The sequence below is a fragment of the Antribacter sp. NEAU-D49 genome (assembly GCF_057158775.1).
Window position 1 is genome coordinate 1 of record NZ_JBXTSN010000019.1, and the last position, 57,671, is coordinate 57,671.

Annotated in this window: 47 protein-coding genes (1 of these 47 running past the window's edge); 9 read left to right on the plus strand and 38 right to left on the minus strand. The window is 73.1% G+C overall.

The annotated features are described in order from the left end of the window. The 5 genes from AC060K_RS14935 to nadC all read right to left on the minus strand — a co-directional run. Window positions 1-223, minus strand: a 223-nt coding sequence (locus AC060K_RS14935) for a transposase (protein WP_483765222.1), incomplete at its 3' end; no start/stop codon positions are given. 101 nt (window positions 224-324) lie between these two features. Further along, a complete protein-coding gene (locus tag AC060K_RS14940) occupies window positions 325-657 on the minus strand; it encodes a histone-like nucleoid-structuring protein Lsr2 (RefSeq protein WP_483766193.1) in 333 nt (110 codons plus the stop codon). A gap of 125 nt (window positions 658-782) precedes the next feature. Beyond that, window positions 783-941 carry a hypothetical protein gene (locus tag AC060K_RS14945; RefSeq protein ID WP_483766194.1) on the minus strand — a complete coding sequence of 53 codons (159 nt, stop codon included), beginning with the start codon at window positions 939-941 and terminating at the stop codon, window positions 783-785. Between the two features lie 22 nt (window positions 942-963). Then, window positions 964-2,496 carry a lysine--tRNA ligase gene (gene lysS, locus AC060K_RS14950; protein ID WP_483766195.1) on the minus strand — a complete coding sequence of 511 codons (1,533 nt, stop codon included), beginning with the start codon at window positions 2,494-2,496 and terminating at the stop codon, window positions 964-966. Window positions 2,497-2,555: 59 nt separating this feature from the next. After that, entirely contained in the window at window positions 2,556-3,497 is a 942-nt protein-coding gene (gene nadC, locus AC060K_RS14955; protein WP_483766196.1) for a carboxylating nicotinate-nucleotide diphosphorylase, read from the minus strand. A gap of 78 nt (window positions 3,498-3,575) precedes the next feature. Here nadC and AC060K_RS14960 point away from each other — a divergent pair, with 78 nt between their 5' ends. Then, entirely contained in the window at window positions 3,576-5,693 is a 2,118-nt protein-coding gene (locus AC060K_RS14960) for a hypothetical protein (RefSeq protein WP_483766197.1), read from the plus strand. Between the two features lie 4 nt (window positions 5,694-5,697). Here the strand turns inward: AC060K_RS14960 and AC060K_RS14965 are convergent, their stop codons facing one another. From AC060K_RS14965 to dacB, 16 genes are all read right to left on the minus strand, one after another. Continuing rightward, window positions 5,698-9,276 carry a hydantoinase B/oxoprolinase family protein gene (locus AC060K_RS14965; protein WP_483766198.1) on the minus strand — a complete coding sequence of 1,193 codons (3,579 nt, stop codon included), beginning with the start codon at window positions 9,274-9,276 and terminating at the stop codon, window positions 5,698-5,700. A gap of 148 nt (window positions 9,277-9,424) precedes the next feature. Then, window positions 9,425-11,122 carry an L-aspartate oxidase gene (locus AC060K_RS14970; RefSeq protein ID WP_483766199.1) on the minus strand — a complete coding sequence of 566 codons (1,698 nt, stop codon included), beginning with the start codon at window positions 11,120-11,122 and terminating at the stop codon, window positions 9,425-9,427. Beyond that, on the minus strand, window positions 11,119-11,595 hold the full coding sequence (gene panD / locus AC060K_RS14975) for an aspartate 1-decarboxylase (RefSeq protein WP_483766278.1): 477 nt from the start codon (window positions 11,593-11,595) through the stop codon (window positions 11,119-11,121). Before panD ends, AC060K_RS14970 begins: the two co-directional genes overlap by 4 nt. A gap of 41 nt (window positions 11,596-11,636) precedes the next feature. Beyond that, entirely contained in the window at window positions 11,637-12,584 is a 948-nt protein-coding gene (gene panC, locus AC060K_RS14980; protein ID WP_483766200.1) for a pantoate--beta-alanine ligase, read from the minus strand. Continuing rightward, the gene (locus tag AC060K_RS14985) at window positions 12,581-13,549 is read right to left on the minus strand and encodes a Rossmann-like and DUF2520 domain-containing protein (RefSeq protein WP_483766201.1); all 969 of its coding nucleotides are present in this window, start codon (window positions 13,547-13,549) and stop codon (window positions 12,581-12,583) included. The genes panC and AC060K_RS14985 overlap by 4 nt, the downstream gene beginning before the upstream one ends. Beyond that, window positions 13,546-15,087: a PH domain-containing protein gene (locus AC060K_RS14990; RefSeq protein ID WP_483766202.1), complete on the minus strand. Its 1,542-nt coding sequence runs from the start codon at window positions 15,085-15,087 to the stop codon at window positions 13,546-13,548. Before AC060K_RS14990 ends, AC060K_RS14985 begins: the two co-directional genes overlap by 4 nt. Then, on the minus strand, window positions 15,084-15,566 hold the full coding sequence (locus AC060K_RS14995) for a PH domain-containing protein (protein WP_483766203.1): 483 nt from the start codon (window positions 15,564-15,566) through the stop codon (window positions 15,084-15,086). Before AC060K_RS14995 ends, AC060K_RS14990 begins: the two co-directional genes overlap by 4 nt. Before the next feature lie 56 nt (window positions 15,567-15,622). Continuing rightward, entirely contained in the window at window positions 15,623-16,120 is a 498-nt protein-coding gene (locus AC060K_RS15000) for a DUF3180 domain-containing protein (protein WP_483766204.1), read from the minus strand. 1 nt (window position 16,121) lies between these two features. After that, window positions 16,122-18,449: a 2-amino-4-hydroxy-6-hydroxymethyldihydropteridine diphosphokinase gene (gene folK / locus AC060K_RS15005; RefSeq protein WP_483766205.1), complete on the minus strand. Its 2,328-nt coding sequence runs from the start codon at window positions 18,447-18,449 to the stop codon at window positions 16,122-16,124. After that, entirely contained in the window at window positions 18,446-19,447 is a 1,002-nt protein-coding gene (gene folP / locus AC060K_RS15010; protein WP_483766279.1) for a dihydropteroate synthase, read from the minus strand. The genes folK and folP overlap by 4 nt, the downstream gene beginning before the upstream one ends. Before the next feature lie 8 nt (window positions 19,448-19,455). After that, window positions 19,456-20,082: a GTP cyclohydrolase I FolE gene (folE, locus tag AC060K_RS15015; RefSeq protein ID WP_483766206.1), complete on the minus strand. Its 627-nt coding sequence runs from the start codon at window positions 20,080-20,082 to the stop codon at window positions 19,456-19,458. Further along, a complete protein-coding gene (gene ftsH, locus AC060K_RS15020; protein WP_483766207.1) occupies window positions 20,079-22,142 on the minus strand; it encodes an ATP-dependent zinc metalloprotease FtsH in 2,064 nt (687 codons plus the stop codon). The genes folE and ftsH overlap by 4 nt, the downstream gene beginning before the upstream one ends. A gap of 138 nt (window positions 22,143-22,280) precedes the next feature. Further along, window positions 22,281-22,835 carry a hypoxanthine phosphoribosyltransferase gene (gene hpt / locus AC060K_RS15025; protein ID WP_483766208.1) on the minus strand — a complete coding sequence of 185 codons (555 nt, stop codon included), beginning with the start codon at window positions 22,833-22,835 and terminating at the stop codon, window positions 22,281-22,283. Window positions 22,836-22,839: 4 nt separating this feature from the next. Continuing rightward, the gene (tilS, locus tag AC060K_RS15030) at window positions 22,840-23,955 is read right to left on the minus strand and encodes a tRNA lysidine(34) synthetase TilS (RefSeq protein ID WP_483766209.1); all 1,116 of its coding nucleotides are present in this window, start codon (window positions 23,953-23,955) and stop codon (window positions 22,840-22,842) included. A 4-nt stretch (window positions 23,956-23,959) separates the two neighbouring features. After that, on the minus strand, window positions 23,960-25,057 hold the full coding sequence (locus AC060K_RS15035) for a zinc-dependent metalloprotease (protein ID WP_483766210.1): 1,098 nt from the start codon (window positions 25,055-25,057) through the stop codon (window positions 23,960-23,962). A gap of 72 nt (window positions 25,058-25,129) precedes the next feature. Further along, a complete protein-coding gene (gene dacB / locus AC060K_RS15040) occupies window positions 25,130-26,575 on the minus strand; it encodes a D-alanyl-D-alanine carboxypeptidase/D-alanyl-D-alanine endopeptidase (RefSeq protein WP_483766211.1) in 1,446 nt (481 codons plus the stop codon). 191 nt (window positions 26,576-26,766) lie between these two features. Between dacB and AC060K_RS15045 the strand changes: the two genes are divergently transcribed. After that, on the plus strand, window positions 26,767-27,267 hold the full coding sequence (locus AC060K_RS15045) for an inorganic diphosphatase (protein WP_483766212.1): 501 nt from the start codon (window positions 26,767-26,769) through the stop codon (window positions 27,265-27,267). Window positions 27,268-27,350: 83 nt separating this feature from the next. On the opposite strand, the gene AC060K_RS15050 is transcribed toward AC060K_RS15045, so the two are convergent. From AC060K_RS15050 to AC060K_RS15115, 14 genes are all read right to left on the minus strand, one after another. Beyond that, on the minus strand, window positions 27,351-28,871 hold the full coding sequence (locus AC060K_RS15050; protein WP_483766213.1) for an HNH endonuclease signature motif containing protein: 1,521 nt from the start codon (window positions 28,869-28,871) through the stop codon (window positions 27,351-27,353). A 206-nt stretch (window positions 28,872-29,077) separates the two neighbouring features. Next, window positions 29,078-30,136: a zinc-binding dehydrogenase gene (locus AC060K_RS15055; protein WP_483766214.1), complete on the minus strand. Its 1,059-nt coding sequence runs from the start codon at window positions 30,134-30,136 to the stop codon at window positions 29,078-29,080. Between the two features lie 30 nt (window positions 30,137-30,166). Beyond that, window positions 30,167-30,955: a phosphate ABC transporter ATP-binding protein gene (locus tag AC060K_RS15060; protein ID WP_483766280.1), complete on the minus strand. Its 789-nt coding sequence runs from the start codon at window positions 30,953-30,955 to the stop codon at window positions 30,167-30,169. Between the two features lie 260 nt (window positions 30,956-31,215). Further along, on the minus strand, window positions 31,216-32,340 hold the full coding sequence (locus AC060K_RS15065; RefSeq protein WP_483766215.1) for a hypothetical protein: 1,125 nt from the start codon (window positions 32,338-32,340) through the stop codon (window positions 31,216-31,218). Window positions 32,341-32,369: 29 nt separating this feature from the next. Next, window positions 32,370-33,428 carry a hypothetical protein gene (locus tag AC060K_RS15070; RefSeq protein WP_483766216.1) on the minus strand — a complete coding sequence of 353 codons (1,059 nt, stop codon included), beginning with the start codon at window positions 33,426-33,428 and terminating at the stop codon, window positions 32,370-32,372. Between the two features lie 103 nt (window positions 33,429-33,531). Further along, a complete protein-coding gene (locus AC060K_RS15075) occupies window positions 33,532-35,172 on the minus strand; it encodes an Ig-like domain-containing protein (RefSeq protein WP_483766217.1) in 1,641 nt (546 codons plus the stop codon). A gap of 12 nt (window positions 35,173-35,184) precedes the next feature. Then, the gene (locus tag AC060K_RS15080) at window positions 35,185-36,195 is read right to left on the minus strand and encodes a PstS family phosphate ABC transporter substrate-binding protein (RefSeq protein ID WP_483766218.1); all 1,011 of its coding nucleotides are present in this window, start codon (window positions 36,193-36,195) and stop codon (window positions 35,185-35,187) included. 131 nt (window positions 36,196-36,326) lie between these two features. Next, window positions 36,327-37,178 carry a class E sortase gene (locus tag AC060K_RS15085; protein ID WP_483766219.1) on the minus strand — a complete coding sequence of 284 codons (852 nt, stop codon included), beginning with the start codon at window positions 37,176-37,178 and terminating at the stop codon, window positions 36,327-36,329. Continuing rightward, on the minus strand, window positions 37,175-39,907 hold the full coding sequence (locus AC060K_RS15090) for a hypothetical protein (RefSeq protein WP_483766220.1): 2,733 nt from the start codon (window positions 39,905-39,907) through the stop codon (window positions 37,175-37,177). Before AC060K_RS15090 ends, AC060K_RS15085 begins: the two co-directional genes overlap by 4 nt. After that, complete coding sequence (locus AC060K_RS15095; RefSeq protein ID WP_483766221.1) at window positions 39,904-41,628, minus strand: phosphate ABC transporter substrate-binding protein PstS; 1,725 nt, start codon at window positions 41,626-41,628, stop codon at window positions 39,904-39,906. Before AC060K_RS15095 ends, AC060K_RS15090 begins: the two co-directional genes overlap by 4 nt. Window positions 41,629-41,630: 2 nt before the next feature. Continuing rightward, window positions 41,631-42,764, minus strand: coding sequence for a PstA family ABC transporter permease (locus AC060K_RS15100; protein WP_483766222.1), 1,134 nt, complete (start codon window positions 42,762-42,764; stop codon window positions 41,631-41,633). After that, entirely contained in the window at window positions 42,764-43,777 is a 1,014-nt protein-coding gene (gene pstC / locus AC060K_RS15105) for a phosphate ABC transporter permease subunit PstC (RefSeq protein WP_483766223.1), read from the minus strand. The genes AC060K_RS15100 and pstC overlap by 1 nt, the downstream gene beginning before the upstream one ends. After that, window positions 43,774-44,268 (minus strand): hypothetical protein, encoded by a 495-nt coding sequence (locus AC060K_RS15110; protein ID WP_483766224.1) that lies wholly within the window; start codon window positions 44,266-44,268, stop codon window positions 43,774-43,776. The genes pstC and AC060K_RS15110 overlap by 4 nt, the downstream gene beginning before the upstream one ends. Before the next feature lie 222 nt (window positions 44,269-44,490). Beyond that, a complete protein-coding gene (locus AC060K_RS15115) occupies window positions 44,491-45,927 on the minus strand; it encodes a C40 family peptidase (RefSeq protein WP_483766225.1) in 1,437 nt (478 codons plus the stop codon). Between the two features lie 393 nt (window positions 45,928-46,320). Between AC060K_RS15115 and AC060K_RS15120 the strand changes: the two genes are divergently transcribed. The 3 genes from AC060K_RS15120 to AC060K_RS15130 all read left to right on the plus strand — a co-directional run bounded on the left by AC060K_RS15120 (window position 46,321) and on the right by AC060K_RS15130 (window position 49,455). Continuing rightward, window positions 46,321-47,673: a bifunctional o-acetylhomoserine/o-acetylserine sulfhydrylase gene (locus AC060K_RS15120; RefSeq protein ID WP_483766226.1), complete on the plus strand. Its 1,353-nt coding sequence runs from the start codon at window positions 46,321-46,323 to the stop codon at window positions 47,671-47,673. A gap of 47 nt (window positions 47,674-47,720) precedes the next feature. Continuing rightward, complete coding sequence (gene metX / locus AC060K_RS15125; RefSeq protein WP_483766227.1) at window positions 47,721-48,884, plus strand: homoserine O-acetyltransferase MetX; 1,164 nt, start codon at window positions 47,721-47,723, stop codon at window positions 48,882-48,884. A gap of 136 nt (window positions 48,885-49,020) precedes the next feature. Then, window positions 49,021-49,455, plus strand: coding sequence for a VOC family protein (locus AC060K_RS15130; RefSeq protein WP_483766228.1), 435 nt, complete (start codon window positions 49,021-49,023; stop codon window positions 49,453-49,455). A gap of 23 nt (window positions 49,456-49,478) precedes the next feature. On the opposite strand, the gene AC060K_RS15135 is transcribed toward AC060K_RS15130, so the two are convergent. Continuing rightward, complete coding sequence (locus AC060K_RS15135) at window positions 49,479-50,432, minus strand: hypothetical protein (protein ID WP_483766229.1); 954 nt, start codon at window positions 50,430-50,432, stop codon at window positions 49,479-49,481. A gap of 63 nt (window positions 50,433-50,495) precedes the next feature. Here AC060K_RS15135 and AC060K_RS15140 point away from each other — a divergent pair, with 63 nt between their 5' ends. Continuing rightward, entirely contained in the window at window positions 50,496-51,455 is a 960-nt protein-coding gene (locus AC060K_RS15140) for a zinc-binding dehydrogenase (protein WP_483766230.1), read from the plus strand. An 85-nt stretch (window positions 51,456-51,540) separates the two neighbouring features. On the opposite strand, the gene AC060K_RS15145 is transcribed toward AC060K_RS15140, so the two are convergent. Continuing rightward, the gene (locus AC060K_RS15145; RefSeq protein WP_483766231.1) at window positions 51,541-52,527 is read right to left on the minus strand and encodes a helix-turn-helix transcriptional regulator; all 987 of its coding nucleotides are present in this window, start codon (window positions 52,525-52,527) and stop codon (window positions 51,541-51,543) included. Between the two features lie 88 nt (window positions 52,528-52,615). Here AC060K_RS15145 and AC060K_RS15150 point away from each other — a divergent pair, with 88 nt between their 5' ends. The 3 genes from AC060K_RS15150 (at window position 52,616) to AC060K_RS15160 (ending at window position 56,766) form a co-directional block, all read left to right on the plus strand. Further along, window positions 52,616-53,674 carry an ATP-binding cassette domain-containing protein gene (locus AC060K_RS15150; RefSeq protein ID WP_483766232.1) on the plus strand — a complete coding sequence of 353 codons (1,059 nt, stop codon included), beginning with the start codon at window positions 52,616-52,618 and terminating at the stop codon, window positions 53,672-53,674. Continuing rightward, the gene (locus AC060K_RS15155; RefSeq protein ID WP_483766233.1) at window positions 53,671-54,492 is read left to right on the plus strand and encodes an ABC transporter permease; all 822 of its coding nucleotides are present in this window, start codon (window positions 53,671-53,673) and stop codon (window positions 54,490-54,492) included. Before AC060K_RS15150 ends, AC060K_RS15155 begins: the two co-directional genes overlap by 4 nt. Window positions 54,493-54,627: 135 nt before the next feature. Further along, window positions 54,628-56,766 carry a discoidin domain-containing protein gene (locus tag AC060K_RS15160; protein ID WP_483766234.1) on the plus strand — a complete coding sequence of 713 codons (2,139 nt, stop codon included), beginning with the start codon at window positions 54,628-54,630 and terminating at the stop codon, window positions 56,764-56,766. A 27-nt stretch (window positions 56,767-56,793) separates the two neighbouring features. On the opposite strand, the gene AC060K_RS15165 is transcribed toward AC060K_RS15160, so the two are convergent. Further along, on the minus strand, window positions 56,794-57,671 hold the final stretch of the coding sequence (locus AC060K_RS15165) for a restriction system modified-DNA reader domain-containing protein (protein WP_483766235.1). The gene runs 1,615 nt beyond the window's last position; 878 of the gene's 2,493 nt are visible here — the last part of the coding sequence; its start codon lies beyond the right edge, outside the window; it ends in the stop codon at window positions 56,794-56,796.

A 57,671-nucleotide genomic window follows, 5' to 3' on the forward strand; every position in this document is an offset into this window, starting at 1 on the left:
ACGGCCCGTACTTCGCAGGCACGTCCCGCCACGGCGTCCCGGCCCGCAGCCGCCACAAAATCCCGTTGATCACCTGCCGGTGATCACGCCACTGCCCGCCACGCCCGGACGAGACCGGCAGCAGCGGCTCGATCCGCGCCCACGCCGCATCCGTCAACTCACCCCGACCAACACCCACAACCCGGACATTACAGAACCAGTGACCAGGCCATTCACAGGACAGGCCCTAGGCGTGCACGAGCAGGCGCCCCGGCCGTCCCGCCACGTGGGCGGGCGACCGGGGCGCCTGGGAAGTGCGTATCAGTGCCCTGCGGGGAGCACGTGTCAGCCGTTGGCCTTGTTGTAGGCCTCGAGCACCTCGGCCGAGATGCGGCCGCGGTCGCTGACCGTGTGGCCGTTCGCCTTGGCCCACTCGCGGATCTCGGCCGTGTTGGACGAGCCGCGCGAGCGACGGGCCGCGGGGCGGGCCGTCGAGGTACGGGCGGAGGCCTTGCGCGCGTGGCCCACCCAGGGGGCGAACGCCTCGCGCAGCTCGGCGGCGTGCGCGGTGCTGAGGTCGATCTCGTAGCTCACGCCGTCAAGGCCGAAAGTCACGGTTTCCTCGGCGACGCCGCCGTCGATGTCGTCCACGAGAACAACCTGAACCTTCTGAACCATCGGACCCACCTTTCCCACGCCACCTTTTACCATGTGCAGTTCTGGAGCATGCCCTATCGAGTGATCGCATGTCAATTACAGGGCACGAATACACGCGGGGGAAGGGAGCGTGAAATCGCCGCGGACTACTTTTCCGCGCGTTCCGCCGCCTCGCGGTCCATTCGCTCCAGTGCGAGACGTTCGTCACGGTCGGCGCGCACGATCTTTCTCATCACGAACCAGAAGATCAGGCCCAGCCCCGCAGAAGGCACGAGGGCCGCAGCGCCCGCCCAGAACGTTTCCATCACGACTTCCTCACGTTTGCGGTCAGCCCTGTGGCTTGACGAGCGGGAAAAGAATCGTCTCGCGGACACCGACGCCCGTGAGCGCCATGAGCAGGCGGTCGATGCCCATACCCATTCCGCCCGACGGCGGCATCGCGTGCTCCATCGCGGCGAGGAAGTCCTCGTCGATCCGCATGGCCTCGTCGTCGCCCGCCGCCGCCAGGAGCGCCTGCGCCTCGAACCGCTGACGCTGGATCACCGGGTCCACCAGCTCGGAGTAGCCCGTCGCGAGCTCGAAGCCGCGCACATACAGGTCCCACTTCTCGACCTGCCCCTTCGCGGTGCGGTGGTCGCGGGTCAGCGGGGAGGTCTCGACCGGGAAGTCGCACACGAACGTGGGCGCGAACAGGTGGTCGCCCACCTGGTGCTCCCACAGCACCTCCACGAGCTTGCCGTGGTTGATGAAACGCTTGCTCCCCAGCTCGATACCGAGGCGGTCGGCCAGCTTCTCGAGGTGCTCCACCGACGTCTCGGGGGTGATCTCCTCGCCGAGCGACTGCGACAGCGACTCGTACATCCGCAGACGCGGCCACTCGCCGCCCAGCTCGTACTCCGCGCCGTCGGGCAGCGTCACCGTCGTGGTGCCCAGCACGTCCTGCGCAGCCGTCTGCACCAGGTCCTGGGTGAGCGCGCCGATGGTGTCGTAGTCGCCGTAGGCCTCGTACGCCTCGAGCATCGCGAACTCCGGCGAGTGCGTGGAGTCCGCGCCCTCGTTGCGGAAGTTGCGGTTGATCTCGAACACCTTCTCGACGCCGCCCACCACGGCGCGCTTGAGGAACAGCTCCGGGGCGATGCGCAGGAAGAGCTCGATGTCAAAGGCATTCATGTGGGTCGAGAATGGGCGCGCTGTGGCGCCGCCCGCCTGCGTCTGCAGCATGGGCGTCTCGATCTCGAGGAAGCCGCGGCGGTGGAAATTCTCCCGCAGCGAACGCACCACGCCCGCGCGGACGCGCACCATGTCGCGAGCGGCGGGCCGGGCAATCAGGTCCACATAACGCTGACGGACCCGCGCCTCCTCCGAAAGGTCCTTGTGGAGCACCGGCAGCGGGCGCAGCGACTTGGCGGCCATGCGCCATTCGTCGGCGAAGACGCTCAGCTCTCCACGACGCGACGAACCGACCCGGCCGTGCACGAAGAGATGGTCACCGAGGTCCACGTCGCTCTTGAAGTCGGCGAGGGATTCCTCACCCACCTCCGCGAGGCTGAGCATGGCCTGAAGGCGATTTCCTTCGCCGTCCTGAACGGTGACGAAGCAGAGCTTTCCGGTGTTGCGCAGGAAGACCACGCGACCCGCGAGGCCCACGACGTCCTGGGTCTCCTCGCCGGCCTCGAGGTGGCCGTACGCCTCGCGGACGGCGGCGATCGTGTGGGTCACCGGGACGCCGACGGGGTACGGCTCGACGCCGCGCTCCAGCAGGCGCTCACGCTTCTCGCGCCGGATCCGCAGCTGCTCGGGCAGGTCGTCGGTCTCGGGCGCGTCGTCGGGCACGCCCGGCGTGCTGGTGTCGGTGGTCACCCGCCAATCCTACCGAGGCGCCCCGGTGCGCCCGCCCTCTGCCGCCCGTCGCCTAGGTCTCAGGCCGGCCGCAGGTCCAGGGCCAGGTCCAGGATCGGCGCACTGTGCGTGAGCCCACCCACCGACAGGTAGTCCACACCCGTCCCGGCCACCTCCCGGGCGCGGTCGAGCGTGAGGTTCCCCGTGGCCTCGAGCTCGACGTGCGCCGGCACGCCGTCGCGACCTTCGCGCTCGCGCACCGCGGCGACGGTCGCCGCCAGGACCGGAGTGGGCATGTTGTCGAGGAGCAGGAAGTCGGCGCCCGCGCCGACCGCCTCCAGCGCCTGGGCCGTCGTGTCGGCCTCGACCTGGACCAGCACGTCCGGGAAGGTGGCGCGCACCGCCTCGATGGCGGCCCGCACCGATCCCGCGGCCACCACGTGGTTGTCCTTGATCATCGCGACGTCGTAGAGGCCCATGCGCTTGTTGGTGCCGCCGCCGGCACGCACGGCGTACTTCTGCAGCGCCCTCAGGCCGGGAGTCGTCTTGCGCGTGTCGAGCACCTGAGCGCCCGTGCCGGCAAGCTCACGCGACCACGCCGCGGCGGCGGTGGCCACGCCCGATGCCCGGCTCGCGAGGTTGAGCAGCGTCCGCTCCCCCACCAGCAGCACCTGCGTGCGCCCGCTGAGGGCGGCGAGCACCTGGCCCGTGGCCACCGTGGCGCCGTCCTGCGCGTGGAACACCACCTCCGGCTGGGGCAGCCCGAGCCGCCCGGCCACCTGGCGGAGGACCTCCTCCACCACGACCAGCCCGGCCACGACGCCGTCGGCCCGGGCCACCAGGTCCGCGGTGCCGGTGGCCGACGACGGGATGGTCGCCTGGGTGGTGACGTCCCGTCCCGGCGCCGGGCCGAGGTCCTCGTCGAGGGCGACCTCGACGACGCGGGCGACCCACGCGGGGTCGAGGCCCGGCTCGACCGTGGACGGGGCGGCGAAGACGGGCAGCGTGCCAGGAGTGCTCACGGGGCCACGGTAGTCGCTGCCGTCGACACGCGGTCCCAGGACCCCGCTGAGAGTCGTGCAGGCACATAGCCTCGCGTGGTGCGCATCGCGGTGATCGTCGACGGTCTTGAGTCCACCCGCCAGTTCCACGCCGACGACGGCCAGGCGATCGTCGACGCCGGAGCCATGCTCACCGCGATCGGCAAGCCGGTGTCGGTCGACGTCGTGCACGACGAGGAGTGCGCACCGGTCCTTTCGACCCTGCCGGAGTCGGCATACGACGCGATCGTCATCGCATCGAACGCACTCCGGCATGCCGACGGCCGAGCTGCAGCCGCAGTCCGCAAGCATTCGGCTGCGATCACGGAGTTTCTCCGGCGCGGCCGTGGGCTCGTGCTGCTCCACCAGTACGCGGCTGTCGACACGCTCGTCGCCATGCCGGACGGGCCCGCCCTCAGCTTTGATCGGCGCCCGGCCAGACCGGCCCGCCCAGAGCCGGCAGACGTCGAGAGCGTGCTCTTGAACTACCCGTTCCCCATCGACCTCGCCTCTGACCTGGCCGCCACAGGGCAGCTCGGCGAGCTGAGCTCGTGGTTGTCGGTGCCCGCAACGCTGCTGCAGGAGTTCGAGACGGTGGTACGGAGCGCGGACGGCGAGGCGCTCCTCGCCGTGAGTGCTGAGCACTTCGCATGGCGGGTCGTCCATTCCGCGCTACCCCTCGACTGGCACGGCGCCACTCGACTCCTCGCGAACTGCATCGAGTTCGCCTGCACCGGCCTCCCCGACGTCGTCCTGTGGCCCTCAGGCGCCCAGAGCCCCATGGCCGCGACAGTGGGTCACCTGCGGAGGACACACCGGGTCAGCGCCGACGACCCAGCGACGGGCTGGCTGTCCCGACGACCGAGCCTCCACCTTGTGTCACCGGTCGACCGGCGCACGGCTGACTCCCTGATGACGGCCACACAACAAGGCGGAGTGGTTCTTGCCGCAGGAGGGGTGGACCGCAACGGCACAGTGCAGTTCACCGGTCGCGTGAGCGCGCGAGAAAGCATCCTCGCGCGCGACTTCTTTGCCGCTGATCCGGGAGCCGCGCTCCGGGCGGACACGCTCGACCCGTTTCCCACCCGAAACATCGTGGTTGCGGCACGCCAGCTCCTCAACCGGGCGCCGGCCACCGCGTCCGAGACCTGGGACCCCCGGCGGGACGCCGCGTTGCAGTCACGCCTGGGATCGCTCGTCTATGACGGGATGACGATGACGTCGGCCCTCGCAGTGCTCCAGGTGCTGTGCGCAGCAGAGGCTGACATGTCGCTCCGCCGGGAGATGCTGGACCGCGTCGCGCTCCTGGCACCGGGCGACCCGATCTCCGACGTGCTCGTCAGCGCCGGCAAGGTCGCCCTGGGTGATGCCCCGATGGAGCTCCTCGCCGACGAGATCGGCGGTCTCGCTTCCGGTGAAGCCAACCCACCGGACGCCCTGCGGATCCTGGACTGGATCGGCTTTCTCGTTCTCGTACTCGAGGTCGACGGCGGCCCGGCACTCCGCTCTGCTGTCACGCGACTGCTCGACCTGGCAGAACCTGCGAGCACGGGCGATCTGTGGCTCAGCCACGAGGGAACCGCGACGGTCGCGCTGGCAGTCGCGGCCGCCGGTGGCGACCCTGCCCACCTGGGCCGAGTGGCCCGTGCTCTGGCGCGTCTCCGCGCCGAGTTTCACGCCGCGAGAGCCACCGAAGGCCATCTCAGCGCGGTCGCGCGGTACACGCAGGCGATCGCCGCCGTGGAACGTATCGCGCCGCTCGTCCTGGACTCGCTGGCTCCGGTGGTCTCGTTGGCTGACAGTCGCCCGGACGCCGACTCCGGGCCCTCACAAGAGCACCGGTACAGCACCGCCCTCGCCGCAAGGAACCGCGAGCTCCTCGGTCAGCTGAGAGACGAGCAGCTGAAGGCCCAGCGTCGTCTGCCTGTCTTCCTCGCGGGCGCAGCTCTCATCTGGACGCTCGCCGTCGCGGCTGCCGCTGCGGGCGTAGCGACAATCATCTGGTCATGGCACTGGCCGGACATCGCACAGCTCACCACGATTCCCGCCGTCCTCGCCTGGGCCGTCCTCGTCGGGACGATCGCTCGCGGGCTGGACCGGCTGGGAATCCTGCCCCGCAGGCTCGGCCGCTTGGCCGACGCCATGACCGCCGAGGCGAGGAGGCGTATTCGCGGCTGACGCCCTATGAGCCGAAGCCACCGCCGCCGGGCGTCTCGATGGTCAGGACATCACCCGGTCCGAGCTCGGCTCGTGCACAACCAGCAAGCACGTCGACCGTCCCGTCCGTGTGAGAGACGGTGTTCCGCCCCAGCGCCCCGGGTATTCCTCCGCGCAGTCCGTACGGCGGTACGACACGGTGGCCTGAGAGCACGCTCACGCTCATCGGCTCCCGGAACTCCAGCACCCGCACGACACCATCGCCACCGCGCCACCGGCCGGCACCGCCTGATCCGGCCCGGATCGAAAACTCCCGGACCAAGACCGGGAACCGCGCCTCCAGAACCTCTGGGTCGGTGAGCCGCGAGTTCGTCATATGGGTCTGGACCGCCGGCGCACCGTCGAACCCTTCACCCGCCCCTGAACCCGACGCGATCGTCTCGTAGTACTGCCGCGACTCGTCACCGAACGTGAGGTTGTTCATCGTGCCTGATCCCTCAGCTTGAACCCCGAGCGCCCCGTACAGCGCTCCGGTGATCGCCTGGCTCGTCTCGACGTTGCCGGCCACGACAGCCGCCGGAGGCTCCGGTGAGAGCATCGTGCCCGGCGGGATCACGATCGTCAGTGGACGGAGGCATCCGTCATTGAGCGGAATGTCGTCGGCGACAAGGGTGCGGAAGACGTAGAGCACCGCGGCTGTCGCGACAGACGACGGGGCGTTGAAGTTCGTCGCAAGCTGCGGCGACGTGCCCGTGAAGTCAACCGTCGCCCGCCGCTCCTCGCGATGCACGCTGACCCGTACCGCGATCACGGCGCCACTGTCCGTCTCATACCTGTACTCGCCGTCAGCAAGAGCGTCGATCACCTGCCGGACAGCCTCCGCCGCGTTGTCCTGGACGTGGCGCATGTACGCCTGCACGACGTCGAGCCCGAAGTGCTCGACCATCGCCCCGATCTCCTCGACCCCTTTGGCGTTGGCCGCGAGCTGGGCACGCAGGTCCGCCAGATTGGTCGCCGGGTCTCGCGACGGGTACCGGGCGGAGGCGAGCAACTCACGAGTCTCGCGCTCACGAAGTGCCCCGTCCTGGACCAGAAGCCAGTTGTCGAACAGCACGCCCTCCTCGTCGATCTCTCGGCTGTCCGCAGGCATCGACCCGGGCGTGATGCCCCCGATCTCGGCGTGGTGACCACGTGCCGCGACGTAGAAGAGAATCTCGGCTCCGTCGTCGGAGAACACGGGCGTGATGACAGTGACATCCGGGAGGTGGGTCCCGCCGTGGAACGGGTCGTTGACCGCGTACGAGTCCCCCGGACGCATCGTGCCTCGCCGCCTGGCGATCACCTCCTTCACCGAGGTGCCCATGGAACCGAGGTGAACGGGGATGTGCGGTGCGTTCGCCACGAGATTGCCGTCGGGATCGAACAGAGCGCAGGAGAAGTCGAGTCGCTCCTTGATGTTCACCGACTGGGACGTCGCCTCGAGCCGAGAGCCCATCTGCTCGGCGATCGACATGAACAGGTTGTTGAAGATCTCGAGCATGACCGGGTCTGCCGCCGCAGCCACATCTGCCTTTGGGCGTGGAACCACCCGCCTGACGATCAGGTGTCCGGCGCCCGTCGCCTCAGCGCACCAACCCGGCTCGACGACGGTCGTCGCGTTCGGCTCGACAATGACGGCCGGGCCAAGCACCCGGTACCCCGGTATCAGATCGTCGCGCAGGTAGAGGGGGCTGCCGTGCCAGTCGCCATGCGCGAACATCCGCACTGTCGCCGCTGGACCGGGAACTCCCGGGGGGCCGGTCGGGATGCTCTCGAAGACGCGTTCGGCATGAGCGCTCGGGGCCACCACCTCGACAGCGACCGCCTCAGCGATCAACGGCCGATCCAGGAGGAAGGAGTACGTCGTGCGGTGCGTGCGTTCGAACTCTGCCACCATCGTTGCGATGTCCGCGAAGCGCACGGGGATCGTCGTATCGGTCCCGTCATATCGCAGGTGTACCCGAGCTGTCACCACGATCGCTGGAGATGTGCCAGTGCGATCGATCAGGCCTCCGGTGAGCTCCATGCGCAGACCGACCTCGAGGGCCGAGGCGGTCTGCCTGATCGCGGCCACGGAGTCAGGGGTCAGTGGCAGCTCGACGGCCCGCTCGCTCATGAGAGTGGTGTCGGCAAGACCCATACCGAGCGCTGACAGCACGCCGGCCATGGGCGGCACCAGCACGGTCTCGATCCCGAGACCGTCCGCGACCGCGCATGCATGCTGCCCTCCTGCACCACCGAACGTGGCAAGTGCGTAGCGGGTGACGTCGTGCCCCTTGCGGACCGTGATCTTCTTGACGGCTCCAGCCATGTTCGCGACCGCAACCGCCAGGAATCCCTCTGCCACCTGCTCTGGCGTACGACCGTCACCGATGGCAGCAGCCAGCTCCGCGAACTTCTCCCGGACCACGTCGACGTCGAGCGGCTCGTCACCGCCCGGACCGAAGACTGCGGGGAAGTGGTCGGGCTGGACACGACCGAGCAGGACGTTAGCGTCGGTGACCGTCAGCGGACCGCCAGCGCGGTAGCAAGCTGGGCCGGGGACCGCTCCGGCAGATTCGGGACCGACACGGTACCGCCCGCCGTCGAAGTGCAGAAGGGAACCGCCTCCGGCCGCGACGGTGTGGATGTCGAGCATCGGAGCACGCAGGCGAATTCCAGCGACAGTCGTGTCGAAGACCCTGTCGAAGGCTCCTGCGTAGTGCGAGACGTCGGTCGAGGTTCCTCCCATGTCGAAGCCGATGACGCGGTCGAACCCTGCAAGCGCAGACATCCGTGCCATCCCGACGATGCCACCTGCCGGACCCGAGAGAACAGCGTCCTTGCCGCGGAAGCGCTCAGCCTCCGCCAAGCCGCCGTTCGACTGCATGAACCGCAAGGGCACACCACGCAGGTCTCCAGCGACTTGGTCCACGTAACGACGAAGAACTGGTGACAGATAGGCATCCACAACCGTGGTGTCCCCGCGCGCTACCAGCTTCACCAGGGGACTCACCTCCGCCGACCGGGAGACCTGGGTGAAGCCGACCTCCTCCGCCAGCCGTGCGACCGCCGCCTCGTGAGCGGGGTACAGGTGAGCATGGAGGCAGACGACCGCAACTGCACGGAAGCCGTCGTGCAGAGCGCGCCGCAGCTCGGGAGCCAGGGACTCCAGGTCCGGCGCCCGAAGGACCTCGCCCTCAGCCGTGACCCGCTCGTCGACCTCGATGACGCGCGAGTACAACGGCTCCGGTAGAACGATGTGACGATCGAAGATCCGTGGACGGTTCTGGTATGCGATGCGCAGGGCGTCGCGGAAGCCCTTCGTGACGACCAGGACGGTCGGCTCGCCACCCCGCTCGAGGAGGGCGTTGGTGGCAACGGTGGTGCCCATCCGAACCGCGTCGACCGTTCGGTCGAGTTCCTCGGCGCTCTCCAGTACGCGCCGAATACCGGCCACAGCGGCATCCTTGTACCTGCTCGGGTCCTCCGAGAGCAGCTTGTGTGTCGACAAGCCTCCATCGGGATGCCGCGCAACGATGTCGGTGAAGGTGCCGCCACGATCGATCCAGAACTCCCAGCCCATGCGCTGAGAGTATGCGGTTCGTCCTCCCCGACCACCCCGCGATCAGGTAGCCGTTCCCCCTTTCACGACGAGAAGGGGAACAGCTACCTGGTCGCGACCCGAAGTGGGAACAGCTACCTGGTCGCGGGCCGACAGCGGCCCGGAGGCCTCAGGCCAGCCGCACCGTGCCGTCGTCGGCCAGCGACACCAGCACGCGCCGCGCCCAGTCCGGGTCCGTCGACGGGAAGTCCATGCGGTAGTGCCCGCCCCGGGTCTCGGTCCGCTCCCACGCGGCCAGCGTGAGGGCGCGCGCGACCTGGTGCACGTTGGTGGTCTCCCACTCCGCGACCTGGGGCTCGGCCATGACGTCGGCGACGCGGTGGGCGTCGGGGCGCACGGCGGCGAGCCGCTCGTCGGCGGCCTCCAGCGAGGCCGCGGAGCGGATCACGCCGGACCCCCCTGACGTCACCTTCTGGATCCGAGACCGCGCGGCGGCGGCGACGAGGGCCGTACCGCCAGGACGCTCCACGGGCTCGGGTGCCGTGCGCAGGTCTCCGGAGGCGTACCGGCCTGCCACGTCGCGCGCGGCGCGGTAGGCGAATACCAGCCCCTCCAGCAGCGAGTTCGACGCGAGCCGGTTGGCGCCGTGCACGCCGGTGCAGGCGACCTCGCCCACCGCGTACAGGCCCTCCACCGACGAGCGCCCGTGCAGGTCGGTCACGACGCCGCCCGAGTGGTAGTGCTGGGCCGGCGCCACCGGCACCAGCTCCTCGGTCCAGTCGATGCCGTTCGCGAGCAGGCGGTCGGTGATCGTCGGGAAGCGCCGGCGCAGGAAGTCGGCGCCGAGGTGCCGCGCGTCGAGCAGCACGTTGTCCGACGACGTCGCCGCCATCTGCCGCACGATCGCGTGCGCAACGACGTCTCGGGGCGCGAGCTCGGCCATCTCGTGGACGGCGGGCATGAACCGGCGGCCGTCGACGTCGAGCAGCAGCGCGCCCTCGCCGCGCACGGCCTCGGAGATCAGCGGGAGCTGCCCCTTGGCGCCCGAACCGAGCCACAGCACCGTGGGGTGGAACTGCACGAACTCCAGGTCGGCCAGGACCGCGCCCGCCCGCAGCGCGGCCGCGATGCCGTCGCCGGTGGCGCCCGCCGGGTTCGTGGACGAGCGGAAGACCTGCCCGATCCCGCCGGTCGCGAGGACCACGACGGGCGCGAGCACGGCACCGACGCCGTCACGCGTGCCGGTCCCCCGCACGTGCAGGGTCACCCCGGCCGCGGGCCGGCGCCCCTCGGCGTCGGGCGCACCGGTCAGGATGTCGATGACCAGGGCGTTCTCGACCACCTCGATGCCGGGGTCGTGGCGGACGGCCTCGATCTGCGCCACGAGCGCCCGCGAGATCTCGGCGCCCGTCGCGTCGCCGCCCGCGTGGGCGATCCGGTCGGCGTGGTGCCCGCCCTCGCGGGTCAGGGCGATCTCGCCGTCTCCGGCGAGGTCGAAGACGGCGCCACGGGCCACGAGCTCGCGAACCCGTTCCGGGCCCTCGGTGACCAGCACCTTCACCGCGTCGGCGTCGCTCAGCCCGCCCCCGGCGGCCAGCGTGTCCGCGAGGTGCGCCTCGGGAGAGTCCTCCGGGTGGAGGGCGGCGGCGATGCCGCCCTGCGCCCACACGGTGGAGCCCGACGACAGCTCTCCCTTCGTCACGAGCAGCACGCGCGGCACCCGGGTGCGGAGCTCGAGCGCGGCCGTCAGGCCGGCGATGCCGGACCCCACCACGATCGCGTCGACCGTGGTGGTCCAGCCCGGCGCGGGCGCCGCGAGGGCACGTGCGAGACGCGGCCACGGCGCCCCGGGAGAGGGCGCGCTCACCCGCGGCCCGACACCGACGGCACGGAGGCCCGGCCGGCGGCGGTGCGGACGAGCCCGGACGTCTGGAAGGGCTCGATCGGGATGCCGCTCTCCTCGAGCCCGTAGCCGTCGGGCACGTGGCCCGGCTCGTCGAGGACCTCGACGATGCGGTTGTTCTCGTCCACGAACACCACGCTCGGCAGGAAGGTGCGCGCATCGTGGTCGGAGAGCAGGCCGTAGGCGATCAGGATGACCACGTCGCCGGGGTGCACCAGGTGCGCGGCCGCACCGTTGATGCAGATCTGGCCCGAACCAGGCTCCCCCGGGATCACGTAGGTGGTGAGGCGGGACCCGTTCGTCACGTCGACCACGTCGACCTGCTGGCCCGGGACGAGGTCCGCGGCGTCGAGCAGGTCGGCGTCGACAGTGATGGAGCCCACATAGTGCAGGTCCGCCTGCGTCACCGTCGCCCGGTGGATCTTCGCGATCATCATGGGTCGCTGGAGCGACGCGGGACGCTTCGAGAGGTGCTCGGTCACGGGGTTGCCTCCTGGCCGGTCAGAGGCACGACGGCCGGGGTCTCCGGCGCCGCGACCACGTCGACGGCCTGGTTGTCGATCAGTCGGGTGGTGCCCACGCGCGCCGCCACGAGGAGCAACGCCGGACCGGTACGGTCCGCCGGCACGTCCTCAACGGTATCCGGATCCACGAGAGCCAGGTAATCCACCACAACGCCGGGTGCCGCGTTGAGGATTCCCGACGCCGTCGCCAGCACCGCGGGCGCTCCGCCCCGGGGCCCTGCCTCGGCCCCGGCCCGCAGCGCGCGGGAGAGGGCGAGCGCCCGCTCGCGCTCGTCGGGGGACAGGTAGGCGTTGCGCGAGGACATGGCCAGCCCGTCGGGCTCCCGGACCGTCGGCACGCCGAGGATCTCGACGTCGAGATCGAGGTCGCGCACCATGCGCCGGACCGCGAGCAGCTGCTGGGCGTCCTTCTGCCCGAACAGCGCCACGTCGGGCCGCGTCAGGTGCAGCAGCTTCAGCACGACGGTCAGCACCCCGTCCATGTGCCCCGGGCGGTGCACGCCCTCCAGCACCTGGCCGACACGGCCGGCCGAGACCCGCACCACGGGGTCGCCGTCCGGGTACATCACGTCCGGCGTCGGGGCGAAGACCAGGTCCGCACCCACCGTGCCGAGCTTCGCGACGTCGCCGTCGAGGTCACGGGGGTACGTGTCAAGGTCCTCGCCCTTCCCGAACTGGAGCGGGTTCACGAAGATCGTGACCAGCACCTGGCCGTCGGGACCGGCCTCGGCTCGCGCGCGCCGCACCAGCTCGAGGTGGCCGTCGTGCAGCGCGCCCATGGTCATGACGACCGCCCGGCGGGCGGGCCCGCCGGACGCCCCGGGCGAGCCCAGGGTGGCCGCCAGGAGCGCGTCACGCAGCTCCTCGCGGGTGCTGACGACGGTCGGCGTCGGGGTGGTCATCGGGGGTTCCTTCCTGCGTGCGACTCGGGCCCGCCCAGGGCGTCGAGCAGCGCCTGTGCCGCGGTGTCGTCGATGCGGTGGCTCGCCAGGGCGCGACGCGTGGCTCCCCGGGCGAGCTCCGTGTAGCTGTCCGGCACGTCGGTGGCGCCCGAGCGGGCGGCCAGCTCGGCCAGCACCGCCAGGTGCTCCTCGACGGTCCCCACGTCGCCCCGCGAGACCGGGCCGGTCAGCGCGGAGATGGCTCCCGGCCCCACGCCCTCGCGGGCGTCGGCGGCGCGCGTGGCGCCGTCGAGGGCCGCGCTCAACAAGGGCTGCAGCACGCGCCCGGGGGTGGCGACCCCCGCCTCCTCGAGTGCCTGCGCGGCCTGGGCCACGAGCACGACCAGGTGGTTCGCGCCGTGCGCCAAGGCCGCGTGGTAGAGCCCGCGGGCCTCCTCGGCCACGACAACCGGCTCACCGCCGATCTCGACCACGAGCGCCTGCCCGATGGGCTGCACCACTGTGGGGGCGGTGACGGCGAACGTGCTGCCCTCCAGCCGGGCGAGGTCCAGCGACGTGCCGGTGAAGGTCATCGCCGGGTGGACGGCGAGCGGGATGGCTCCCGCGGCACGCGCAGGCTCCAGCACCCCGACGCCGTAGCGGCCGGAGGTGTGCACCACCAGCTGGCCGGGCTGCCAGGCACCGACCTCGGCGAGGCCCGAGACCAGGCCGGCCAGGGCGTCGTCGGGCACCGCGAGGAGGACGAGCTCCGCCCGCTCGACGACCTGCTCCACCTCGAGGACCGGTACGCCCGGCAGGAGCGTGGCGATGCGCTCGAGCGACGCGTCGGAGATCCCGCTCGCGCCCACGACCGCGTGGCCCGTGGCCCGGAGCGCGCTGCCCAGCACCGCGCCCACGCGACCCGCCCCGACCACCCCGACACCCAGGCGGCCCGGCCGCCTGGGCTCGCTCACCGGCTCGGTCATGACGTCTCCATCCATCGTTCGGGTCCTGCAGCCGCCCGGGCGCTCCGGGCCCGCAGGGCCTGCTCGTCGAGCAGGCGAGCGGCGTCGGCCGCGTCCAGATGGGGCACCGCCGGGCTCACCGGGCCGGGGGTCGAGTGCACGGTGAACGTCGCGAGCCGGAGCCGGCGCTGCCACGGCCCCTGCGTCACGGCGAGCGACTGCGTGCGCTCGTGGGGCACCACGTCGAGCGAGCGCACCAGCCGGCCACGGCGCATCAGGAGGGCGCGCCCCGTCACGCTGAACCCGTGCCGCCGCCAGGCGAGGGGGTCGAGGATCCGGGCGCGGCGCGGGCTGCCGACGAACCGGCCGCCCGACGACGAGTCGCCCGCCAGCCCCTCCTCGAGGAGCGCGCGGGGCTCGTCCACGCCGAGGTCGGGCAGCACGAGAGACAGGACGGTGAGCGCGTCCTCGCGCGTGCCGACCGGCAGCAGGACGGCATTGGTCTCGTTCTTGTCGCCGTACCCGGCCACGTTCACCTGGACGCGCCACCAGTCCGGACCACGCCACAGCATGCCCTGGGTGAGGCTCACCGCCTGGATGCGCCCGGGCGGGATGGTCTGCGCTCGCGTCTCGAGGAGGCCGTGCCGCAGCCGGATCCCGTCCTGCGAGATGGCGACCCGGAAGTCGAACTCGCCGGTGAACCGGTTGAAGAGGTACCCGCCACCACCGAGCAGGGCCGGCAGCACCGAGAGCGCGATGCTGATCCGGCCCGTCGTGACGACCAGGACCACGAGGGCCACCAGGAAGACGGCCGTGAAGATGGTCACGCCGCTGCGCAGCAGCGACATGATGAGGCGCCCCGGCGCGACCGTCAGGACCGCCTGCTCAGGGGCCTCCAGGAGCTCCGGGGCGGACAGCACGGGGGGCGGCCCCGCGACGGCCCCGTCCGACGACGGCGCCGCGTCGCCCGGGTGCACCGGCCCGTCGCCCAGCGGCTCACCGCCCCGGCGGCGCGCCTTGAGGCCCGCCGCACGGGCGAGGAGCTCGCCGCGCAGGGCGCGCGCGTCGCCGTCGCGGAGAAAGCCGATCGCGATGCCGGAGTCGCTGCCGCCGGCCACCTCGAGCGTGAGCTCGCAGAGCCCGAAGAGGCGCGCGACGAGCGGCTGGCGGATGTCGACCGCCTGGACCCGGTCCAGGCGGGCGTGGCGCTGCGTCCGGAAGAGGACGCCCTTGCGCATGTGGACGGTGTCCTCGCCCACTGCGTACGACGTCATTCGCCACGCCACCGCGGCATACCCGAAGCCCGCCAGCGCGACGAGGACGATCGCGACCGGCACCGTCCACCAGAAGTCGCTGCGCAGCAGCTCGACGATGCCGCCCCCCTGGGCGGAGTCGTCGATCGACTGCTGTCCCACGACGAGCAGCGCGGCGGCCAGGATGGTCCATCCCCGCACCACCGGTGTCACCGGGTGGACGCGCCGCCAGGTCAGGTCCTCCGGCACGGGACCGGCTGGTTCCAGCGTGGCCGGGTCCGGCGTGGCCGGGTCCGGCGTGGTCACAGGCCCGCCAGACGGGCCTCGCCCCGCGAGGCGAGCCGGTCGCGCAGGCGCGCCGCCTCGTCCGGCGGCAGGCCGGGGATCTGGGCGTCGGTGCCGACGGAGGCCGTGTGCAGCTGGACCTTGGCCAGCCCGAGCCGCCGGTCGAGCGGGCCGGCCTCGACGTCGACGTACTGCATGCGGCCGTACGGCACCACCGTGAGAGACCGGAACAGGACTCCCTTGCGGATCAGCAGGTCGTCGTCGCGCTCCGCGTAGCCCAGCGCCCGCACCTGTCGCGGGACCACCCAGACCGTCAGGGCCAGGATGGCCGCCGGGAACCCGGCGAGCAGCCAGAACCACGGGGACACGGTCAGCGCCAGGACCGCGCCCGCGAGGAGCGGGACCCCCAGCGTGATCGTGGCGGGGACCAGCCGTGCCGTCACGAGCCGCGGCGACACGCGGCTCCAGGTCACGTCCGGCGGTTCGAACGGGCTGGTCATAGTGTCATTCTCCCATCAAGCGTTCGCGCACGGCAGGACCCTGCGGGAGGCACGCGTCACGCCGGGACCGTGGACTCCCCCGGTTCGCCGTCCCCACGCCGCTCACCGTCACCGTCGCCCGGCGGCGGAAGCTCGCAGAACCGCTCCACCACCAGCCCCACGACGGTCAGGACGACCGAGCACAGCACGGCGATGCCCGCCGCGACGGCCCGGTCCCGGCGCGGCTCGATCGCCAGGTCGGGCAGCACGACGAGCACCTGCGCGAGGTACCAGCCGCTGAGCAGCGCCCCGGTGAGGGACGCGGCCTTGGCGAGCACGAGCGTGCGGGCAGCTCGCAGACCGTCCAGCGACGGCCGGTCTCCCCGCTGGTAGGCGCGGACCGCCCACCCGAGGCGGAGCACGAGGCCGGCGAGCACGAGGATCGCGGCGTCGACCACCCACGGGACGGGTGGCAGGTGGACCCCGCGCCCCTCGAGGGCACGGAGCACCAACCACCCACCGACCGCCACGCCGACCAGCGCGAGCAGCAGCGTTCGGACCGGAGTTCTACGCATGTCAGGCGTCGCGCCCCCGGCCGTCGTCCTGGCGGACCGGGGCCCACGACGGGAGCGAGTCGACGACGTCCGCGCCGCCGCCGCCGGGCTGCGCGGTCGGCGGCCCGCCGGGGACACCGGTCACCAGACCGTCCGGCACCGGGATCACCGGAGGCTGCGCCGGCGCCTGGTTCACGGGCGCGAAGGGCCCCGGCTGGGCGGCGTCCTGCGCGGCCACGCCCGGCCGGGCGGCCTGCAGGCCGGGAGCGGCCGCGGGGACCGTCAGGTCCGGCCGCTGGTCGGCGAACGGGTTCGGGAGCTGGTCAGCGCGGGGAGACGTCACCGGGGCGAACGACGGCGCCATCACGGGCGCGGCCGGGTGGCTCAGCGGCTCCGCCATGACGTCCTGGTGGGCCGTCTCGCGGACCGCCATCGGCACCGGCGGGGCCTGCGGCAGCGACACCGGGGAGACCGCCGGCGAGACCACCGGCGGAGCAGCCTGCGGGACCACCGTCGCGGCCGGCGGAGCGGGGACGAACGCCTCCTGCGGTGCCGGGACCGAGCCACCCGCGGGGTAGCCCTGCGCCGCCCGCGTGGGCAGACCGGAGGGCGCGAGGCCGGTGTCCGCAGCACCCTGCGGGTTGACCGGGACCGAGCCGGGGACCGCGGGGGCGACAGGGCCGCTGGTGTGGATCTGGGGATGAGCCGGAGAACCGGTCACGAACGCCTGCGGGAGGCTGACCGAGCCGCTGGAGTAGCCCTGCGGGTGCCCGCCCGGCTCGACCACCGGCGGCATCGGCGCAGCGGCCTGCTGGGGGGCCTGCGGCTGCTGGGAGTGCTGCTGCTGGGCCTGCTGGAGGGCCTGCGGCTGTATCTGCGCGGGCGGGGGCGTCGCGGGCGCGACGGTGCTCGCTGCCGCCTCGGGTGCGGACGCGCTGGCGCCTACGCCGTCGGGTGCTCCGGGCTCCGGGTCGGACAGCCAGTCCAGGGCGAGCCAGCGGATGCCGGACCGGTCCGGCGCCGTCGCGGCCAGCGCGGCGACGGGGCCACCGCCCAGTCCAGGGAGCACCGCGTCCGGCTCCACCTGGGACCAGGGCTCCAGCACGAAGGCACGCTCGTGCGCCCTGGGGTGCGGAAGCTCCAGGTCGTCCGCCGTGGCGGTCATGGTGCCGTACACGATGAGGTCGATGTCGAGCGTGCGCGGTCCCCACCGCTCGTCGCGGACGCGGCCGTGCGCGGCCTCGACCGCCTGGCACGCCCGGAGCAGGTCCCGGGCCGACAAGGTGGTCCGGGCCAGCAGCACCGTGTTGAGGAAGTCCGGCTGGTCCGGCCCGCCCACCGCGGCCGTGCGCGCGAGCGGCGACACGTCGGTGACCTCCAGCCCCGGCACCCGGTCCAGGTCGGTGACCGCGGCACGCAGCGTCGCCTGCGGGTCGCCCAGGTTGGCACCCAGAGCGAGCACCACGTCGACCCAGCCCGAGGGCACCTCGTCCATACGGTCGTGCGAAGGCTCGTCGTGCCCGACGTCGGCGCTCGTCACGGGCGAGCCCGTCACCTCCGCCGGGGTGGGCTCCGCGGCCTGCTCCCACGTGGGGGTCTGGACGCTCGCCCAGTACTCCTCGGCCGACGGCTCGTCGCCCTGTCGCGGGTGCTCGTCGCGGGGCTCCTGGCGGAGCTCGTCGCGCTGCGCGGGCTGTTCGGCGTACTGCTGAGGCTCGGCGTACTGCTGCTGCCCGTACGACGGCTGCTCGGTGTACGCGGGCGCCTCGTAGGGCGTGGTCGGCTCCGCGTAGGGCTGCTCCGCGTAGGGCTGCTCGGCGTACTGCTCGCCGTAGGCGTCGGCGGGAGCGGCCTCCGCCGGGGCGGCCTGGTCGGTGACGCCCTGCGGCTCTGACTGCGCGCCCTGCTCGGAGGCCAGGGGCGGCGCCGCGACCACCGGGACCCGGTTGCGGTCCCGGCGGATGGAGACCTCGACGTCGCTGAACGCGACGGGGATGGGGGCGTGCGGCTTGTGCACCGTCACGTCCACGGCGTGGACCTGCGGGCGGACGAGCACAACGGCCGCGATCCGCTCCGCGACCGTCTCGATGAGGTCGGCCGGGTCGCCGGACAGCACCGCGTGCACGTCCTCCGCGACGTCGGCGTAGCTGATGGTGTCGTCGAGGCGGTCTCCTGCCGCCGCCGCGCGCGTGTCGACGTGGAGCACCACGTCCGCGCGAAACTCCTGCCCCGTGGCACGCTCCGACGGGAGGACCCCGTGGTTGCCACGGGCGCTGACCCCCGTGAGCCGGATCTGGTCGAGCGGCAGCCCGTCCGGTGCTGGGACGCTGGCGCCAAAGGCCGTGGTCACCGTGGTCTCCCCCCGTCGTCGTTGATTGCCTTCGCATCCTGCCAGGTCGGCGCAAGCCCTTCCGAGCCCGTGACGTCCGATGTGTCCTTGCCCACAGGTGAACCCGCCTCCTGGGCTGCCGTCCACGCCGCCGCGACGCGGACCGCGTCCGCGCTCGCGCGGACGGTGTGGACGCGCACGCACCATGCTCCGGCGGCCGCCGAGAGCGCTGACACGGCCGCCGTGGCGTCGTCCCGGGCGCGCGGCGGGGCGGGGTCGCCCGAGGCGCCGGCGAGCAGGTGCCCCAGGAAGCGCTTGCGCGACGCCCCCACGAGCACAGGCCGGCCCAGAGCGTGCAGGGCGTCGAGGTGCGCGAGCAGGGGCCAGTTGAGGGACCCGGCCTTCGAGAAGCCGAGTCCGGGGTCGAGCACCACCTGGTCCTCGCGCACGCCCGCCGCCAGCAGGGTGTCGAGGCGAGCGGAGAGCTCGTCGCGGACGTCGGCCACGACGTCGTCGTACACCTCGAGCTGGTCCATCACGTCGGCATGACCACGCCAGTGCATCGCCACATACGCCACGCCCGTCTCCGCGACGACCCGTGCCATGCCCGGGTCGGCCAGGCCGCCGGAGACGTCGTTCACGAGTCGGGCGCCCGCCTCGACGGCCTGCTCCGCCACCCGGGCGCGCGTAGTGTCCACGCTCACGACGGCACCGCGCTCCGCGAGGCGCCGGATCACCGGCAGGACCCTCGCGAGCTCCTGCTCGACCGGCACGCGGGCGGAGCCCGGCCGGGTCGACTCCCCGCCCACGTCCAGCAGGTCTGCGCCTTCGCCGAGCAGCTCGAGGCCGTGCGACACCGCCGCGTCGGGCTCGAACCACTCGCCGCCGTCGGAGAACGAGTCGGGGGTCACGTTGACCACCCCCATCACGAGCGTGCGGCCCGTCGCCGACAGCTCGGGGAGGCCGGCGACCGCCGCGTCCCGGGCGCCGCCGGGTCGCGCCGCCGAGGCCTCGCTCATGGCGAAGGTCACCGCCCGAGGATGAGGCTCATCGCCTCGGCGCGGGTCGCCACGTCCCGCATGACGCCGCGGACCGCCGACGTCACGGTCCGCGACCCGGGCTTGCGGACGCCACGCATGGACATGCACAGGTGCTCGCACTCGACCACCACCAGCACCCCGCGCGGCTCCAGGATCTCCACGAGCGAGTCGGCGATCTGGGTGGTCATCCGCTCCTGTACCTGCGGCCGCCGCGCGTACACCTCGACGAGGCGCGCAAGCTTGGACAGGCCCGTGATCCTGCCGTCCTCGTTGGGGATGTACCCCACGTGCGCCACGCCGTGGAACGGCACCAGGTGGTGCTCGCAGGTGGAGTACACCTCGATGTCCTTGACCAGCACCATCTCCTCGTGGCCGAGGTCGAAGGTGGTGGTCAGCACGTCACCCGCCTCCTGGCGGATCCCCGCGAAGATCTCCTCGTAGGCGCGGGCCACGCGAGCGGGCGTCTCCCGCAGGCCCTCGCGCTCGGGGTCCTCGCCGACCGCGAGGAGCAGCTCGCGGACGGCAGCCTCGACGCGGGCGGCGTCGTACGGCGGCACCTCGGCCGCGGGCCGCCCGGCCGCGGACACCGGCGAGATCGTGTCGCGAGACGTCATCCGTCGACCGTCCCGCCCGGCCCCTCGACGGCGCCCGGCGTCACGTCCCGCCCGGGGACGTAGGCGGAGTCGACGACCGCCTCGTCCTGCGGGACCTGCGGGGTGCCGTTCGAGGCGGCCTTCTCGGCGGGCGTCAGCACCGGCCCGCGCGTGTGGACCGTGCGCTGCTCGCTCGACAGCCACACGTCACGGGCGGGACGCTTCTCGACCGACGCGAACACCTCGGCCAGCTCGGCCTGGTTGAGCGTCTCCTTCTCGAGGAGGCGCAGCACCAGCTCGTCGAGCACCTCGCGGTACTGGCTGAGCACCTCCCACGCCTCGTCGTGCGCCGCCTCGATGAGCGCGCGGACCTCGTGGTCCACCGCACCCGCCACGGCCTCGGAGTAGTCGCGCTGGTGACCCATGTCGCGGCCGAGGAACGGCTCGCCGGCGCTGGTGCCCAGCTTGATCGCGCCGATGCGCTCGCTCATGCCGTACTCGGTGACCATCTTGCGAGCGATGGCCGACGCCTTCTCGATGTCGTTGCTGGCGCCGGTCGTGGGGTCGTGGAACACGATCTCCTCGGCCACGCGCCCGCCCATCGCGTACGCGAGCTGGTCGAGCAGCTCGTTGCGCGTGGTGGAGTACTTGTCCTCCATCGGCATCACCATCGTGTAACCGAGGGCGCGGCCGCGCGGGAGGATCGTCACCTTGGTGACCGGGTCGGTGTACCGCATCGCCGCGGCGACCAGGGCGTGACCACCCTCGTGGTACGCCGTGATCTTCTGCTCCTTGACGTTCATCACCCGCGTGCGCTTCTGCGGGCCTGCGACCACGCGGTCGATGGCCTCGTCGAGGGCGCGGTCGTCGATGAGCTGGGCACCGCTGCGGGCGGTGAGGAGCGCGGCCTCGTTGAGGACGTTCGCCAGGTCGGCGCCCGTGAAGCCGGGCGTGCGGCGGGCCACGGCGCCGAGGTCGACAGTCGGGACCATCGGCTTGCCCTGGGCGTGGACCCGCAGGATCGCCTCACGGCCCTTGAGGTCGGGGGCCTCCACCGCCACCTGACGGTCGAAGCGGCCCGGCCGGAGCAGCGCCGGGTCGAGAATGTCGGGCCGGTTGGTCGCGGCGATGAGGATGACGTTGGTCTTGACGTCGAACCCGTCCATCTCGACGAGCAGCTGGTTCAGCGTCTGCTCGCGCTCGTCGTGCCCGCCGCCCATTCCGGCGCCGCGGTGACGGCCCACCGCGTCGATCTCGTCGACGAAGATGATCGCCGGAGAGTTCTGCTTGGCCTGCTCGAACAGGTCGCGGACGCGGCTCGCGCCGACGCCCACGAACATCTCGACGAAGTCGGAACCGGAGATCGAGTAGAAGGGCACACCCGCCTCGCCGGCCACCGCCCGCGCGATGAGCGTCTTGCCCGTCCCGGGCGGGCCGTAGAGCAGCACGCCCTTGGGGATCTTGGCGCCGACGGCCTGGAACTTGGCCGGCTCGGCCAGGAACTCCTTGATCTCCTGGAGCTCCTCGACCGCCTCGTCGGCGCCCGCGACGTCGGAGAACGTCACCTGCGGCATGTCCTTGGAGATCAGCTTGGCCCGTGACTTGCCGAAGCCCATCACGCGCGACCCGCCGCCCTGCATGCGGGAGAACAGGAACCAGAAGATGAGCCCGATGATGATGAACGGGATCATGATCTGGAGCAGCGACGACAGGAAGCTGGGGCGGGGCACCTCGGAGTTGAAGCCCTCGGCGAGGTCGGCCGACGAGACGGCGTCCACCACGCGCTCGCCCTGCGGCGCCACGTAGTAGAACTCGACCAGCTTGCCGTGCTCCACCTCGCGGGACTCGTCGCCCTCGCCCTCGGTGGTGGTGTACTCCTTCGACAGCTCCAGCTGGACGCGCTGCTCTGTGTCCACGATCAGGGCGCTGGTGACCGTGTCGCCGTCCAGGAGCTCGAGCCCCTCGGACGTGTCGATCCGGGACACCCGTGGGCCCTGCAGGGTGGTGAAGGCCAGGACGATGAGAATCAGCGCGGCCACGACCCAGATCAGGGGCCCGCTGAGGATCTTCTTGATGTTCATCGGCGACGGGGACAACTCCCCGCATCCCTCCGCTCGCGCAACGTCTGTCCGTCGAAACTACACGCTGAGCCTGTGAGGAAGCCTGCCGTTGCGCTCAGCGCGTAGTCGACGGCGGGCCAGGTACCCTCCCGGCGGTGCTCAGCCCCCGTACACGTGCGGAGCGAGCGTCGCCACAAAGGGGAGATTACGGTACTTCTCGGCATAGTCGAGGCCGTATCCCACGACGAACTCGTTCGGGATCTCGTAACCGACGTACCGCACGTCGACGTCGACCTTCGCGGCGTCCGGCTTCCGCAGCATGGCGGCAACCTCCACGGAGGCCGGTCCGCGCGACCGCAGGTTCGACACGAGCCACGAGAGGGTCAGACCGGAGTCGATGATGTCCTCGACGATCAGGACGTGACGGCCCGTGAGGTCGGAGTCCAGGTCCTTGAGGATGCGGACCACGCCGGAGGACTTGGTCCCGGAGCCGTAGGACGACACCGCCATCCAGTCCATCGTGACCGGGCTGTGGAGGTGGCGGGCCAGGTCGGCCATCACCATGATGGCGCCCTTGAGGACGCCGACCAGGAGCAGGTCCTTGCCCGCATAGTCGGCGTCGATCCGGGAGGCCATCTCGGAGAGCCGCTCTCGCAGCTGCTCCTCGGTGAGAAGGATGTTCGCGAGGTCGTCACCGACGTCGGACTGGTCCACGGGGTCACTCCTGTTGTGTGCGGGCTGGCCTGACGCCGGGCTCGTCAACAGACCCGGGAGATCCGGGCTGCAGGGCTGGGCGCAGGAACAGACTGCCACACGCGCGCCATGCCCGTGCATCGCCCGGCAGGTGAGCGGGACCCTGCCCGCTCCATGAGACGACGAGGGCGTCGAGGGCGTCGACGTGCCGGGCCGTCGTGGTCGCACCCACCCACGCGGCGGCCAGCCGGAGCGCCCGGCGCCGCAGCGCGGCCGGAGCGTCACCGAGGGTCCGGACATCGAGCACGAGAGCCCCGGCGCCGTCGACGGCGGCGGTCACCGCCGCCGACTCGGCCCGGGAGAGGAGCCCCGCCGCGAGCGTGTCCAGGGCGTCGGCGTCCTCCCGCAGCTGGTCCGCGCTGCGAGCGAGCGCCTCGGCCACGCCCGGGCCGAGCACGTCCTCGAGGGCCGGCAGCGCAACTCCCCGCACCAGGGTGCGCGCGGGCACGCCGCGCTCCCCCGCCCAGCCCGGCGGGACCAGGTTGGTGGGGTCGTGCCAGGGCTCGAGCCCCAGCGCCGCGCACACCGCCTCGGTCTGGGTGCGCCGCAGGCCGAGGAACGGCCGCCGGTAGATCCCCCGCTCGCCCGGCATGCCGGCCAGCGAGCGCGCCCCCGACCCGCGAGCCAGGCCGAGGAGCACCTGCTCCGCCTGGTCGTCGAGCGTGTGGCCGAGGAGCACGGTCCGCGCGCCGGTCTCCGCGACGACGGCCTCCAGCGCGTCGTAGCGTGCGCGGCGAGCCGCGGCCTCGGGGCCGTCGGGCGTCTCGCCCACCTCCACCCGGCGGACGACGACCGGGTCGAGCCCCAGCTCGCGGCACTGCCGGGCAGCGTCCTGCGCCACCCGGGCCGACCCTGCCTGGAGGCCGTGGTCCACCACGACCGCCCCGGCCCGGACGGCATGCCCCCGCGACCTCACGGACCGGCCCACCCGCCGCGCCTCGTGGGCCGTGGCCGCGGCGAGCGCGAGGCTGTCGGCGCCACCGGAGCACGCCACGAGGACGAGCGCGTCCGGCGGGAACCCGGCCAGCACGGACCGGACCGCGGACCGCGCGGCCGCCACCGCCGGGTCGACCCGGGCCACGGACTCAGCCGTGGACCCGGCGCACCCACGCGCGCGGGTCGTGGATCTCCCGGGCGGTGGGCAGGTGCGCCGCGTCGGTCCACACGGCGTTCAGCCCGTCCCGGCCCACCCGGCGCTCGACCGCACGCACGAACTTGGCGCCGTCGCGATACTGCGCCAGCTTGGCGTCCATGCCCAGGACCCGTCGCAGCACGACGTCGGCCCCCGGCCTCCCCTCACCGTCACGCCGCCGCTCGAACCGGGCACGGATCTGCCGGACGGACGGCACCACGGAGGGGCCGACGGCGTCCATCATCACGTCGGCGTGACCCTCGAGGAGGGCCATGACGGCGGTGATGTCCTCCAGCTGTTCCTTCTGGCCCGGCGTGAGGAAGCTCTCGGCCAGCGAGCCGCCCTCGCCGCGCAGCACGTGGAGCACCGCCCGGCCGGCCATCGCGATCTTGCGGTCGAGGCGCGCCCGGGCGAGCTCGGCCGACGTCTCGGTGAGCCCGGTGACGAGCGTCCGCGTGCGGGCGGCCAGGTGGCCGGCCAGCCAGGGCGCGGCGGCGAACTGGAGCGCGTGCGTCTGCTCGTGCAGGCAGACCCACAGCCGGAAGTCCCGCACGGGCGCGTCCAGCGCCTGCTCCGCCTGGAGGACGTTCGGCGCCACGAGCAGCAGCCGGCCCGGTCCGGCCGCGGGACCCTGCCCGGCAGGGCTGTACGGGTCGAACTGGCCGAGCACGCGTCCGCTGAGCAGCGCGAGCACCGCCCCCACCTCGGCGGCGCCCGCGAGCTGCCCCGCGGCGCTCGTGGGCGGCGCCTTGACGGCGCCGGCGACCACGTCGCCGAGCCCGTCGGTCATCGCCGCCATGACCTGCGTGTTCGCCCGTGCCCAGGAGGCCCGGTCGACGACGACCACCCGGCCGAGGGCCGGGGTGCTCGGGACCATGCTCGTGACGTCGAGGACGTGCTCGACGGCGTCACCGGCGGCGGTGCGCAGCCCGTCGACGAGCGCGTCCAGGTCGGCCCGGGGCGCCTGCGGCCCCGGGGGTGCGAGCCGGGCGGCGATCTGCGCGGCCGCGGACCAGTCGACGACGCCGTTTCCGGCGGAGGGTGACGTCACCGCCCCACCGTAACCAACCAGCACGGGCTGCCGGCAGCGTTCAGCCGGGGGCGTAGCAGGGAACCGGCCCGCTCAGTCCGCGGTGTACGCGGCGAGGCTCGCCACGAACCCGTCGACGGCGGCCCAGGCGTCCGGCGGGGCCCCTGTGTAGGAGTCGGCCAGGACGACGAAGACGAGCTGCCGGGCGTCGCTCGTGACGACGGTGCCAGAGAGGGCCGTCACCCCGGGCAGGCTGCCGGTCTTGGCGCGCACGGTGCCCAGCCCGGGCTCGGCGACGTCCTGGCTGAAGCGTGCCGCGAGCGTGCCGCTCAGGCCCGCCACCGGCATGCCGACCGCGACCTCCCGCAGCGCGGGGCGATCGGGGTCAATCGTCAGCCGCACCACGTTCGCCAGCTGGGCGGGCGTGAGACGCGAGTTGTCGCCCAGCCCGGAGAGGTCGGCGAGCCGGGCGCCCGCGAGGTCGACACCGAGGTCGTTCTGCACGACGCCGGTGACGGCCTGCGTGGCTCCGTCCGCGGTGCCCGGCAGGTCCCGCTCCACGGCGACGAGGCGGCCGACCACCTCGGTGATCGTGTTGTCGGAGGTGTGCAAGAAGAACTCGACGACCTCACCCACCGGTGCTGAGCTCACGCGGCCGAGCTCCCGGGCGCTCGACGGCGCCTTCTCCTTCAGGACGCTGCCCGAGACCGTCACCCCGCGCTCCGCCAGCCGCTCCGCGAACGCCTGGGCCGCGGCCATGGCGGGGTCGGACGCGCGGGGGCCGCTGTCGTCGTAGGTGTCCTTCAGCAGGCCCACGTTCACGCCGAGGGCCGAGACGTTCGAGATGTGGCCCGCCGCGACGTTCGCCGGGTTGACCGTGGCAGCGACCGGCGGTCCTGAAAAGAGCGTGTCGTCGACGGCCAGCCGTACCTCGGTGCGCCCGGTCAGGGCCAGGTGGGCGACGACCTGGTCCGCGAGCTCGGCCAGGCCTGCGCGGCCGTTTACGGCGGCAGGGTCGCCGGTCCCGGCCGAGAGCATCATGTCGCCGGCACCGACGAGGAAGAGCGCGTCGTCGGTGAGCACGGCCCTCGTGTCGAGCGTGCGCTCCGCCAGCCCCGGCAGGGAGAGCGCGGCCGCAGCGGTGAGGACCTTCTGGGTGGAGGCCGGGATCATGAGCTGGTCCGGCGCGGCCGAACCCAGGACGTCACCGGTCATGCCGTCCATCACGACGACGCCGACGCGCGAGCCGAGCCGGGTGTCCGCGGCGACGCCGGACACCAGCGCCTGGATCTCGGCGGCGTCCGGGACAGGAGCGTCAGCGGACAGGGTCTGCACCGACTGGGCGAGCTCCGGGCCTTCGACGGCGCCTGGCGCAGTGGGGAACGGACCAGGCTCCGGCCACGGCGCCTGGGTCGTGAGCATGCCGGGGACCACGTCCATCGCGTCCGCCGTCAGGTATCCACCCAGCAGCGCACTGACCACCAGGACGGTGGCGCCGGAGCGCAACCCCCACGCCATGGGCTTCCTCTCGATCGTCATGCGACGGCCATACCCGATTCTAGTGCAGGCAATGTCCCGTGGTGTACCCCCAGAACCGTGATCAGCGGCTCCGACGCACAGTGCGTTTTATCACTTTATCGGTCGCGCGACGGCCCGCCGTCCGCGCTCCGGCTTTCTGTTCGCATGGCAGACTGTTCCCGCGCAGTGCAGCCAAAAATGGAGGATGTTCAGTGGAGTTCGACGTCACGATCGAGATCCCGAAGGGTCAGCGGAACAAGTACGAGGTGGACCACGAGACAGGTCGCATCCGGCTGGACCGCATGCTCTTCACCTCCACGCGCTACCCGGACGACTACGGGTTCATCGAGGGCACCCTCGGCGAGGACGGTGACCCCCTGGACGCGCTGGTCCTCCTGGAGGAGCCCACGTTCCCCGGCTGCCTGATCCGGTGCCGCGCGCTCGGCATGTTCCGCATGCGCGACGAGGCGGGCGGCGACGACAAGGTGCTGTGCGTCCCCACCGGTGACCAGCGCGCCGCCTGGCGCCAGGACATCGACGACGTCTCGGACTTCCACCGCCTGGAGATCCAGCACTTCTTCGAGGTCTACAAGGACCTGGAGCCCGGCAAGTCGGTGGAGGGCGCCCACTGGGTCGGCCGCACCGAGGCCGAGGCCGAGATCGAGCGCTCCATCCAGCGCGCCATCGACACGGGCTACAACACCAAGCACTGAGCTGTCCGACGGCGGCCTCGGTCATCTCCCGCACGGGAGGTGACCGAGGCCGCCGCCGTGTGCGCCCCGGGCGCCGACCGGGGTCAGAAGGGCGGTTCGCCGGGGTCGGGGCGGGTCTCCGGGTTGCGGCTGCCGACGGTGTCGCGCCCGAGGTGGGCGTTGTCGTGGGCGCGCAGGGTGGGTGGTGTGCGGCGGCTCGTGGCGGGACGGGCGTGCTGGGTGGGTGGTCGGGTGTAGGCGTGGCCGGTGGGTGCGGTCCAGACGGTGATCCCTGTGCTCTGGTCGCGGTGGGTGGTCCAGCCGTGGTGGGTCTTGGCGTTGTGGTGGCGCCGGCACAGTGCCTGCAGATTCTCCGCCCGGGTCTGCCCGGGGGTGCCCGGGGGCAGGGTGGCGGGGTTGCGGCTGTGGTCGAAGGTGGTGATGTGGTCGAGGTCGGCCGCGGTTGCGGGGCGGTCGCACTGGGGGAACTGGCAGGTGCGGTCGCGTTCGGTCACGGCGGCGCGCAGCACGGTGCCTGGGGTGTAGGTGTGGGTGGAGTGGTCGGTCAGGATCCCGGTGAGGGGGTCGGTGACCAGCCGTTGCCAGGTCCCGTCGGTGGCGAGGCGGGCGGTGGTCTCGGCGTCCAGGGGCCCGAACCCGGCCAGGTGCCCGGGTTCGTCGTCCCGCCCGAGCAGGGTCGAGGCCGCGACCGTGACCCGTACCGAGGCCCGCACGGGGAGCACGGTGACCTTCGTGGTGTCGCACAGGCAGCCCCCGCACACGCACCCGCCCGAGGCTGAGGCGCCCGCCGAGGTGCCGGTCGGAGCGGCGTCGGGCGCGGGCACGGTCGTCCGCGGCACGTCCGGGGGTGTGGGTGTCGTGGGTGCACAGGTCGGGGCGGGCGGGGCGACCAGGCGGCCGGTCAGGATCGCGACCAGGGCATCGGCACGGGCGTGGTCCAGGGTGCGGTCGCCGTGCCCGGCGCGTTTGAGGGCGCGTCCGGCGCTGTCCAGGACCTCCCACACGGCCACCGCGTCGGTCGCGGGCAGGCGGGCGGTGAGCCAGGCGGTGGTCGAGCCCTGGACGGGGTCGAGGAACACCGCCCGCCGGTCCGTCTCGGCCCGGGTAACCTCGGCCGGGGTCTGGTGGCGGTGGGCGTGGGTGCGCATCGCGTCCCGTACCCAGGTACGCGAGCGGGTGCCGGCCTGGGGCAGGACGTCCGCGATGGCCTCGGCGCGCTGCTCGACGGTCAGGCTGGTCCCGGCGGTCAGGAGCAGGTCGGTCTTGACCACGTCGACGACCCCCGCCGTCAGGGCCGCGGCGACGGCAGGGTGGCGGGCCAGGCCCTGCCCCCGGGCCATGACCTTGTCGGCCTCGAAGGTGGGCACCCCGAGCCGGGCGCCGAGCTCGACCGCGGCGTGGGACCTCTCGGCCGACCAGCCCCGTCGCCGCCCGAGCTCGCCCGCGACCGCGGCCTGCCTCGTGGTGGCCCAGCCGATCAGCCGCGCCCACCCCGCCGCAGCGTCCAGCAGCACCGCGTCGCCCAGATCCGCCAGGTCCGCGTCGTCCAGAAGGGCCAGGTCCGACGGGACGCCGTCGGGCACCCACGTGGTGGAAAGCACCACCGTGCCCACCCCCTCGACGACTCGAACAGGCCGCCCACGCGGCCCCGCCGAGCCCCCTGCCCGACCCTCAAAGCCTATCGAACAGGCGTTCCTTTCGCGCGCTGACCTGCGAAGATGTGGACAACCCCGCCGTCCACAGGACGTCGCGTCAGCCTCCAACCCGCACGGACCCGTCGACCCGGCACCCGGGAGGCCCGGCCTCTACCTCACGGCCGCAGGAGCGCCTTCGTCGCCCGGCGCTCGTCCATCGCCGCGTACGCCTCGGCGACCTCGGACAGCGGGAGCTCGAGGTCGAAGACCTTGCCCGGGTCGATCGCGCCGGACAGCACGTCGGGCAGCAGCTCCTCGATGTACGAACGCGCCGGAGCCATACCGCCTCCGACGGTGAGGTTCTTGCGGAAGATCTGGCTGATCGGCAGCTCCGCCCCGCCGTTCGGCACGCCCACGAACCCGACCGACCCGCCGCCGCGCACCACACCGAGCGCCTGCTGCATCGACACGTCGGTGCCGACGCACTCCAGCGCGCAGTCGGCGAGCCCGCCGAGGACCTCGCGCACCGCGGCGATCCCCGCCTCTCCGCGCTCCGCGACGACGTCGGTCGCGCCGAGCTCCCGCGCGAGCGCGGTGCGGTCCGCGTGCCGGCTCATGATGACGATGCGCGACGCGCCCAGGCGCTTGGCCGCGACGACGGCGCACAGCCCCACGGCGCCGTCGCCCACCACCACGACGGTGGAGCCTTGGCCGACGCGCGCCGACACAGCGGCGTGGTGTCCGGTGGACATCACGTCGGCGAGGGTCAGGAGCGACGGGATCAGCCCGCGCGCCTCCGCCTCGTCGACGTCGAGCGGGACCGGCACGAGCGTCGACTGCGCGAACGGGATACGGACCCGCGCGCTCTGGGCGCCCTCGACGGGCAGCCCGTCGCGGTCCTGCCCGCCGTAGAAGGTCACGCGGTCGCAGGCCGACGGGAACCCCGCGCGGCACGACTGGCACTCGCCGCAGCCGAACGAGAAGGGGACGACGACGAGGTCGCCCACCTTCGCGCTCGTCACGTCGCCGCCGAGCGCCTCGACCACGCCGACCAGCTCGTGGCCGATGCCGTGCGGCTCCTTGGTGGGGGTCACGCCGCGGTACGGCCACAGGTCGGAGCCGCACACGCAGGCGGCGACGACCCGCACGACGGCGTCGTTCGAGGTGAGGACGGAGGGTTCGGGGAGTTCGTCGGCGCGCACGTCGCGCGGGCCGTGGATGACTGTTCCGAGCATGACCTCACGCTACCTGCCGGGCGGCGCCCATCACCCGAAGCGGCCCTCCACGTACGCCGCCGTCCGCTCGTCCTGCGGGGAGCCGAACATCGTCGCGGTGTCGCCGTGCTCCACGATCACGCCGGGCGTACCCTGCGACGCCAGGAAGAACGCGCACTGCTGCGACACCCGGGCCGCCTGCTGCATGTTGTGGGTGACGATGACGATGGTGAGCTCGTGCTGCAGCACGCCGATCGTCTCCTCCACCACGCGGGTGGACGTGGGGTCCAGGGCTGAGCACGGCTCGTCCATGAGGAGCACCCGCGGTCGCACCGCCAGGGAGCGCGCGATGCAGAGCCGCTGCTGCTGGCCGCCCGAGAGGCTGCCGCCCGGCTGCCCCAGCCGGTCCCGGACCTCGTTCCAGAGCCCGGCGCGGATCAGCGAGTCCTCGACCAGGTCCGACTTCTCCGCGGCCGTGGCACGCGTGCCCGTCAGCTTGAGCCCCGCCAGCACGTTGTCGCGGATCGACATGGCCGGGAACGGGTTGGGCTTCTGGAAGACCATCCCGATCTCGCGTCGCGCCTGCGTGAGCCGGCGCCGCGCGTCGTAGACGTCGTGCCCGTCGAGGAGCACCTCGCCGCCCATCGAGGCCCCCGGCACCAGCTCGTGCATACGGTTGAGGATCCGCAGGAACGTCGACTTGCCGCAGCCCGACGGCCCGATGAGCGCCGTGACCTGGCCCGCGGGCATCGTGAGCGCGACGCGGTCGAGCACCTGCCGCTCGCCGAACCAGGCCGAGACGTTGCGCGCGTCGAGGGTCGCGAGGTCGGTGGGCCTGATCGACGGCGGCGCGCCGGCCGCCGGGGCCGAGCCCGGGACCACCGCGTAGGGGTTCGGCATCGACGGCGGCAGCACCACCGGCTCGATCACCTCGGTGGGCGGGCCGTCGTCCCGCACGGCGGGCTCCACGACGGGCGCGGGCTTCACGACGGGTGCCGGCTCCACGACCGGCGCCGGCTCCACGACGGGCTCAGGCGCCTGGGCCGGGTCCGCGGTGACGAGCTCCGCGGGCTTCTCGACGGTCTCCGACTTCTCGGCGGTCATGTGTTCCTCCTCGCGTCGGCCGGCTCCCCGGCCAGGAGCCTGCGCACGGCGCCCGCGGCGACGCCCAGGAGCGTGAGGCCGGCGAGCACGCCCACGGCGAGCTGGGGCGGGGTGAACCCCTCGTCGCCGCGCCAGGCAAGGTTGGGTCGTGCCCAGGAGGGCACGGGGGACGGTGATTCCGCCGGTGATTCCGCCGGGGCCGCGGAGGCCGCGGGCGCGGGGGCCGACGTCGGGTCCGGGCCTCCTCCGCCCGTCCCGGGGGCCGACGGCGTGCTCCCCGGCGCCGGGCTCGTGGGTCCCTGCGGGATCGTGACCTGCGCCGACCCGCCCGACCCCTCGTCGGCCCGTGCCGGCTGCGCACCCCCGAGCGGGGCCGCGAGCAGTCCCGCCGCCAGCACCACGAGCGCCACCGCGGGCAGCACGGCGGGCGCCACAGCAGGCACCGCCGACCGCGCGCGCCGCCGCACGACGACCGCGACCACCACGCCGGCCATCAGGACCCCGGCGAGGCCGAGCCAGAGCACCCAGGTGAGGTCGCCGTCGCGCCGCCCGACGTCGTCGAGCGTGACCGGGTCGGTCCGCCGCCAGGTGAGGTCCTCCGGGCCTGTGCCGGTGATCGTCAGGTCGGTGGCCCAGTACCCGACGTCCACGCCCTCGTAGTCGGCGCAGACCACCAGGAGCTGGAAGTTCGACGCGCCGCCGGTGCGCGTCACGTGCTCGGCGATCTCGTACCGGGTCAGCGCGTCCGTGTCCGACGTGTTGTACGGGCGGCCCCCGCCGTCGACGGTGGGCGGGATCGCGGGCGGCGCGACCGGTACCTCGACCCACTGGTCGGCCTCGACGCCCGCGACCGGCACCCGCACGACCGTGCGGATCGCGGACTCCTCGACCGGGCAGGCAGCGTCGACGGCGACCGTCCGCCACGGGATGGGTCCGTTGCCGCCGCCGTCGACGAGGTCCGCCGCCGTCGCCGTCTCCAGGCTCACGTCGGCCGAGAAGAGGAAGATGTTCCCCTCGAGCTCCGGCCCGTGCTCCACGGCGGCCGCGGGAGCGGCCGGCCCGAGGGCCAGGGCGGCCCCGGCGACGACCACGGCGAGCGGGGCGAGCGTTCTGGTGCGCACTGTGTCCTCCGGCCGGCTGCTGGTCGGGCTCAGGCTGCCGACGCCGCGTGAACGGCGGACGGCGCCTCGGTGTCCGAGGGACGGCCGCCATCCGGCCGCGGACGCCGCCCCGCGCGCCACCGCCGGTACAGGACGACCCCCACGACCGCGCCGGCCACGAGGAGGACCCCCAGCACGAGCCACGGCATCGCCCAGACGCCGGACCCGGCCCGGACCGTCCCGATGCCCGGGTCCTCGCCGATCGTGGGCGCCACCGCCACCGCCGACACCTCGACGCCGTTCCACACCGAGGCCCAGACGCCGTCGACGACCACCTCACGCGCCACCTCGCCGCCCGGGAGCAGGTCGTCGACCTTCTGCTCCTCGACGGTGCGGCCCAGCAGGCCGAGCGGGCCCGCGACCGTCACCGCCGGCTCGACGCCGAGCGTCACGTTGCCCGCGTTGCGCAGCACGTACCGGACGGTGACGCTGCCGCGGCCCAGCACGCCGTCGGGCAGCCAGGACGCCTCCACACGCTCCACGACCAGCCCGGCCGAGACCTCCCCGGCGACCCGGATGTACAGGCGCGCGGCGACGCGCTGGTCCAGCTCGATCTGCGGGGCGTTCGCCCCGCCCTGGCCGAGGGTCCGCAGCGACGCGACGACGGCGCCCACGTGGTCGCCGGGCTTGGCGTCGGCGGGGACGCTGATCGAGAACGGCACGATCTGGTAGCCGACGCCGGTCTCGGGCGTCTGGGGTGCCACGTCCACGCGCTCCCGCCCCACGGCGATCCACGCGCCGGCGTCGGTGTCCGCCTCGCCGGCGGTGCGGACCGTGAGCCCGCTGCCCTCGGCCATGATCACGTCGCCGCCGTACACGTCCAGGCCGATCGGCTGGTCGTCCTGGTTGAGGACCGCCACGTGGTCGTGGACCACGGTGCCCGGCGCCACGCTGTACGCGAGGTAGGGGCGCTGGTCGGGCAGCTCGGGACCGGCCGGGGACATGCCGAAGGAGACGAGGTCCTGGTCGTCAGCCGCGGTCGCCGCCGTCGTCGGGCCGAGAGCTACGAGGGCGAGGATCGCGACAAGAGCGAGGGAACGGCGGGACACGGTGGCTCCTTGGTGCTTCGAGGTGGTGCGTCGAGGGACGGGATCGGGGAGGCGGGGCCGGGGGCCCCGCCTCCCCTCACTCAGGTGCCGCTCTGCGAGGTGCTCAGAGGGCGGTGAAGGTGACCGTGGCGCGGTACTCGCCCGGCGCGACCGAGGTGGGGACCTGGTCGATGCCGAACACGCCGTCGATCTGCGCGGTGCCGACGGACTGGCCCGCCGGGTACTGCGCGAACACGCGGGCCGCGCCGAGGCCCGGCTGCGCCGGGGCCACGTCCGTGAGGACCACGTTCGACGCCTGGAGGGCGTTGTTCGCGACCTGGACGGCCGTGAGGCCGGTCAGGCCGGCGTACGAGGCCGGGAAGCTGCTGCCGCTCGCCGAGACGAAGTCGGTGGCGAGCACCGACGCCGTGAAGCCGAGGTTGCCGGCGCGGGTGTCGGTGATGACGATGTCCTCGAACGCGGCCGAGGCCGAGTACGTGGAGTCGGCCGGGTCGAGCACGGCGGTGCCGAGCTGGAGGGGGTTCGCCTCCGAGTACGGCGTGGTGACCGTGATCGCACCGGCCGGGATCGACACGACGACGTCGCCGGACACGGCGGCGCCCTGCTGCTCGAAGGTCGCCGCGACGACGTTCGAGGTGGAGTCGACGTACGGGTCCGAACCGTCGAAGGTGCAGCCAAGCTGGTGCTCGCCCGCGCCGAGCGCGTTCGTGGTGTAGACGGCGGGAGCGCCGGCGACGACCGGGACCGACGCGAGGGTGCGGGCGCCGTTCGTGAAGACCGCCGTGCCGTTCGGCGTGCCCGTGGCAGCCGTGACGGTGCAGGTCAGGGTGACCGCCTGGTAGGCGGCGCCCGACGTCGCGGAGACCGCGAGCGCCGACGTGGTGGCCCGGGGGGCGACCGCGGCGACGGTGACGGGGACACCCGCGGAGGTCGACGGGTCGAAGCCGCCGCCACCGAGGAAGCGGGCGGTCACGTCGTACGTGCCGACCGGGAGCGAGCCCGTGGTGAGGCTGGCGGTGCCGCCGGCCACAGCGGCGGTGCCGAGCGACTGGGCGCCGGCGAAGAACTCCACGTTGCCCGTGGCGGCGGCCGGGGCGACCGTCGCGGTGAGGGTGACGACCTCGCCGGCCTCGACCGAGGCGTCGGAGACGGCGACCGTGGTGGTGGAGGGGGTGGCGGGGAGCGTGGGGGCACTGGTACGGGACCACTGGAACGTCGCGGCGGTGGAGCCCGTGAACGTCAGGTCGTCGGAGAAGTAGCCGAGCGGGTTGCCGTCCCAGTCGTTGCAGGCGACGACGATCTTGAAGTTCGTCGCGCCGGCCGGGTTCGCCTCGAGGAAGAGCTGCGGGTCGGTCTTGAGCAGCGTGTCCACGGAGCCGGCGATGTAGATGCGGCCCTGGGGGTCCGACGTGATGTCGGCCGCCATGACCTCGACCTCGGGCCACTGCGACTCGGGGACGCCGGTACGCGGGGTACGGATGATGACCTGCGCGAGGAACTCCGGCTGACCGCAGGTGCCGTCGACGGCGATCGCCGCCCAGCTGTTCACGCGGGCGTCACCGGCGTTGACCAGGTTGGCAGACGTGGCGGCACCGAGGTGGACGGGCTGGTTGAGGAAGTAGATCTCGCCGTCGAGCAGCGGACCGCGCTCCCCGGCCGTGGCGGGGGCGGCCGTGGCCACGAGGCCTGCGGTCGCCATCGCGGCACCGGCGAGCACTGCGCCGGCCTTCTTGAGGATGCTCATCGAACGCTCCGTTCAGGAAAGGGTGAGGTTGGTGGTGGCGGACTGCGTCGGGACGCCGCAGACACCGCCGGACGCCTGGCCGGCGAGCTGCTTGAAGCCGGCGGCCTCGATGAAGCGGCGGCCCGAGCTCGAGCAGAAGTACCCGGCGGGGCCGAAGATCGAGCCGGCGAACGACTTGCTCAGGTCGGCGCCGCGGACGACGTTGTAGACGGCGCGGTCGGCGACGTAGCCGCCGGCGAGCGAGATGGTGGCGGTCTCGAAGGTGGCGCGAGCGCTGGAGAACGGCCCGATGGCGTTCGGGTTGTCCTTGATGAGTGCCGGGTCGTGCTCCTGCATCTGCTGGACGCTGGGTGCCAGGGTGACGTCGACGCCGCCGTTCATGCGCTTGAGCTCGGAGGTGAAGAAGCTCCGGGTACCCGACCCGCTCTGCGGGATCAGGGGGACGATCGTCGCGGTCGAGGTGCCGCCGACCTGGTTCCAGGTGGTGTACGTGCCCTTGTAGATGCCGAGGATCTGCTCCTCGGAGAGCGTGGCGGGCGCGTTCGTGGCGACCGACTTGGAGACCGCCATCTGGAGGCTGTCCTTGGCGAAGGGGAAGGCCCAGAGACCCGCGTTGACCTCGGCGGTGCTGAGCGCGCTGGAGGACCGCGCGAAGTTCACGGCGGTGTTGTTGGACGCGCCGTAGAGGAGCACCTTGCCGGCGCTCGAGCCGTTCGGGCGGGCGATGGCCGGCGTGCCGACCTTGAGGACGATCGCGTCGCCCAGGGCGCCGGTGACCGGGTGGGTCGCGTTGAACGACACGAGCCGTGCGTCGGCGCCGCCGTTGTAGCCGGGGTACAGGACAGGGCCCACGCGGGTGCCGTCGGCCACGAGGTTCGTCACGACCTCGGTCGTGTCGGAGCCGACGCCGACGATGTCCTTCGTCGAGGGCGTGAAGTCCGCCGAGGCGGACGTCGCGCTCGCCACGAGCGCGACGCTCGTGAGCAGAGCCGTGACCGTCAGGGCCACGTTCCGTCGCTTCATTTCTGATCCTTCCTGAGGGATGGAGGGAGACCGTCGCCGGTCCTCGACGAACCTCGCGGTGCCCGGCGAACTCCGCCGGGATGTCCGGTGAACGGGGGACGACCCGGCAGCGACCCGGGGACGGCGGGCCGTCAGGTGAGGTTCGGCAGCAGCCGGACGGCGAGCTCCCCGGAGAGCCAGGCGAACAGCACCAGGACGGGCGAGCCGAGCAGCCAGACCACGCGGTGCTGCGCCCGGCGGGCAGCCGCGTACATCCCGACGACGGCGAGCAGGAGGCCTGCCAGCGTCACGGCGAGCAGGGGCACGCCCGAGTCGTCCACACCCATCGGCTTCTCGGCGTCGGGGACCTTGCCCGGCCGTCCCTTCTCCGGGATCGCGGGCTGCGCCTGGAGGGAGGCGTCGACGTACACCGTGCCGGTCGGGTCGAGCGCCCCGAGGGCGCCCCTGCCCTCGGCGGTGACGAGGACGAGCCGGCCGCGCCCCTTCTCGACCGGGGCGGGGAGCGGGTCTCCCTCCCGCCGCACCCGTTCGACGCGGTACACCCACTCGCCCTGCGCGGTCGTGACACGGATGCCGTCGCCCGTCCCGAGCTGCGCGATCTCGCGGAACGGCGCGCCGTACCCCGCGTTCCGCCCCAGGATCACCGCGGTCCCGCCCTGACCGGGCAGGGTGCTCGTACGGAGGTGGCCGGGCCCGGCGAGCAGGTCGCCCGACGACGTGCCCTCGACGACCACCTGGGACAGGCCGAGCACGGGGATCTCGAGGAGGGCCACCGGCGTCCCGGGCTCGATGTCACCGCCGAGGGGTGCGGTCTGCGCGGCGAGGTCGAGCCGGAGCCGGTCGTGGAGGTTGTCCTGGGCGGTCGCGAAGGCGACCGCGCCGAGCACGTAGAACTGGAGCAGCGACCAGCAGCAGAGCGCGGCGACGACCGTCAGCAGCGCCGACGCCACCGACGAGGCGGGCGGGATCCTCCGGGCCGTCATTCCGGCACCCGCTTCGAGCCGACGAGGCGCACGAGCGGCGCGGCGAAGGCTGCGGAGAGCAGGAGCCCCACGGTGGCGGGGACGATCCGGCCGGCGACGTCGCCGGGTGCCTGGGCCGCCGTCGCGCCCGGCGATCCGGGCCCCTCCGCCTGGGGGTCGCCGAGGGGGCCGGGGAGACCGCTCAGGTCGGGCGGTGCGGAGGCGCTCGGGGCGGGCGCCGGAGCACCGGCCCGGGGCGCGGAGACCGGCGCGGCAGCCGGCCCCGTACCCGACGCGAGCGGCGGCAGCGGTTCGCCGCCGGAGGGCGCAGGTGGCGGCAGCCCCGGCGAGGAGGGCTGCGCGGGCGGCGACGGCTGACCGAAGAGCTCCGCGAGCAGCCGGAGCAGCGCCTCCAGCCAGCTCAGGAACCCGTCGATGTCCGGCTGCACCTCCACCACCTCGGCCACCTCCTGGGCGGCCACGAAGAGAGGCGCGGTGGCGCCCTCGCTCCGGATGGGGAGGTAGCCCGGAGGGAGGAGCCCGTTGCCGATCCCGGTCTGCTGGCCTTCCGTGGTCGCGACGCGGATGAACTCCGCGACGTCGCCCGCCGTCTCCAGGTCCATACCGGTCATGAAGGTCGCCGCGTGGACGATCATCGTGCCGGGATACGCGGCCGGGTCGGTGGCGAGGGCGGCCTGGGGGATCGTGAAGGCCGCGCCCTGGTGCTCCTGGCGTGCGTGGGTGACGCTCGCCGCGAGCGCCGCCTCCGTGGGCGCGGCAAAGGTGGGCCGGGCGCTCGGGCCGCCCGTGCGCAGCTCGGCGACGTCGAGGCCGTACCGCAGCGCGTCCGGGAGGGCGACGACGGCGAGCATGAACCTGCTCCCGTACCCCTGACGGTCGGTGCGTCCGAGCTTGCAGACCGGCTTGCCGTCGACCACCACGCCCAGGTCCTGGTCGTGCTTGGCGAGGACGGTCGGCCAGGCGTTGAGGAGGTGCTCGGCGGTCAGCCGCAGGCTGGAGACCGGGGCGTTCACGCGGTTGAACCAGGGTGTCGGGTAGGTGTTGTCGCACGTGTCGCCGCTGGGGCGCACCCAGCTGTCGAGCAACGGCCAGCTGTCGCGCGGCACCGTGATCCCCTGGTACTCCCGGTTGACGCGCATGCCGTGCTCGTCGGGCTCGCCCGCCAGGAAGCGCCGCGCCTCGTCGTCGGCGGCGACGTAGTCGGTGAGCGCGCGCACCGTGTCGGCCGGGACGTTCAGCGACAGCAGGGTCGCGAGCTCCAGCCGTTCCGTCGCGGGCAGCCCGGGGTTGAGGGCCGTGAACTCCGGGTCCCGGTTCACGGACAGCGGGTTGCCCGCGAGGTCGGGCCGTTCCCCGGGCGGGACCGGCGCACCCGGGTAGGAGCTGGTCATCAGCTTGGCCAGGAGCCGCGGGGTGAGCCGCAAGGTCTTCGCCTCCGTGCCGTCCGCCCGGTCGACGACGAACGCGACGGCGAACCCGGTCACCGCGACCGGTGCGTAGACGACCGGGTGGTCCTCGGCGCCCTCGCCCGGGTCGGTCATGAACGCGGCGGCCGCCTGACCGTTGAGCAACGTCGTGTACGCGGTGTCCTCGGGCATCCGGTTGTGCCGGAACTTGAACCGGTCCTGGTCGGTGCAGTAGGCGGGCGCCCACTGGAGGCTCGCCTCGCCGATCAGCTCCGACCCGTAGAACTCCACCGGCTTCCGGGTGTCGAGGACGTCGCACGTCGTGGGCGGGGGCGCGATCTCGACCGGGACCGTGAAGCGGTTGCGCCAGTTCGACTCCGACCACCAGAACCGCGGGGAGACGGCCGGGTCCACGCCCACGTTGCGGAGGTTGATCGAACCCGGCTCGTGGATGCCGTCGCCGCGGCACGCCCGGTCGGCGTCGACACAGCTGATGCCCATGATCGGGATGACCACGATGGCGCAGTCCACCTCGGCCGAGCAGCCCAGCGACGCGTTCTCGGCGTCGCTACGGATCTCGAAGTCGATGTCGCCCGTGCCGTCGGTGCGCGTGAAGGCGGCGACGTCGTTCGGGGGCAGTGCACCGCCGAGGGCCATCTCGGGCGCCTGCGAGTCCACGTTGCACGCCTGGTACACCTCGCCGTCGGCGCCCACGAAGGGAGTCAGGCTCTGGGCCACGAACGGGTTGGAGGGGTTGCAGTGCTCGGGCCAGCCCGGCTGTGAGCCCTGGTCGGCCCGGCCTGCGGCGTCCTCGCGCAGGTCGTGCATCCACACGGCGTCCGAGGGCGCCATGCCGGCCCAGCGCTGCGTGTAGTTCGTGGTCCAGCACGTCTGGGGCGTCAGGCGGCGGTCGGCGGGCACGCGCGGGTCGTCGATCCCCCGGCACTGGAGGATCACGACCGGGTACTCCTGGTTGAGCCCGTCGATGGAGTAGGGGCTCGCGGTGCGGGCCGCGCTCGGGCGGGCGCCCGACCAGGACACGCGGACCGTCTCGCGCCCGCGCAGGTGCGTGGTCCGGTCCACGGCGACCGTGACCTTGCGCGTGTCGACCGGGACGATCCTCCCGTCCGCCTCCTGGTGCTCCCGCACCAGCGTCCGGGTCTGCTGGTAGCCGTCGTCCCCGGCGGCTGTCGCGGGCGGTGCCGTCATGACGGCACCGCCCCAGACGAGCGTCGCGAGGATCACGAGGACCGCTGCGGCCGAGCCTGCGCGGAGCCGGGCGAGACGGCGCCCGACCGGACGCGAGGCACGGGACGCGGTCACAGCCCGGCCTCCTGCCGGTTGCGCAGGGCCAGCAGTCCGGGTGCGAGCGCGATCGCGAGGAGCTCGAGGACCACCACGCTGCTGAACACCCACTTGCCCGCCGACTCACGTATCCCCAGGTTGGTGCTCACGGCGCCGCTGGCTGCGACGTCGCCCGAGGCCCCGTCGGTGCCGTCGGAGATCACCTCGCCGGTGATGGGATCGATCTGGGGGGCCGACGACGCCTCCCCCGCCGCGCCGGTGCCGTCGGCTCCTGTCCCCGCCGCACCTCCGGCTGCGGCGGCGCCCCCGGCGGCACTGCCGGGCGCCGCGGCACCGTCCGCCCCTGCACCCGCCGCGCCCGGGGCGCCGCCTGCCGCTCCCCCGGCCCCTCCGCCCGTGCCCCCGCCGGCACCGCCGCCGCCCCCGCCGCCGCCGCCCGGCGGCCGGGTCTGGCCCCCGCCCGCGCACGGGCCCTGGCCCTGCCGGTCGCAGGCGGCGGGCTGAGGCGCGACCTCCGCGAGCCGGTTCCGGCTCAGGTCCGCCCCGTCGAAGGTGGGGTTGTTGCACCTGGTCGCGTCGCGGTTCTGAAGGTCGACCTGCGGATCAGCCGCCTTGAGCTTGGCGAGCTGCTGAAATCCCGCCTGGACGAGGTTCAGCGGCAGCGGCGAGTACCCGTACGGTCCGGCCTTGCCCTGCCCCTCGCACAGCGCGTAGAACATCAGGTCGACGAGCGCCTGGCGCTTGTTCGTCGTCATGCGCGTGTCGTCCGCCCCGGTGGGCAGGATCATGTAGCTGTACGAGGACAGCGGGTAGGCCCGCGGGTCGTCGAAGCTGTACACGTCGTCCAGGACCTGCGTCAGGTACATCGGCGACGAGGTGTCCTCGTTGATCCGCGCCCGGGTCAGCGCCACGGCCACGTTGTACTGGGTGGGCTCCACGTAGTAGCCGGCAGCGTTGAGCACCTTCACCACCGGGTACTTCTTGTTGATCGGGTAGGAGTACTCGACGTAGCCGATGGCACCGTTGCCCGACGCCGCAGCGATGGTGTTCATGACCTGGTCGGAGCCGGCCGACGCGACCATGCGCGTGCCGCTCTTCTTCGGGTAGTACGACGTGAGACCGGAGCGCCCGAAGTAGGGCCGCCAGATGCCCGGGTGCGCCTTGTCGAGCCAGGTGGTGAACTGTGCCGTCGTACCGGAGCCGTCGGAGCGCACCACCGGGATGATCGGCGTCGCGGGGAACGACCGGCCGTTGTTGTCCGCCTTGATCGCCGGGTCGTCCCAGCTCGTGATCTGGTTCGTGAAGATCTTCGCGATGGTCTCGCCGGAGAGCCGGATGTCGCGGACCAGCTGGCCGCCGGACTCCAGGTGGTACGTGAAGGCCGTGCCGCCCGCGACGATCGGCATGTAGGCGTACGGGCGGCCGTTGGAGTTGTCCGCGTTGCCCTGCTCGTCCGTCCCCTGGTACGGGATCTCCGAAATGGCGAAGTCGTTGGCCTTGTTCGCGAAGTCCTTGCGGCCCGCCGACGAGCCCACGCCGTTGTACGAGACCTTGATGCCGACCGGGTTCACGTCGGCGATCCACTGCTCCAGGATGACCTGGCTCCAGGTGGAGCCGGACCCCTCGATCTGCGCGTAGTCCGCCGCGGCGGGCGCGGCCGCGGGACCGAGCACGATGAGGGCGGCGAGAGACGCCGCACCTGCCGACACCACGGCGGTACGGAGGCGGGAGGGCGACACGGTCAGCTCCTTCTCACGGTCGGCCGCGCGAGCCAGCGGGCGACGACGAACAGCACGAGCACGAGGACGAGGAGGATGGCGGCCGCCGCGAAGCCACGCTGGACGAGCGACGGCTCGCCCGTGCGCACCGCGGAGAAGACGAAGAGCGGCAGCGAGTTCATGACGCCGTCGAGCGGGTTGCCGACGAGGAACGGGGCCGCTCCCGAGGTGAGGAGGACGGGCGACGTCTCCCCGACCGCCCGGGCGATCCCGAGGATCACCGCCGTGGCCAGACCCGGCCGCGCCGTCGGCAGCACCACGTGCCAGACCGTCCGCCACCGGGAGGCGCCCAGAGCCAGGCTCGCCTCCCGCAGGCCACCAGGCACGACCCGCAGCACCACCTCGGCAGCCCGGGCGATGATCGGGAGGCTCATGACGAACAGGGCGAACCCCGCCGCCAGGCCGGATCGCGGTACGCCGAGCGCCACGATCAGGACCGTGTAGATGAAGAGGCCGGCGACGATCGAGGGCAGCGCGGTCATGGCCTCGACGACGGTGCGCACCACCCGCCCGAGCCGCCCGCCCACCTCGGTCATGAAGACCGCGGTGCCGAGCGCGAGCGGGACCGCCACAGCCATCGCGATGCCCAGCTCGATCACCGAGCCCACGATCGCGTGCAGCACACCGCCCGCGGAGAGCGGGTCGCGCGGGCCCACCCCGGCCATGTCGTCCGACCACGTCGCCCAGTGCCAGAGCGCGGGCCACGCGCGCACGAAGACGAAGACGATCGTCGACCCCAGCGCGAACGCGACGGTGGCGGCCCCGGCCGAGACGAGCGTCGACACGAGGCGGTCCGCCACCGCGGGACCCGGCGTCGTGAGCACGGTCGCGATCGTGACGAGCATCAGGAGGAACACCAGGCTCACCAGCACGCACGCCAGGACGCTGCCCCAGGGGAGCAGGCGGTAGCAGACGAGCCAGCCGAGCGCGGCAGCGCCCAGCAGGGAGCCGACGGCGATGACGCGGTCCTCGCTCGTGCTCTGCGACACCTTGCGCGGCGCAGCCGGGGGCGCGTCCGGCGCGACCGCACGCAGCCGGGTGCTGCCCGCCGCCCCGGCGCCACCGAAGGTCGTCGCAAGCGACGGTGCGACAGCCATCAGATCTCCGTCCCGGCGCCCGAACGGCTGCGCGCCACGATCAGGGCCGCCAGCGTGTTGACCGCCAGGGTGATGAGGAAGAGGACGAGCCCCGCCGTGAGAAGGGCCGACAGCTGCGCGTCGGACGCCTCGCCGAACCGGCCGGCGATGAGCGCCGAGACCGTGTTGGTGCCGATCTCCAAGGGCCGGAACTTGAGGTCGAAGGCCGGGGAGATGATGAGGACCACCGCGATGGTCTCGCCCAGCGCACGCCCCAGCCCGAGCATCGTGCCGCCGATGATGCCGCCCCGTCCGAAGGGCAGCACCACCGTGCGCACCATGCCCCAGCGGGTGGACCCGAGAGCGAGCGCCGCCTCCCGCTCACCCAGCGGCGCCTGCGAGAACACCTCGCGCATGACGGCGCACGCCATCGGCAGCACCATCATCGCCACCGCGATGCCCGCCACGAACGCGGAGGCCGTGTACCTCGACTGCTCCCACTGGGCGAGGGACAGGTCCGCGTCCACCTGGAAGAACGGGAGCCAGCCGAGATACACGTGCACGAAGCGGGCGACGGCGCTCGCGTGCGGCTGCAGCAGGAAGAAGCCCCACAGCCCGTAGACGATCGAGGGCACGGCCGCCATCAGGTCGACGACCGACACGAGCGCGCCGCGGAGCCGGGTCGGCGCGTACTCGCTGATGTACAGGGCCGTGGCCAGCGCCAGGGGGAACGCGAAGCTCATCGCGACGAGCGCCACTGTCACGGTGCCGGCGAGGACCGACAGGATGCCGAGCGTGTCCGTCTCGGGTGACCACTGGGTCTCCGTGAAGAAGGACCAGCCGTAGCGCCGGAGCGTCGGGACCGCCTGCCACGCCAGGAACGCCCCGATGCCGCCAGTCACCGCGAGGACCACGAGGCCCACTGCGCGGGAGCCCGTCACGAAGACGAGGTCGCTCCCGGTCGGGCGGGTGGCGATCTCCCGGCGGACCGCGGGGGGCGCGGAGCCGTCAGGGGCACGGAGCCGGGTACTCATGCGGCGGGGCCTCCTCGTGCGCGCTCGTAGGACGGTCGCCGGGCGGTCCCGGCGGCTCCCCGATCGAATCCGCCGACGGCGTCCGGGGAACCTCCCTGCGGTGAACGAGGGACGAACGCGATCAGCCTGGACGACGCGTGGAGCTGGAGCGGGACGGTGTCGATCTCCGCGTCGGGCGCCACGAGCAGGAAACGACGGCGCGCCTGGTCGCACCGGACCCGCCGGTCGTGGTGGCTGAGTCCCTGGACCACCGGGACGCCGTCGTCCTCGAGCAGCCAGCGCCAGCGGAAGCCGTCCTCCATGCGGAGGGTCGACGTCAGCCCGTCGAGCACAGCCAGCGTCCGCTGGATCGACTCGCGCGCCGCCGTCTGGCTGGGCTGGGCATCGACGACGCGCGCCAGGCCCCGCCCGTTGGGGCTGATGAGCCTCCACCACCAGACCGCAGCGTCGTCGGTGCGGTACAGCTGGAACACATGACCGTGCGACCCCATGAGGCCCCTCCGCGTGCACCCAGAGAAACCCGCCGTCGTGGCGGGCCGGGCACTACTGAAGGGCTCTCAACCGACGTCCAGGTCGGACCCAGGCGAACGAGGGACGATCACGCAGTGAACGAAAGCGCACTATTGGACATCAAAGGGTGAAATCCACGGGAACATTCACCCGCTGGTGTCACACGGCGGCCTGTCGCCGACTACGCAGCGCTCACGCAGACCTCACGGCCTGCCCGCGTACGGCATCGCGCTCGACATCCGGAGCGCCGTCTCCCGCACCGGCGTACCCGGGTAGACCGCCTCGATCATGCGCCCGCCGCCCGAGTACATCGCCACGTGGTAGATCGTGGACGGGTCACTGCGGTTGGTCGCGTAGAAGATGAGGTCGCCCGGCCGGAGCGCGTCGTAGCCGATCTTCCCCACGGCGAGGTACTGCGACCGGGACGTGCGCGTGATCCACACGCCCGCGCTCGACCAGGCGCCCGACGTCAGCCCCGAGCAGTCGTAGGCCTCCGGACCGCTCGCGCCGAGCTGGTACGGCGTGCCGATCTTCGACCGCGCCCACGACACCGCCGCGCTTCCCTGGGCCGCCGTGCCGACAGAGACGCCGCTCGTGGGCGGGGCGGGCGCGGGAGCCGGGGCCGGGGCCGGGGCCGGGGCGGGGGCGGGGGCGGGGGCAGGTGCGGGAGCCGGCGCGGGCGCCGGTGCGGGCGCCGGTGCAGGGGCAGGGGCCGGAGCCGGAGGGGCAGCAGGCGCAGGAGCGGGATCAGGAGCCGCCGGGACGTCCCCCGCGGGAGCGTCGGCACCGTCCCCGCCCGGCCCGGGCTCCGCCGTCGGCCCGGGATCGGGGGCGGGCGCCGGGGCGGGAGCCGCGGCTGCCGCCGCCTCGATGGCTGCCCGCTCCTCCGCCTCGCGCTGTGCCTCGGCCTCGGCTGCCCGCGCGGCCTCCCGCTGCCGTTCGATCTCGACGGTCGTGGCGCGGAGCTGCGCCAGGCGCTCCACGAGCTGGGTGCGCTGCTGCTCGGCGGCGACGGTGCGGGCCTCGAGGTCGGCGGCGGCGAGCCGGGCCGCGTCGTAGGTGCGCTCGGCGGCAGCGGCGGCTTCGCGCTGCACCTCGCTCGCGGCCGTCCACCGCGACTCGGCCGAGTCGGCAACGGCGCGCGCGTCCTGGTAGGTCTGCAGCGCGGCGCCGAGCTTGCGGCTCACAGCACGCGACGCGGCGTCCCGGCTGACGACGTCGGCGACGTCCTGGGCGTCGAGGAGCAGGGCGGCACCGGAGAGCCCGCCCGCGCGGTCGGTGCTGCGGTAGACCTCGGCCAGGGAGCCGCGGGCCGCGACCTCCCCGGCACGCGCCGCCACGGCGTCGTCGGCGGCCTGCTCGGCGGCGGCTGTGGCAGCCTCGAGGGCGACCTGAGCCTGCGCGTGGTCCTCGCCCGCGATCTGGACCCGGAGCTGCGCGGCGGCGAGCTCGGCACGGAGGGCGTCGAGGGCGGCGTCGGCCCCTGCGACGTCGAGCTCGCCGGCCGCGACCTGAGCGTGCGCGGCTGCGAGGTCGTCCTCGGGCGTGTCGGCTGACGCGACGGTTCCCCACGGGAGAGTGAGGCTCACGGCGAGCGTCACGACCATGACCACCCGCCGCCACATCCGGTTCGCACTCATGCCTGCCCCCAAACCTTGCTGACCAGCCCCGACGCACTCACACCCCGGGACCTCCCTCGCCAAGGTTCACCCGGGCACGCAACTTCCGCGACCGGAAGAGTCCGACAAGGCCGCCATTGGCAAGCGACACGCCGTCTCATTTTCGAATCTCAGGATTCAAGACGCCTCTTTCGGGGATCGATCGCCGCGTCTACGGTCAAGCCATGACTCGTCGAATGTGTTGCTGACCTCAGCGCACGTTCGCCTGCCCGCGTGCCGGACCCGTCCGGCCGCGCACCGCGTGCGCGCTCCCCAGCCGCCGCGGCTCGTCTCCCTGAGCGCAGGCCCCTCCCGGGCTCGTGCCGCGGCACGTCTCGTCCGTACCGAAGACCTCACGCCAGGAGAGCAAGAGCCATGACGCAGCCCCAGTGGTCCTTCGAGACCCGCCAGATCCACGCCGGCCAGACCGCCGACCCCACCACCGGCGCCCGCGCGCTGCCGATCTACCAGACCACCTCGTTCGTCTTCCCCGACGCCGCCACGGCCGCCGCCCGCTTCGGCCTGCAGGACCTGGGCCCCATCTACACGCGCATCGGCAACCCGACGCAGCAGGTGGTCGAGGACCGCATCGCCAGCCTGGAGGGCGGGGTCGGCGCGCTGCTCGTCGCCTCCGGCCAGGCCGCGGAGTCCCTCGCGATCCTCAACATCGCCGAGGCAGGCGACCACGTCGTGGCCTCCGCCAGCCTCTACGGTGGCACCTACAACCTGCTGCACTACACGCTGCCGAAGCTCGGGATCCAGACCACGTTCGTCCAGGACCCGCACGACCTCGACGAGTGGCGCGCCGCCGTGCGCCCCGACACCAAGCTGTTCTTCGGCGAGACCATCCCCAACCCGCGCTCCGACGTGCTCGACATCGAGGGCGTGGCGGGCGTGGCCCACGCGTCCGGCGTCCCCCTGATCGTCGACAACACGGTGGCCACGCCCTACCTGATCCGGCCGTTCGAGCACGGGGCCGACATCGTGGTGCACTCGGCCACCAAGTACCTCGGCGGGCACGGCACCGCCATCGGCGGAGTGATCGTCGACAGCGGGTCCTTCGACTTCGCGGCCGACCCCGAGCGCTTCGCCAACTACAACACGCCCGACCCGTCGTACCACGGCCTCGTCTACGCGCGGGACCTCGGCGTCGGCTCGCCGCTGGGCGCCAACCTGGCGTTCGTCCTCAAGGCGCGCGTCCAGCTCCTGCGCGACCTCGGCCCCGCCATCTCCCCCTTCAACGCGTTCCTCCTGTCCCAGGGCATCGAGACGCTGTCGCTCCGCATCGAGCGCCACGTCGCCAACGCCCAGAAGGTGGCCGCGTGGCTCGAGTCCCGCGACGACGTCCGTGTGGTCCACTACGCGGGCCTGCCCAGCTCGCCCTGGCACGCCAACGCCCAGAAGTACGCGCCGCGCGGCGCGGGCGCCGTGCTCGCCTTCGAGCTGGACGTGGCCGACGACGACGGCGCCGCCGCCGGTCAGGCCTTCGTCTCCGCGCTGCAGCTGCACTCGCACGTGGCAAACATCGGCGACGTCCGGTCGCTGGTGATCCACCCCGCGTCGACGACGCACTCTCAGCTCACGCCCGAGGAGCAGGCGCTGTCGGGCGTCACTCCCGGGCTGGTGCGCCTCGCCGTCGGCCTGGAGCACGTGGACGACCTCCTCGCCGACCTCGAGCTGGGCTTCACGGCCGCGAAGAACCTGCTGGGCCACGGGGACCAGGCGTGACGGCCACCGCCTCCACGCACCCTGGCTGTACGACGCCGGCGCCCTCCGTGACCACCAAGCCTCTCGCGCCCGCCCGGCCGCTCGTGCCCGCGTCCGGGGCGTGGCGCGAGGGCGACCCGGTGGGGCGCCGGCTCTTCGTCGACCTGGGCGCCTTCGACCTGGAGGCGGGAGGGCGACTGCCATCGGTCCGCGTCGCGTACGAGACGTGGGGGGAGCTCGCACCGGACGGTTCCAACGCCGTCCTCGTGCTGCACGCCCTCACCGGCGACTCCCACGTCTCGGGCCCGGCCGAGGAGGGACACGCGACCGACGGGTGGTGGGACGCGATGGTGGGCCCCGGCAGGCCCATCGACACGGACCGGTACTTCGTCGTCGTGCCCAACGTGCTCGGAGGCTGCCAGGGCACGACGGGCCCGTCCACGCCCGCACCCGACGGGCTGCCCTGGGGCGGCCGGTTCCCCTTCGTCACCACGCGCGACCAGGTCGCGGTGGAGGTCGCGCTCGCCCGCGAGCTCGGCATCACGTCGTGGGCGCTCGTGGCCGGCGCGTCGATGGGCGGGCTGCGCGCGCTCGAGTGGGCTCTCCAGGGGCCCGAGTCGGGGATCGAGGTGCGGAACCTGGCGGCGATCGCGACCACCGCGCAGATCGGCGGCGACCAGATCGCGTGGGCGCACCCGCAGCTCGCGGCCATCCGCATGGACCCTGGGTACCGCGACGGCCAGTACTACGACGCGCCCGACGGCGCCGGTCCGCACCTGGGCCTCGGCATCGCCCGGCAGATCGCGCACACGACCTACCGGTCGGCGTTCGAGCTGGACCAGCGGTTCGGACGGCTGCCGCAGGGCGGCGAGGACCCGTTCGCCCGGGGCCGCTTCGCCGTGCAGTCGTACCTGGACCACCACGGGGACAAGCTCGCCCGGCGCTTCGACGCGAACTCCTACCTGGTGCTCACGGAGTCGATGCTGTCGCACGACCTGGGCCGGGACCGCGGCGGCGTCGAGACAGCGCTCACCCAGGTCACGGCGCGGACGCTCGTCGTGGCGGTGGACAGCGACCGGCTGTTCCCGCCCACGCAGTCGGCCCGGCTGGTGTCGTGGATCCCGCGCGCCGAGCCGCTCCGGATCGTGACGAGCGACTTCGGGCACGACGGGTTCCTCATCGAGTTCGACCAGCTCGGCCCCATCGTCGCGGAGTTTCTCGCGGAGGCCTGAGGCGGGGCCGCCGCGCGCGTGTGGGTGGCGGGTCCTAGCGTGGTCCCGGGACGGACGACGGCGCCGCCCCGCGAGCCGGGCGCCAGGCCCGGCTGGACTCCGCCGGGCCACGCCCGGCTCGACCCAGGAGATCAGCATGGCGAAGCTCAACCCGTACCTCAGCTTCAAGGACAACGCCCGCGAGGCGCTCGAGTTCTACCAGTCGGTGCTCGGCGGCGAGGTGACCATCAACGCGTTCGGCGACATGCCCATGGAGGGCATGGAGACCAACCCGGACGAGGCCGCCCTTGTCATGCACGGGCAGCTCGACACGCCGGCCGGCCTCACGATCATGGCGTCGGACACCCCGTCGTTCATGGAGTACGTGGAGCCGTCGAGCGGCGTCACCGTGGCACTGACCGGCGGGCCGGAGGACCAGGAGTACGTGCAGGCGGCGTACGACAAGCTGTCCGACGGCGCTACCGCGGGCATGCCGTTCGAGCTCGCCCCCTGGGGCGACTACTACGGCCAGCTCACCGACAAGTTCGGCATCTCCTGGATGTTCGACGTCGGCACGGAGCAGCAGGCCTGACGCGCGCGGCAGGCGGGAGGCGCTCAGTGCAGCAGCAGCGCTTCCCGCCGGTCGTGCAGGTCGCCGAGGCGCACCTGGAGCACAGCCTGACGCTGGAGCAGCTCGCCGCGCACGGCGACGACGGTGGCGGCGGCTTCCCGCACCCTGCCCGCGGTCTCGCGGATCCGGCTCATCACCGACCAGTCGCTGAAGATGTTGTCGAACCAGACGTCGAAGAGGTCCGTCAGCCCGTCGATGTCGATGGCGCCGACCCCCTGCCGGCCGAGGTCGCCCAGCTCGGCGCTGAGCCGGTGCAGCGCCTGGTCCGCCTTCCGCATGCGCGCCACCGCCTCGTCCATCTTCTGCCGCTTCACCAGGTCGGTGAGGAAGCCGCCGCCCCCGAACGTGTCGAAGGCGGCCCAGTCGCTCGCGCTGTCGAGCAGCTTGCGGGCGGCCTCCAGCTCCGAGACGGCGGCGTCCGCCGCGGCGAGCGCCTCCTCCACCTCGGTGAGCTCCGCCCGGGCGGTGCCTGCCCGCTCGGCGAGCGCCGTGAGCTCCTGCGCCCCCGGGTGAGCCCCGGCGACCAGCGCCGTCTCCTTGGCGTCGAGCGCCTGCCTGCGCCGCGCGTCGACGTCGCCGAGACGGTCGAGCGCCTGGTGGGTCGCCGCCAGCTCAGCCTCCGCCGCGTCGTGCCGGGACTGGGCCAGCGCCGCCCTGTACTCGGCCGCGCGGGCCTCCGCCCGTTCGGCCTCGAGCCGCTCGTCGCGGTTGCCGCGCAGCACGGCCCAGATCAGCGTGGGGCTGAAGTCCTCGAGACGGGACACGTCGGCCGACTCGTCGGCGAGCTCGGCGCGGGCGGCGCGCAGGGCCCGGCGCGTCTCCGTGTGCGTCGCCTCGGCCCGCTCGAGGCGGGCGCGGAGCCGGGTGCGCTCCGCGCGGTCGGCCTCGGCCTTCTCGAGGGTGGCCTGAGCGAGCTGGAGCGGTGTCGTTCCGGACATACAGCACACCCTAGGGGCTGCTCGGAGGGCACCGTGCGGCCCGGTCGTGGGTAGGTTGGGACCGTGCTCGCCGCCTATGCCACCCAGTTCTCGCCCGACGCCCCGCTCGACGGCCTGGAGGTCGGGGACCGCCCCGAGCCCGAGGCACGGGAGCACTGGTCCACCGTCGAGGTCCGGGCCGCGAGCCTGAACCACCACGACCTGTGGTCCCTGCGCGGGGTCGGCCTGCGCGCGGAGCAGCTGCCGATGATCCTGGGGACGGACGCGGCGGGCGTGGCCCCGGACGGCAGCGAGGTGGTGGTGCACGGCGTGATCGGCGGCGACGGCCACGGCGTCGGGCCGCGCGAGGGCCGCACCCTGCTCTCCGAGAAGTACCCCGGCACGCTCGCCGAGCGGGTGGCGGTGCCGACCGCGAACCTCGTGCCCAAGCCGGCGGCGCTGTCGTTCGAGGAGGCTGCCTGCCTGCCCACCGCCTGGCTGACGGCGTACCGGATGCTCTTCACGGCCGGTGGCCTCCGGCCCGGGAACAGGGTGCTGGTCCAGGGCGCGGGCGGCGGCGTCGCCTCCGCCGCGATCGCGCTGGGGGCCGCGGCCGGGCTCGAGGTGTTCGCCACCTCGCGCTCCAGCGAGAAGCGCGAGCGCGCCCTCGCGCTGGGCGCCGCCGCCGCGCTCGAGCCGGGCGCGCGCGTGCCGGCGCGGGTCGACGTCGTCGTCGAGTCCGTGGGCCAGGCGACCTGGGGGCACTCCGTCCGGTCGGTCCGGCCGGGCGGCACGATCGTGGTGTGCGGGGCGACGTCGGGCGACGCTCCCCCGGCCGAGCTCACGCGCGTCTTCTTCCAGGAGCTGCGGGTCCAGGGGGTGACGATGGGCTCGCGCGACGACCTGGCGGCGCTGCTCTCGTTCCTCGCCCGGACCGGGCTGCGCCCCGTGATCGACGCCGAGGTGCCGCTCGCCCGGGCCGGCGAGGGCCTGGCGCGCCTGGCGGAGGGCACCCAGTTCGGCAAGGTCGTGGTGACCGTCTGACCCGGGGCGGCGGACTGCCCGTCGAGAACAACATTGCGCAGGCAACCAGGCCCGGTTGCCTGCGCAATGTTGTTCTCGGCGAGCCCTATCCCGGCAGGGCAGCCCCGTAGCGGTCCGCCAGCGTGCGGGCAGCCTCGACGAGCTCCGGCGGGCCCACCACCTCGAAGGGCACGTCGAACACCCCGAGGTAGCCGGCGAGCCCGCCCCACGACCAGGACCCCAGCACCACCCGGCAGCGGGGCGCGCCGTCCACGTCGGGCAGCGGCTCGCACAGGCCGTGGGCGCCCACGTACGGGGCGATGACGTCGGCCCGCGCGTGGAGCACGGCCTCGCCCCGTACCGGTGACTGCGACCGGCTCAGCCGCTCGCCGACGAACCGCGCCACGTCCCCGCCCGGGATCTCGCGCCGGGTGAACCGCGGCCCGGTCCCTGACCGGAGGGCGAGCCGGTCGATCCGGAACAGGCGCCAGTCGTCGCGGTCGAGGTCGAACGCGACGAGGTACCACCTGCCCTCCGACGTGACGAGGTGGTGCGGCTCCACCCGCCGCGGTGGCGTGAACGCCGCCTCGCCGTCGCCCACGGCCGCCCTCGTGCCGCCCTCGTAGTCGAACCGGACCACCTCGCGCGCCTGGCAGGCGGAGCCCAGCGCGAGGAGCAGGTCCGGGTTCACCGGCTCCGCGGGCGAGGGCCGACGGCGCACGCTGGTCACCTCCAGCGCGTCGAGCCGCGCCCGCAGCCGGGCCGGCATCACCTGCCGGATCGTCGCGAGCGCCCGGAGTGCGCCCTCCTCGGCACCGGGCGTGGCCCCGGTCCGCAGCGCGACCGCCAGCGCCACCGCCTGCTCGTCGTCGAACAGCAGCGGGGGCAGGTCGGCGCCCGCCTCGAGGCGATAGCCGCCGTCCGGGCCCTTGGTGGCGTTGACCGGGTAGCCGAGCTCGCGCAGCCGGTCGACGTCGCGGCGGACGGTCCGGGGGCTGACACCGAGCCGGTCCGCGAGGAGCGGGCCGGGCCAGTCCCGTCGGGCCTGCAGGAGCGACAGCAGGGTGAGGAGGCGTCCGGAGGTCTCGAGCATGAATCGAGGATCGCATGCAACAGAGGACAGGACCTGACCGCTACTGCCGCAAGAGTGGTGCACGTACCGAACCCGACCTGGAGGCATCGTGATCCGCACCCGAGAGCTCACCAAGGACTTCGTGGTGAGCCGCACCCGAACCGTCCATGCCGTCCGCGGCATCTCGCTCGACGTGGAGCCGGGCGAGCTCGTGGCCGTCCTCGGCCCCAACGGAGCAGGCAAGACGACGACGCTGCGCATGCTCACCACGCTCATCCCGCCCACCTCGGGCACGGCGGAGGTGGCCGGCTACGACGTGACCGCCCACCCGGACCGGGTCCGCGCCGCCATCGGCTACGTGGGCCAGGGCAACGCCGCAGGCGCGTCCCAGCGGGTGCGCGACGAGCTCGTCACCCAGGGCGAGGTCTACGGCCTCGACCGGCGTGCGGCACGCCGTCGGGCCGCGGAGCTCCTCGAGGTGCTCGACCTGACCGAGCAGGCCGACCGGAAGGTCGAGAGCCTGTCCGGCGGGCAGCGGCGACGCCTCGACGTGGCCGTGGGCCTGGTCCACTCGCCCTCGCTGCTGTTCCTCGACGAGCCGTCCACCGGGCTGGACCCGCACAACCGCGCCAACCTGTGGGAGCACATCCTGCGGATGCGCACCGCGGCGGCCGAGCCCATGACCATCGTGCTCACCACCCACTACCTGGACGAGGCGGACACGTTCGCCGAGCGCGTCCTCGTGGTGGACCACGGGCAGGTCATCGCCGACGACACCGCCGACGCGCTGAAGGCGGAGCTCGCGGGCGACCTGGTGACCGTCCGCGTCGACCCCGGCCAGGCCTCGACGCTCGCCGCCATCGCCGACCGCGCCCCCGGCACCCGCTCGGTCCGCGCCCAGGCCGGCGTGGTCGAGATCCGCACGGCGGACGGCCCCGGCGCGACGCCGGGCCTGCTGCGCGCCGCCGACGCCTCCGGCATCGACGTGACCCGCGTGGACGTCACGCGACCCACCCTCGACGACGTGTTCCTCGCGCTCACCGGCCGCAGCCTCCGGGAGTCGGCCGCGGTCGCCGACGACGACGCCCCGGCGCCCGACGGCGACGCCCCCGCGCCCGGCGCCTCCGACGCCACCACCCGCCCGACCCCGAAGGAGGTCGTCGCATGAGCACCGCGACCCTGACCCCGAGCACGCCGCCCACCCCCGCCGTGCGGACGCTTCCCCGGCGCAGCTTCCTGCGCGACACGCGGATCGTCCTGGTGCGCGAGCTGCGGCCTGTGGTGCGCGAGCCGTTCTCGCTCGTGTTCGGCCTGGTGCAGCCGCTCGTGTTCCTCGGCCTGTTCGGCCCGCTGCTCGTGGGCAGCGCGGGCGGCACTCTCGGCGGTGACGTCTGGCTCTGGTTCGTACCGGCCGTGCTCGCGATGACCACGCTGTTCGGCACGTCGGTGACGGGCTCGAACCTGCAGCTGGACCTGTCGTCCGGCGTGCACGAACGGATGCTCGTCACGCCGCTCTCGCGCCCGGCCCTCCTGGTGGGGCGCGCGCTCAAGGAGGTGGTGCCGATCGTCGCCCAGTCGGTGCTGGTGCTGCTGGTCATGCTGGCGTTCGGCCTGCGGCCCGACCCGCTGGGCGCGGTCGTGATGCTGGCGCAGCTCGCGGTGCTCGGGATCGGTGTCGGCTCGCTGTCCTACGCGCTCGCGCTGGCGGTGCGCAAGCAGGAGTGGATGTTCTGGGTGGTGCAGCAGACGGTCCTGTTCCCGGTGATGATGCTCTCCGGCATGCTCCTGCCGCTGGAGACCGGGCCTGCCTGGATGCGCGCCGTCTCGTCCGTGAACCCGCTCCGGTACGTCGTGGACTCCGGCCGGGCGGCTTTCGCGGGCGACGTGGCGTCGTCGGCCGTGGCGTGGGGCTGGGTGGCTGCGGTGCTCACGGCGGCCGTAGGGCTCCTCGTGGGGGTGCGGGCGATGGTCCGCTCGGCGGACTGACCCCTTGCCGCGACGGGCTGCTGACAGGTCTGTAAGTAAATGGGCTTCACCCTCTTGACCGTGTCCCCTTCGTCCCTCAGGGTGGATGCGAGAGAGCGCTCTCGCATCCACCCTCGACGTTCGAAGGAGCACGTCATGCGCAGCATCAGCACGCCCAGACGCTTACTCGCGGCCACGGCCGCGGTCGTCACCCTCCTCACCCTCGGGCTGGCCGCCCAGACCACCGCGGCCGCCGCACCGGGCGACAACATCTCGCAGGGCCGGCCCGCCACCGCCTCGAGCACGGAGTTCGGCTGGAGCGGGGCCGCCAACGCGGTCGACGGCGACACCGGCACCCGCTGGTCCAGCGCCGCGGCCGACAACCAGTGGATCCAGGTCGACCTCGGCTCCGTCCGGTCGATCGGCCGGGTCGCCCTCGACTGGGAGGGCGCCTTCGCCTCCGGCTACCGCATCGAGGTGTCGAACGACGCGACGAACTGGACCACCGTCAGCACCCGGACCAACGGCACCGGCGGCGACGAGTCGCTCACGGTCTCGGGCAGCGGACGCTACGTCCGGCTCTTCGTCACGCAGCGGGGCACGCAGTACGGCGTCTCGCTGTGGGAGCTCCAGGTGTTCGAGGGCAGCGGCGGCACGTCCACGCCGCCGCCCGCCTCCGGGTCACCGCTGAGCCAGGGCCGGCCGGCCACGGCCTCCAGAACGGAGTTCGCCTGGAGCGTGGCCACGAACGCCGTCGACGGCGACGGCGGGACCCGCTGGTCGAGCGCCGCCGCGGACAACCAGTGGATCCAGGTCGACCTGGGCACGGTGCAGGCCCTCGGCCGGGTCGCCCTCGACTGGGAGGGCGCCTACGCCTCCGGCTACCGCATCGAGGTCTCGAACGACGGGGCCGCGTGGTCGACGATCCACACGAAGACCAACGGGACCGGCGGCGACGAGTCGTTCGCCGTGTCGGGCAGCGGGCGCTACGTGCGGCTCTTCGTGACCCAGCGCGGCACCGGGTACGGCGCCTCCCTCTGGGAGTTCCAGGTGTTCGGCACCGGCGGCGGGACGCCGTCACCCAGCCCGTCGCCGACCCCGCCGTCGGGCACCTCGCGGCTGCTCTCCTACAACAAGCCCGGCACCGCCTCCAGCAGCGAGAACAGCAGCGCCTGCTGGGAGTGCTTCCCGGGCGAGGCCCTCGACCTCGACCCCGCCAGCCGCTGGGCGACGAGCCCCGAGACCGGCTGGGTCGACGAGGGCTGGATCGCCGTCGACCTGGGCGCCACGGCCCACGTGACGAGCGTCGTGCTGCAGTGGGACCCGGCGTACGCCACCTCGTACAGCATCGACGTGTCCGCGAACGGCACGTCCTGGCAGACGGTCTACAGCACCACGACCAGCGCCGGGTTCAAGCAGACCATCCCCCTGAACGCGGACGGCCGCCACGTCCGCGTCCACATGACCGACCGCTCCAGCGCCTACGGCTACTCCCTGTGGGAGTTCCAGGTGTTCGGCACGGGCGGCGCACCCGTCGCGCCTCCGGCCGAGCCGGCGAACCCCGACTTCAGCAACCTGCGGCTCGTCTGGGCCGACGAGTTCAACGCTCCCGCCAACACGCCCGCGGACACCGCGAAGTGGACCATCGACCCTGGCGTGCCGCAGAACGGCGAGGAGCAGTACTACACCCCCAGCGGCAACGGGTTCCACGACGGCCAGGGCAACTTCATCCTGGAGGCCCGCCGCCAGGCGTACGAGGGACGGCAGTACACCTCGCACCGCATGAACACGTCCGGCACGTTCAACACGCAGTACGGCCGGTTCGAGACCCGCGTCAAGGTGCCGGAGGGCCGGGGTCTGTGGCCGGCGTTCTGGATGATGGGCTCCGACTTCCTGGAGGGCCGCCCCTGGCCCTACAACGGCGAGATCGACATCCTCGAGGTGCTCGGCCAGGACACCGCCACCGCCTACTCCACCCTGCACGCCCCCGCGTACAACGGGGCGGGCGGCTACGGGCAGAGCTACGGCCTGCCGGGCGGCGCCAAGCTGTCCGACGGGTATCACGTCTGGGCCGACGAGTGGGACAGCAACGGCATCCGCTACTTCCTGGACGGCCGTGAGGTCTTCTACGCGTCCAGGGCGACCGTGGAGTCCACCCGCGGGCCGTGGATCTTCGACCACAACCACTACATGATCCTCAACCTCGCCGTGGGCGGGGCGTGGCCCGGTGCGCCGGACGCGTCCACGCCGTTCCCGTCACGCATGGTCGTGGACTACGTGCGCGTCTACCAGTAACCACCCGGCTTCGCCGAGGGTGAGGGCTCAGGAGAAGCGCAGGCGGAAGGCCTCCGTCAGCGTGGGGCCCTCCTCACCGAGGCGCCAGACGCTCCAGCCGTCCGCCGTGTAGGACCCGGACACCGCCGTGGCGGCGGTGTCCGGGTGGCGGAACCGGCCGCCGTCGGGCAGCTCGATGGTGCCGTCCGGGTACAGGACCGCCTCGTAGTGCTGGCCGCGCCGCGGGCGTGACCACAGGATCCGCGTGGGGACGCCGATGCTGTGGGCGAGGGCCGCCAGGTCCGGGTCGTCCTCCTCCTCGAAGAGCATCGGCGTGTCCGTGCGGATGCCCGGAGGGACCGGGACCGTCGGCTCCTCGTACCCCGCTGCCGGATAGGCCTGCGCGTCGTACGGGTCGGGCTGGTACCCGGCGCCCTGCTCCCACGGGCGGTCGTCCGGCTCGGGGGCGGCAGGCGCTCCCAGGTAGGGCGGCTCGAACGGCGCCGGGTAACCCTGCGCCGGGGTGTCGCCATAGCCCGTCTCGTACTGCTCGGCGGGGTAGGCGGCGAAGCCACGGGCCGGGGTGGGGGCGGCGTCGTATCCCCGGCCGTAGCCGTCGTCGGCCGGCGAGCACGCGTACGAGTCGTACGCGGGAACGGTCTCGTAGGTGGGCGGTGCCGGTGGCTGGTCGTACGCCTGCGGCTGGTCGTACGCGGGCGGCGCAGCCGGGTAGGTGGGCGCCGCCGGCGGCTGGTCGTAGGTGGGCGCCGCGTCGAAGCTCGGCCGCGGCTCGAAGGACGTCACGAACGCGGGTACGTCCGGCTCGGCGGCGTAGCCGGACGGCTCGTAGCCGGTTCCGCCACGCGGCTCGGCGGGCGGGGCGTCGTAGGTGGGCGGCTGCCACAGGTCCTGCGCGGGTTCCGGGA

Coding starts and splice junctions, on each gene's coding strand:
- panC (WP_483766200.1), bottom strand. CDS start 12,584: ATGACCACCCCGACGCCGACCGTCGTCAGCACCCGCGAGGAGCTGCGT.
- AC060K_RS15075 (WP_483766217.1), bottom strand. CDS start 35,172: ATGAGCATCCTCAAGAAGGCCGGCGCAGTGCTCGCCGGTGCCGCGATG.
- pstC (WP_483766223.1), bottom strand. CDS start 43,777: ATGAGTACCCGGCTCCGTGCCCCTGACGGCTCCGCGCCCCCCGCGGTC.
- panD (WP_483766278.1), bottom strand. CDS start 11,595: ATGATGATCGCGAAGATCCACCGGGCGACGGTGACGCAGGCGGACCTG.
- folE (WP_483766206.1), bottom strand. CDS start 20,082: ATGACGTCTCGCGACACGATCTCGCCGGTGTCCGCGGCCGGGCGGCCC.
- AC060K_RS14945 (WP_483766194.1), bottom strand. CDS start 941: ATGGAAACGTTCTGGGCGGGCGCTGCGGCCCTCGTGCCTTCTGCGGGG.
- AC060K_RS15110 (WP_483766224.1), bottom strand. CDS start 44,268: ATGGGGTCGCACGGTCATGTGTTCCAGCTGTACCGCACCGACGACGCT.
- AC060K_RS14995 (WP_483766203.1), bottom strand. CDS start 15,566: ATGACCAGCCCGTTCGAACCGCCGGACGTGACCTGGAGCCGCGTGTCG.
- AC060K_RS15055 (WP_483766214.1), bottom strand. CDS start 30,136: ATGCTCGGAACAGTCATCCACGGCCCGCGCGACGTGCGCGCCGACGAA.
- AC060K_RS15100 (WP_483766222.1), bottom strand. CDS start 42,764: ATGGCTGTCGCACCGTCGCTTGCGACGACCTTCGGTGGCGCCGGGGCG.
- AC060K_RS15115 (WP_483766225.1), bottom strand. CDS start 45,927: ATGAGTGCGAACCGGATGTGGCGGCGGGTGGTCATGGTCGTGACGCTC.
- AC060K_RS15130 (WP_483766228.1), top strand. CDS start 49,021: ATGGCGAAGCTCAACCCGTACCTCAGCTTCAAGGACAACGCCCGCGAG.
- AC060K_RS15145 (WP_483766231.1), bottom strand. CDS start 52,527: ATGCTCGAGACCTCCGGACGCCTCCTCACCCTGCTGTCGCTCCTGCAG.
- AC060K_RS15135 (WP_483766229.1), bottom strand. CDS start 50,432: ATGTCCGGAACGACACCGCTCCAGCTCGCTCAGGCCACCCTCGAGAAG.
- AC060K_RS14985 (WP_483766201.1), bottom strand. CDS start 13,549: ATGACCGAGCCGGTGAGCGAGCCCAGGCGGCCGGGCCGCCTGGGTGTC.
- AC060K_RS14965 (WP_483766198.1), bottom strand. CDS start 9,276: ATGGGCTGGGAGTTCTGGATCGATCGTGGCGGCACCTTCACCGACATC.
- AC060K_RS14940 (WP_483766193.1), bottom strand. CDS start 657: ATGGTTCAGAAGGTTCAGGTTGTTCTCGTGGACGACATCGACGGCGGC.
- AC060K_RS15080 (WP_483766218.1), bottom strand. CDS start 36,195: ATGAAGCGACGGAACGTGGCCCTGACGGTCACGGCTCTGCTCACGAGC.
- AC060K_RS15085 (WP_483766219.1), bottom strand. CDS start 37,178: ATGACGGCCCGGAGGATCCCGCCCGCCTCGTCGGTGGCGTCGGCGCTG.
- AC060K_RS15160 (WP_483766234.1), top strand. CDS start 54,628: ATGCGCAGCATCAGCACGCCCAGACGCTTACTCGCGGCCACGGCCGCG.
- AC060K_RS15155 (WP_483766233.1), top strand. CDS start 53,671: ATGAGCACCGCGACCCTGACCCCGAGCACGCCGCCCACCCCCGCCGTG.
- AC060K_RS15000 (WP_483766204.1), bottom strand. CDS start 16,120: ATGCGTAGAACTCCGGTCCGAACGCTGCTGCTCGCGCTGGTCGGCGTG.
- dacB (WP_483766211.1), bottom strand. CDS start 26,575: ATGACGATCGAGAGGAAGCCCATGGCGTGGGGGTTGCGCTCCGGCGCC.
- ftsH (WP_483766207.1), bottom strand. CDS start 22,142: ATGAACATCAAGAAGATCCTCAGCGGGCCCCTGATCTGGGTCGTGGCC.
- folP (WP_483766279.1), bottom strand. CDS start 19,447: ATGAGCGAGGCCTCGGCGGCGCGACCCGGCGGCGCCCGGGACGCGGCG.
- AC060K_RS15120 (WP_483766226.1), top strand. CDS start 46,321: ATGACGCAGCCCCAGTGGTCCTTCGAGACCCGCCAGATCCACGCCGGC.